56 protein-coding genes and 2 riboswitches (2 of these 58 running past the window's edge) are annotated in these 57,671 nt (G+C 42.1%); of the genes, 25 read left to right on the plus strand and 31 right to left on the minus strand.

Annotation, left to right across the window (positions count from 1 at the left end; all coding sequences use genetic code 11):
* Together M1J35_RS15030 and M1J35_RS15035 are read right to left on the minus strand one after the other, a co-directional pair.
* Positions 1 to 839, minus strand: the 5' portion of a protein-coding gene (locus M1J35_RS15030; RefSeq protein WP_254651620.1) for a FecCD family ABC transporter permease. The gene continues 220 nt to the left of window position 1, outside the view; the window shows 839 of its 1,059 coding nt (coding positions 1–839); the start codon lies at positions 837 to 839; its stop codon lies beyond the left edge, outside the window.
* On the minus strand, positions 802 to 1,767 hold the full coding sequence (locus tag M1J35_RS15035) for an ABC transporter substrate-binding protein (protein WP_254651621.1): 966 nt from the start codon (positions 1,765 to 1,767) through the stop codon (positions 802 to 804). Before M1J35_RS15035 ends, M1J35_RS15030 begins: the two co-directional genes overlap by 38 nt.
* A 135-nt stretch (positions 1,768 to 1,902) precedes the next feature.
* A riboswitch (cobalamin riboswitch) is annotated at positions 1,903 to 2,102 on the minus strand.
* Positions 2,103 to 2,321: 219 nt separating this feature from the next.
* Between M1J35_RS15035 and msrA the strand changes: the two genes are divergently transcribed.
* The 3 genes from msrA (at position 2,322) to M1J35_RS15050 (ending at position 4,267) form a co-directional block, all read left to right on the plus strand.
* The gene (gene msrA, locus M1J35_RS15040) at positions 2,322 to 2,852 is read left to right on the plus strand and encodes a peptide-methionine (S)-S-oxide reductase MsrA (RefSeq protein ID WP_224519830.1); all 531 of its coding nucleotides are present in this window, start codon (positions 2,322 to 2,324) and stop codon (positions 2,850 to 2,852) included.
* Between the two features lie 53 nt (positions 2,853 to 2,905).
* Positions 2,906 to 3,058 carry a hypothetical protein gene (locus M1J35_RS15045; protein WP_224519829.1) on the plus strand — a complete coding sequence of 51 codons (153 nt, stop codon included), beginning with the start codon at positions 2,906 to 2,908 and terminating at the stop codon, positions 3,056 to 3,058.
* A gap of 93 nt (positions 3,059 to 3,151) precedes the next feature.
* A complete protein-coding gene (locus M1J35_RS15050) occupies positions 3,152 to 4,267 on the plus strand; it encodes a glycosyltransferase family 2 protein (protein ID WP_254651622.1) in 1,116 nt (371 codons plus the stop codon).
* A gap of 180 nt (positions 4,268 to 4,447) precedes the next feature.
* Here the strand turns inward: M1J35_RS15050 and M1J35_RS15055 are convergent, their stop codons facing one another.
* Positions 4,448 to 5,509, minus strand: coding sequence for a C45 family autoproteolytic acyltransferase/hydrolase (locus tag M1J35_RS15055; protein WP_254651623.1), 1,062 nt, complete (start codon positions 5,507 to 5,509; stop codon positions 4,448 to 4,450).
* 224 nt (positions 5,510 to 5,733) lie between these two features.
* On the opposite strand from M1J35_RS15055, the gene M1J35_RS15060 reads away from it, so the two are divergent.
* The gene (locus tag M1J35_RS15060) at positions 5,734 to 6,954 is read left to right on the plus strand and encodes an MFS transporter (protein WP_224519824.1); all 1,221 of its coding nucleotides are present in this window, start codon (positions 5,734 to 5,736) and stop codon (positions 6,952 to 6,954) included.
* Positions 6,955 to 7,007: 53 nt separating this feature from the next.
* On the opposite strand, the gene M1J35_RS15065 is transcribed toward M1J35_RS15060, so the two are convergent.
* Entirely contained in the window at positions 7,008 to 7,865 is an 858-nt protein-coding gene (locus M1J35_RS15065; RefSeq protein ID WP_254651624.1) for a CvfB family protein, read from the minus strand.
* Positions 7,866 to 8,080: 215 nt separating this feature from the next.
* Positions 8,081 to 8,181: riboswitch (purine riboswitch) on the plus strand.
* Positions 8,182 to 8,267: 86 nt separating this feature from the next.
* On the opposite strand from M1J35_RS15065, the gene M1J35_RS15070 reads away from it, so the two are divergent.
* Positions 8,268 to 9,560, plus strand: coding sequence for an NCS2 family permease (locus M1J35_RS15070; RefSeq protein ID WP_061809891.1), 1,293 nt, complete (start codon positions 8,268 to 8,270; stop codon positions 9,558 to 9,560).
* Positions 9,561 to 10,082: 522 nt separating this feature from the next.
* On the opposite strand, the gene M1J35_RS15075 is transcribed toward M1J35_RS15070, so the two are convergent.
* Together M1J35_RS15075 and M1J35_RS15080 are read right to left on the minus strand one after the other, a co-directional pair.
* A complete protein-coding gene (locus M1J35_RS15075; RefSeq protein ID WP_254651625.1) occupies positions 10,083 to 11,297 on the minus strand; it encodes an MFS transporter in 1,215 nt (404 codons plus the stop codon).
* 115 nt (positions 11,298 to 11,412) lie between these two features.
* The gene (locus tag M1J35_RS15080) at positions 11,413 to 11,928 is read right to left on the minus strand and encodes a YhcN/YlaJ family sporulation lipoprotein (protein ID WP_224519822.1); all 516 of its coding nucleotides are present in this window, start codon (positions 11,926 to 11,928) and stop codon (positions 11,413 to 11,415) included.
* Between the two features lie 136 nt (positions 11,929 to 12,064).
* Here M1J35_RS15080 and M1J35_RS15085 point away from each other — a divergent pair, with 136 nt between their 5' ends.
* The gene (locus M1J35_RS15085; RefSeq protein WP_254651626.1) at positions 12,065 to 12,793 is read left to right on the plus strand and encodes a ZIP family metal transporter; all 729 of its coding nucleotides are present in this window, start codon (positions 12,065 to 12,067) and stop codon (positions 12,791 to 12,793) included.
* Positions 12,794 to 12,855: 62 nt separating this feature from the next.
* Here M1J35_RS15085 and M1J35_RS15090 read toward each other — a convergent pair whose 3' ends face one another.
* The 3 genes from M1J35_RS15090 to M1J35_RS15100 all read right to left on the minus strand — a co-directional run bounded on the left by M1J35_RS15090 (position 12,856) and on the right by M1J35_RS15100 (position 16,067).
* On the minus strand, positions 12,856 to 14,787 hold the full coding sequence (locus M1J35_RS15090) for an endonuclease MutS2 (protein WP_254651627.1): 1,932 nt from the start codon (positions 14,785 to 14,787) through the stop codon (positions 12,856 to 12,858).
* 425 nt (positions 14,788 to 15,212) lie between these two features.
* Positions 15,213 to 15,641 (minus strand): DUF4395 domain-containing protein, encoded by a 429-nt coding sequence (locus M1J35_RS15095; protein ID WP_254651628.1) that lies wholly within the window; start codon positions 15,639 to 15,641, stop codon positions 15,213 to 15,215.
* 147 nt (positions 15,642 to 15,788) lie between these two features.
* On the minus strand, positions 15,789 to 16,067 hold the full coding sequence (locus M1J35_RS15100) for a YkvA family protein (RefSeq protein WP_254651629.1): 279 nt from the start codon (positions 16,065 to 16,067) through the stop codon (positions 15,789 to 15,791).
* Positions 16,068 to 16,451: 384 nt separating this feature from the next.
* Between M1J35_RS15100 and M1J35_RS15105 the strand changes: the two genes are divergently transcribed.
* Entirely contained in the window at positions 16,452 to 18,053 is a 1,602-nt protein-coding gene (locus M1J35_RS15105; protein ID WP_034758938.1) for an ABC-F family ATP-binding cassette domain-containing protein, read from the plus strand.
* 68 nt (positions 18,054 to 18,121) lie between these two features.
* On the opposite strand, the gene recQ is transcribed toward M1J35_RS15105, so the two are convergent.
* From recQ to M1J35_RS15125, 5 genes are all read right to left on the minus strand, one after another.
* Entirely contained in the window at positions 18,122 to 20,251 is a 2,130-nt protein-coding gene (gene recQ / locus M1J35_RS15110; RefSeq protein ID WP_254651630.1) for a DNA helicase RecQ, read from the minus strand.
* Between the two features lie 131 nt (positions 20,252 to 20,382).
* Complete coding sequence (locus M1J35_RS15115) at positions 20,383 to 21,984, minus strand: amidohydrolase (protein WP_254651631.1); 1,602 nt, start codon at positions 21,982 to 21,984, stop codon at positions 20,383 to 20,385.
* A 111-nt stretch (positions 21,985 to 22,095) separates the two neighbouring features.
* On the minus strand, positions 22,096 to 22,230 hold the full coding sequence (locus M1J35_RS22705) for a hypothetical protein (RefSeq protein ID WP_256503879.1): 135 nt from the start codon (positions 22,228 to 22,230) through the stop codon (positions 22,096 to 22,098).
* Positions 22,231 to 22,373: 143 nt separating this feature from the next.
* A complete protein-coding gene (locus M1J35_RS15120; RefSeq protein ID WP_034758928.1) occupies positions 22,374 to 22,589 on the minus strand; it encodes a cold-inducible protein YdjO-related protein in 216 nt (71 codons plus the stop codon).
* Between the two features lie 218 nt (positions 22,590 to 22,807).
* Positions 22,808 to 22,939, minus strand: coding sequence for a YuzL family protein (locus M1J35_RS15125; RefSeq protein WP_094075162.1), 132 nt, complete (start codon positions 22,937 to 22,939; stop codon positions 22,808 to 22,810).
* Positions 22,940 to 23,101: 162 nt separating this feature from the next.
* Here M1J35_RS15125 and M1J35_RS15130 point away from each other — a divergent pair, with 162 nt between their 5' ends.
* Genes M1J35_RS15130 through M1J35_RS15140 form a run of 3 tightly spaced genes read left to right on the plus strand, consistent with a single transcriptional unit; the run spans position 23,102 to position 26,859 of the window.
* The gene (locus M1J35_RS15130) at positions 23,102 to 24,598 is read left to right on the plus strand and encodes a spore germination protein (RefSeq protein ID WP_254651632.1); all 1,497 of its coding nucleotides are present in this window, start codon (positions 23,102 to 23,104) and stop codon (positions 24,596 to 24,598) included.
* Positions 24,599 to 24,610: 12 nt separating this feature from the next.
* Positions 24,611 to 25,723 (plus strand): GerAB/ArcD/ProY family transporter, encoded by a 1,113-nt coding sequence (locus M1J35_RS15135; protein ID WP_254651633.1) that lies wholly within the window; start codon positions 24,611 to 24,613, stop codon positions 25,721 to 25,723.
* Positions 25,720 to 26,859: a Ger(x)C family spore germination protein gene (locus M1J35_RS15140; protein WP_254651634.1), complete on the plus strand. Its 1,140-nt coding sequence runs from the start codon at positions 25,720 to 25,722 to the stop codon at positions 26,857 to 26,859. The genes M1J35_RS15135 and M1J35_RS15140 overlap by 4 nt, the downstream gene beginning before the upstream one ends.
* A gap of 34 nt (positions 26,860 to 26,893) precedes the next feature.
* Here M1J35_RS15140 and M1J35_RS15145 read toward each other — a convergent pair whose 3' ends face one another.
* The gene (locus tag M1J35_RS15145) at positions 26,894 to 27,241 is read right to left on the minus strand and encodes a DUF1033 family protein (protein WP_224519810.1); all 348 of its coding nucleotides are present in this window, start codon (positions 27,239 to 27,241) and stop codon (positions 26,894 to 26,896) included.
* 161 nt (positions 27,242 to 27,402) lie between these two features.
* On the opposite strand from M1J35_RS15145, the gene M1J35_RS15150 reads away from it, so the two are divergent.
* The 3 genes from M1J35_RS15150 to yidC all read left to right on the plus strand — a co-directional run bounded on the left by M1J35_RS15150 (position 27,403) and on the right by yidC (position 29,154).
* Positions 27,403 to 27,858 (plus strand): cupredoxin domain-containing protein, encoded by a 456-nt coding sequence (locus tag M1J35_RS15150; protein ID WP_224519809.1) that lies wholly within the window; start codon positions 27,403 to 27,405, stop codon positions 27,856 to 27,858.
* Positions 27,859 to 28,078: 220 nt separating this feature from the next.
* The gene (locus M1J35_RS15155; RefSeq protein ID WP_254651635.1) at positions 28,079 to 28,360 is read left to right on the plus strand and encodes a hypothetical protein; all 282 of its coding nucleotides are present in this window, start codon (positions 28,079 to 28,081) and stop codon (positions 28,358 to 28,360) included.
* 32 nt (positions 28,361 to 28,392) lie between these two features.
* The gene (yidC, locus tag M1J35_RS15160) at positions 28,393 to 29,154 is read left to right on the plus strand and encodes a membrane protein insertase YidC (protein ID WP_034758912.1); all 762 of its coding nucleotides are present in this window, start codon (positions 28,393 to 28,395) and stop codon (positions 29,152 to 29,154) included.
* A 43-nt stretch (positions 29,155 to 29,197) separates the two neighbouring features.
* Here yidC and M1J35_RS15165 read toward each other — a convergent pair whose 3' ends face one another.
* Entirely contained in the window at positions 29,198 to 30,358 is a 1,161-nt protein-coding gene (locus M1J35_RS15165) for a D-alanyl-D-alanine carboxypeptidase family protein (protein WP_254651636.1), read from the minus strand.
* A 259-nt stretch (positions 30,359 to 30,617) separates the two neighbouring features.
* On the opposite strand from M1J35_RS15165, the gene M1J35_RS15170 reads away from it, so the two are divergent.
* The 3 genes from M1J35_RS15170 (at position 30,618) to M1J35_RS15180 (ending at position 33,995) form a co-directional block, all read left to right on the plus strand.
* Entirely contained in the window at positions 30,618 to 31,247 is a 630-nt protein-coding gene (locus tag M1J35_RS15170) for a 5-bromo-4-chloroindolyl phosphate hydrolysis family protein (RefSeq protein ID WP_034758906.1), read from the plus strand.
* Between the two features lie 14 nt (positions 31,248 to 31,261).
* On the plus strand, positions 31,262 to 32,404 hold the full coding sequence (locus M1J35_RS15175; RefSeq protein ID WP_254651637.1) for a toxic anion resistance protein: 1,143 nt from the start codon (positions 31,262 to 31,264) through the stop codon (positions 32,402 to 32,404).
* Between the two features lie 283 nt (positions 32,405 to 32,687).
* Positions 32,688 to 33,995: an aldehyde dehydrogenase gene (locus M1J35_RS15180; protein ID WP_254651638.1), complete on the plus strand. Its 1,308-nt coding sequence runs from the start codon at positions 32,688 to 32,690 to the stop codon at positions 33,993 to 33,995.
* A 151-nt stretch (positions 33,996 to 34,146) separates the two neighbouring features.
* Here the strand turns inward: M1J35_RS15180 and M1J35_RS15185 are convergent, their stop codons facing one another.
* From M1J35_RS15185 to M1J35_RS15205, 5 genes are all read right to left on the minus strand, one after another.
* Entirely contained in the window at positions 34,147 to 35,721 is a 1,575-nt protein-coding gene (locus tag M1J35_RS15185) for a cation:proton antiporter domain-containing protein (RefSeq protein WP_254651639.1), read from the minus strand.
* Positions 35,722 to 35,952: 231 nt separating this feature from the next.
* The gene (locus tag M1J35_RS15190; RefSeq protein WP_254651640.1) at positions 35,953 to 37,872 is read right to left on the minus strand and encodes a vWA domain-containing protein; all 1,920 of its coding nucleotides are present in this window, start codon (positions 37,870 to 37,872) and stop codon (positions 35,953 to 35,955) included.
* Between the two features lie 10 nt (positions 37,873 to 37,882).
* Entirely contained in the window at positions 37,883 to 38,764 is an 882-nt protein-coding gene (locus tag M1J35_RS15195) for an ATP-binding protein (protein WP_254651641.1), read from the minus strand.
* A 132-nt stretch (positions 38,765 to 38,896) separates the two neighbouring features.
* Positions 38,897 to 39,802, minus strand: a complete 906-nt coding sequence (locus M1J35_RS15200) for a GNAT family N-acetyltransferase (RefSeq protein WP_254651642.1) — start codon at positions 39,800 to 39,802, stop codon at positions 38,897 to 38,899.
* A gap of 655 nt (positions 39,803 to 40,457) precedes the next feature.
* Entirely contained in the window at positions 40,458 to 40,661 is a 204-nt protein-coding gene (locus tag M1J35_RS15205) for a DUF6501 family protein (RefSeq protein ID WP_079531868.1), read from the minus strand.
* Positions 40,662 to 40,870: 209 nt separating this feature from the next.
* Between M1J35_RS15205 and M1J35_RS15210 the strand changes: the two genes are divergently transcribed.
* Positions 40,871 to 41,200, plus strand: a complete 330-nt coding sequence (locus M1J35_RS15210) for a hypothetical protein (RefSeq protein ID WP_254651643.1) — start codon at positions 40,871 to 40,873, stop codon at positions 41,198 to 41,200.
* Between the two features lie 25 nt (positions 41,201 to 41,225).
* Here M1J35_RS15210 and M1J35_RS15215 read toward each other — a convergent pair whose 3' ends face one another.
* The 3 genes from M1J35_RS15215 to M1J35_RS15225 all read right to left on the minus strand — a co-directional run bounded on the left by M1J35_RS15215 (position 41,226) and on the right by M1J35_RS15225 (position 44,664).
* Positions 41,226 to 41,843, minus strand: a complete 618-nt coding sequence (locus tag M1J35_RS15215) for a DedA family protein (protein WP_254653772.1) — start codon at positions 41,841 to 41,843, stop codon at positions 41,226 to 41,228.
* 118 nt (positions 41,844 to 41,961) lie between these two features.
* Positions 41,962 to 42,837: a gamma-glutamylcyclotransferase family protein gene (locus M1J35_RS15220; protein WP_254651644.1), complete on the minus strand. Its 876-nt coding sequence runs from the start codon at positions 42,835 to 42,837 to the stop codon at positions 41,962 to 41,964.
* A 192-nt stretch (positions 42,838 to 43,029) separates the two neighbouring features.
* The gene (locus M1J35_RS15225) at positions 43,030 to 44,664 is read right to left on the minus strand and encodes an AMP-binding protein (RefSeq protein ID WP_254653773.1); all 1,635 of its coding nucleotides are present in this window, start codon (positions 44,662 to 44,664) and stop codon (positions 43,030 to 43,032) included.
* 373 nt (positions 44,665 to 45,037) lie between these two features.
* On the opposite strand from M1J35_RS15225, the gene sda reads away from it, so the two are divergent.
* Complete coding sequence (gene sda / locus M1J35_RS15230; RefSeq protein WP_034758885.1) at positions 45,038 to 45,172, plus strand: sporulation histidine kinase inhibitor Sda; 135 nt, start codon at positions 45,038 to 45,040, stop codon at positions 45,170 to 45,172.
* Between the two features lie 71 nt (positions 45,173 to 45,243).
* On the opposite strand, the gene M1J35_RS15235 is transcribed toward sda, so the two are convergent.
* From M1J35_RS15235 to M1J35_RS15245, 3 genes are all read right to left on the minus strand, one after another.
* Positions 45,244 to 45,381: a hypothetical protein gene (locus M1J35_RS15235; RefSeq protein WP_156030008.1), complete on the minus strand. Its 138-nt coding sequence runs from the start codon at positions 45,379 to 45,381 to the stop codon at positions 45,244 to 45,246.
* A gap of 172 nt (positions 45,382 to 45,553) precedes the next feature.
* On the minus strand, positions 45,554 to 46,786 hold the full coding sequence (odhB, locus tag M1J35_RS15240) for a 2-oxoglutarate dehydrogenase complex dihydrolipoyllysine-residue succinyltransferase (protein WP_034758881.1): 1,233 nt from the start codon (positions 46,784 to 46,786) through the stop codon (positions 45,554 to 45,556).
* 19 nt (positions 46,787 to 46,805) lie between these two features.
* Positions 46,806 to 49,652, minus strand: a complete 2,847-nt coding sequence (locus M1J35_RS15245; RefSeq protein WP_254651645.1) for a 2-oxoglutarate dehydrogenase E1 component — start codon at positions 49,650 to 49,652, stop codon at positions 46,806 to 46,808.
* A gap of 589 nt (positions 49,653 to 50,241) precedes the next feature.
* Here M1J35_RS15245 and M1J35_RS15250 point away from each other — a divergent pair.
* Complete coding sequence (locus M1J35_RS15250) at positions 50,242 to 50,718, plus strand: Hsp20/alpha crystallin family protein (RefSeq protein ID WP_254651646.1); 477 nt, start codon at positions 50,242 to 50,244, stop codon at positions 50,716 to 50,718.
* 13 nt (positions 50,719 to 50,731) lie between these two features.
* On the opposite strand, the gene M1J35_RS15255 is transcribed toward M1J35_RS15250, so the two are convergent.
* Together M1J35_RS15255 and M1J35_RS15260 are read right to left on the minus strand one after the other, a co-directional pair.
* Positions 50,732 to 52,141, minus strand: a complete 1,410-nt coding sequence (locus tag M1J35_RS15255) for a HAMP domain-containing sensor histidine kinase (protein ID WP_079531877.1) — start codon at positions 52,139 to 52,141, stop codon at positions 50,732 to 50,734.
* Positions 52,138 to 52,815: a response regulator transcription factor gene (locus M1J35_RS15260; protein ID WP_061809909.1), complete on the minus strand. Its 678-nt coding sequence runs from the start codon at positions 52,813 to 52,815 to the stop codon at positions 52,138 to 52,140. The genes M1J35_RS15255 and M1J35_RS15260 overlap by 4 nt, the downstream gene beginning before the upstream one ends.
* A gap of 375 nt (positions 52,816 to 53,190) precedes the next feature.
* Here M1J35_RS15260 and M1J35_RS15265 point away from each other — a divergent pair, with 375 nt between their 5' ends.
* The 5 genes from M1J35_RS15265 to M1J35_RS15285 all read left to right on the plus strand — a co-directional run bounded on the left by M1J35_RS15265 (position 53,191) and on the right by M1J35_RS15285 (position 56,053).
* Positions 53,191 to 53,376 (plus strand): hypothetical protein, encoded by a 186-nt coding sequence (locus tag M1J35_RS15265; protein ID WP_079531878.1) that lies wholly within the window; start codon positions 53,191 to 53,193, stop codon positions 53,374 to 53,376.
* 616 nt (positions 53,377 to 53,992) lie between these two features.
* Positions 53,993 to 54,718, plus strand: a complete 726-nt coding sequence (locus tag M1J35_RS15270; protein ID WP_224519793.1) for a LamB/YcsF family protein — start codon at positions 53,993 to 53,995, stop codon at positions 54,716 to 54,718.
* Positions 54,719 to 54,765: 47 nt separating this feature from the next.
* The gene (locus M1J35_RS15275; protein WP_224519792.1) at positions 54,766 to 55,059 is read left to right on the plus strand and encodes a hypothetical protein; all 294 of its coding nucleotides are present in this window, start codon (positions 54,766 to 54,768) and stop codon (positions 55,057 to 55,059) included.
* Between the two features lie 9 nt (positions 55,060 to 55,068).
* Positions 55,069 to 55,590 (plus strand): 2'-5' RNA ligase family protein, encoded by a 522-nt coding sequence (locus tag M1J35_RS15280; protein WP_224519791.1) that lies wholly within the window; start codon positions 55,069 to 55,071, stop codon positions 55,588 to 55,590.
* A 55-nt stretch (positions 55,591 to 55,645) separates the two neighbouring features.
* Positions 55,646 to 56,053: a secondary thiamine-phosphate synthase enzyme YjbQ gene (locus M1J35_RS15285; RefSeq protein WP_034758849.1), complete on the plus strand. Its 408-nt coding sequence runs from the start codon at positions 55,646 to 55,648 to the stop codon at positions 56,051 to 56,053.
* Between the two features lie 90 nt (positions 56,054 to 56,143).
* On the opposite strand, the gene M1J35_RS15290 is transcribed toward M1J35_RS15285, so the two are convergent.
* Positions 56,144 to 56,533, minus strand: a complete 390-nt coding sequence (locus tag M1J35_RS15290) for a thiol-disulfide oxidoreductase DCC family protein (RefSeq protein ID WP_224519790.1) — start codon at positions 56,531 to 56,533, stop codon at positions 56,144 to 56,146.
* Positions 56,534 to 56,730: 197 nt separating this feature from the next.
* Between M1J35_RS15290 and M1J35_RS15295 the strand changes: the two genes are divergently transcribed.
* On the plus strand, positions 56,731 to 57,585 hold the full coding sequence (locus M1J35_RS15295) for an STAS domain-containing protein (RefSeq protein WP_254651647.1): 855 nt from the start codon (positions 56,731 to 56,733) through the stop codon (positions 57,583 to 57,585).
* A gap of 48 nt (positions 57,586 to 57,633) precedes the next feature.
* Here the strand turns inward: M1J35_RS15295 and M1J35_RS15300 are convergent, their stop codons facing one another.
* A protein-coding gene (locus tag M1J35_RS15300) for a hypothetical protein (RefSeq protein WP_159362108.1) crosses the window boundary here: on the minus strand, positions 57,634 to 57,671 show its 3' portion. Its footprint extends 454 nt past the window's final position; only the last 38 of its 492 coding nucleotides appear in the window; its start codon lies off the right edge, out of view — the gene reads right to left on this strand; its stop codon occupies positions 57,634 to 57,636.

Below are 57,671 nucleotides of genomic sequence, written 5' to 3' on the forward strand. Positions count from 1 at the left end.
CCGACAAATCCGATCGTTCCGGACACGGCCACTGCTGCCCCCGTCAGGATGCTTCCGGCAATCAAAATGATCAGCTTCCTTTTTTGAACCGAGATACCGATATGACGGGCCTGTTCCTCCCCGAAGCTCATGCCGTTCAATTCCTTGCTGTTCAGTAGGAGCAACACCACCCCCATAAGGAAGAAAGGCAAGATGATCGCAATGTAATCCCACCCTCTCATGGATACACTTCCAAGAAGCCAGCCGATGATCTGCCTCAGTTCCTCACCTGTGAGTGCGATCATCAAGGAAATCACCGAGCCCAGAAACGAGCTGAAGATGATTCCTGTCAGTATAATGGTTTCGACCTTCATGGTCCTTTCAACCTTTTGTGCGAACCATAATACGAGAAATACGGTGATGATCGAACAAACAATACTGAAAAAGGGAAGCGTAAACTTCCCGATGAAAGGGATGCTCCAATGAAAAAACAATGTGATGACCGCCCCGACCGATGCACCTGATGACACTCCCAATGTGTAGGGATCAGCCAGAGGATTGCGTAACAGCCCTTGAAAAGAAGCTCCGGCAATGGCTAAGGAGCTGCCGACCAATAAAGCCAACAATACTCTTGGAAGCCGGATCGTATAGACGATGTTCACAAACATGGGATTAACCGTATCAGGCATTTGAAAACCGAACCACTTATAACCGACGATGTATAGGATATCCATCGGTGGAATGGCTATTGTACCGATCGAAACACCTGCAAGCACCGCCGTGAGTATAAATAGCCCTGCCAATCCGTATGTGATCCCTATCTTATTCTGCAAATACCTCTGGATAGATCGACTTTGCAATTTCCTCTACTCCTTCAACCAATCTTGGACCTGTCCGTGTGACTAAATCAGAATGGACATCGTGAACATCCCCATTCTTAACTGCCGTTACATCTTCCCATCCTTTTCTTCCCATTATCTGTTCTTTCGGATTTTCACTGTAATAACCATATGTAGTGATGATTGAATCAGGGTTAGACGAGATGACCGCTTCCTGGTTCACCTGTACCCAGCCTTCCTGATCGCTCATGACATTTTCAGCATTGACCATAGATAGCATTTGATCGATGAACGTGTTCTTACCTGTTGAATAAATGTCAGGGGAAGGGGAAACTTCCACATAGACTCTTTTCTTTTCCGTTACTTCACTTGCTTTTTCCTGGATGGATTTTAAATCTGATTTCATTTCAGAAACAACGGAATTTGCCTGACCTTTTTTACCGACTAGTGTCCCGATGTCCTGAATTGTGTTATATACTTCTTCAAAGCTTTTAGCGTCTTGAACGATGAATACGTTCACCCCTGCATCTTTCAGTTGATTCAAACCTTCTTCTGCTGACTTTGCTGTGGATTCATGGGCAAGGACCAGGTCCGGATCTAAGCCGACGATTTTCTCTACGTTAAACTCCATTCCACCAATCTTCTCTTTATCGGCGGCTTCTTTCGGGAAGTTATCAAAGTCTGACACCCCGACGATTTCATTATTGAGCCCAAGCTCGAATAAAATCTCCGTATTACTGGGAATTAACGAAACGATATGTTTAGGTTGTTCTTCCAGGGTGACTTTATTATCAAGCGCGTCATTCAATGATAAAGGATATCCGGATTCATTTTGGTTTACTTCTGCTGTTTCCTTTTTCTTCGTTTGTTCCCCGTCATTCGTTCCGCATGCTGTCAGGAATCCAATGGCTACCAACAATGCAAGTAAGGCTTTTACTGTGTGTTTCATTTTTTATTCCCCCTGTTGATTAACATTTTGACAGACAAAAAAACATCTCCAGTGGACTAGAGATGTTGTGTAAGATGCATATATAGGTTTATATTCAGTGAACCATGCATATTACACCTTTCTATCCGCGTAGAATTGGTGCGCTTAAAATCAGGCAGGTCTCCTGGCTCATGGTCATAGTTTGCTGATACCTTCCCGTGCTTGTTTGCACAGTGGTAAATGTTCAGCTCACTACCATTTACAGTGGCGGGACCGCGTTGGATTTACACCAACTTCCCTATTAAGAAGCTAAGAAGATTCACATCTTACACTTCACCTGATTTCGTAACGTATGAAATTGTTCCGTACAAAAGAATTATACACAAATTCCATCCGTTAGGAAATGAATTTTAATGAATTTGTTGAAAATTGTAGAAAACGATTAATCGTAAAGTCGGCACAGCTGAAGCAGACAAGCTATTTTAATTGTTCCTTTTAAGCTTTCATGGTAGAATCTGTTCAAGCTATTGCTTTACTGCTTTAGAGGAGTACATATGGTACAGGAGGTTTGCTAAATGAATGATAGAGAAGTCGCTACGTTTGCAGGCGGATGTTTTTGGTGCATGGTAAAGCCGTTCGATGAGCTGCCAGGGATTATTGATGTCGTATCGGGATATTCTGGAGGTCATCTTGAGAATCCTTCATATGAGGATATTAAAGCCGGTGGCAGCGGCCATTATGAAGTGGTTCAGATCACCTATGATCCCGCTCTGTTTCCTTATGAAAGGCTATTGGAGTTATACTGGCCTCAGATTGACCCGACTGATGACGGTGGTCAATTCCACGATCGTGGTGAACAGTATCGAACAGCTATCTTCTATCACAATGAACACCAGAAACAATTGGCTGAGGAGTCAAAAAACACGATAGAAGAAAGCGGGCGATTCAAGAAGCCGATCGTCACCAAAGTCCTTCCTGCCTCAACCTTTTATCCGGCAGAAGAGTATCATCAAAAGTTCTACAAAACGAATCCGGAGGAATACAAACAAGATCGCGCAAAGTCAGGGCGCGATGAATTCATAGATGGACATTGGAAAAACAAATAGTGGCATGAAAAAAACTTCTTTCGCCAAACTAATGGCTAGAAAGGAGTTTTTTTGTGAAGAAATCCGACAAGGCGAAAGATGATAAAGAACAAGTGATAGGATTCTCTGGACCGGGAAAAGTAGTTAATTTCTTTGACCCTTATCCTGATGAGAAGGAAGAAAACGCAAATAACTCAGATACCGTCGATCCCCATCCATCCCAATGAGACTTTAGCTAAAAACGCCCTAGGCGTATCACGGGTAAATATTATGGTTAGAATGGCGATACAGCAGAATTTTGTCAAAGAAGGTGAAAACAGATGTATTTCTGGATAATCGCATTGGGCCTTACCATTTTCCTTTTTACGAGAATTCCGACCGTGAAGAATTCCGTTCATGTACGGAATAGTTATCTGGTCAAGAAATGTTCCATCATCATTCCTGCAAGAAATGAAGAAAAGACGATTGGGAGGCTTTTATCCAGTATTCGGATGCAGTTCATACAGCCCTTGGAAGTCATTGTTGTGAATGATGGATCGACAGATCAAACGAAGGCTATAGCCTTAAACGAGGGTGCAATTGTAATTGATGCACCCCCTTTGCCTAATGGATGGAACGGGAAATCATGGGCATGCTGGAATGGAGCGAAAGAGTCTAAAGGAGAATTCCTCTTGTTTGTGGATAGTGATACCTGGTTCGAACAAGCAGGTCTGTTAAAGATATGCGAAACGTATAAAATGCAACACTGTCAAGGAGTATTGACCATTCATCCTTTTCATAAAATGGAATCCTTTTACGAAACATTCTCCATGCTGTTTCATTTAATGGTGTTTGCTTCAACCAGTATCACCCATCTCTTTTCATGGTTGTGCACGCCTTCAGGCGGTTTCGGGCAATTTTTCTTATGTTCGAGGGCCGTTTATGAGCGAGTAGGAGGACATGAAGCCATCAGAGGGGAAATGGTGGAACATTTTGCCTTGAGTCAATGGGCGAAGAAATGCGGGGAATCGGTAGAAGCGGTAAGTGGCAGGAATGCCATTTCCATGAGGATGTATGGGGAAGGAATAAATGATGTATTCCACGGGTGGTCAAAGAGCTTCGCTTCAGGAGCTAAGTCGACAAACATCCTACTCCTGGGGCTTTCTTCTTTGTGGATGGCTTCGCTTATTACGCTGGTCATTCACTCACCGGAAATGATTTGGGAATATCCCTATTTATTTATCATCCAATACATCCTATTAGGGGGTTATTTCTATTTCTTAGTGAGAAGGATCGGTAATTTCAGCGTGTTCGAGACATTATTATTTCCGGTTCACATCCTATTTTTCCTAGCGACCTTTCTTCATTCATTTTTGAATACCTTTTTCAGGAAAAGGACCACTTGGAAAGATCGTTATGTATATATAGAGAAAGGAAAGAACGAGAAGATGAAATGATCCTGTTAGTGAATATCACTTCATAAATATAAACCTGCACCACCTGCCAAGTCACCACATTTTTGAGAATGTTACAAATCATACATACATTTCTATGAATTTGCGCATTTTATTAATAAGAACCGAGGAAGTCCTCCACGAATGATAAGCCGTTAATCCCTTGATTTGCTCGGTTCCCCCTTATTCCGTCACTTCTTCCATAAATAAAAACGGCTCATTTGTATCGAACTTCCCTGACATTTTCCGGACGGGAATATTTCTTCCCCTGACCCATTCCTGAAAGTCCACCACCAATCCATCGGAACTTTCCCCGAAGCCGATTAAGCATCTCAGTGATGTACATTGAAAGACACATGTATGAATCGTCCCTGCCCAAGCATCATACGCTTTCTTGAAAATCGGGCTGTCTCCCCGATTAAACAGTTTGAATGCCCCATCTATGGTTAATTCCTTTTCATGTACTGAATGTAACAGGTCCAGCCTTTTTTGAGAGTCCTTTAAATAATGTCGGTTATCCTTTTTCATATGATTCATTTGAAAATGGTTGGTACAACTTAAGGTTGAATGGTGATACACCCCTATTCCCCTCGGGGAAGCTTCTACCACAGCAGCTTTGCCACCTTGGTCATATAAAGAATAGTTGAAACTGTGTCGGTGAGGCAGCCTGCGCAACACTTCGATGGCCTCGTCTGTATTCTTACATGTGTCCAGGAGGATGCGGGCGATTGTCGTACAAATGAATCCATCTCCCGGCTTTATTCGATTCACGAAATGAAAACCAACAGCCAATCCTTTTTCGTTCAACCCGTCAATCCGTCCGATTCCCCTTCCTGAAAATCCGATAGATGCATAGCCCCCCGCCGGCTCGACGAGTAACAGCCTACCTTCATATGTTTTCGGGTGATAATCATAATTCCTCACGTATATACCGTCTTTTGCCAATGACGAACATCCTGACTCCTTCCATTCCTGTTGAAATCCCGAATATTCATGTATGGTATCTTCCAATGACCACTGTAAACCATGGGATAGTCCAATTAATTCATCCCATAATCCGGGTGCAAATTGCCGGAGTAGTCCCTCGACTTCAAGCAGCTTTACATTGTAATCTCTCAATGACTTCTTTCGTCTCTTTTCATGATGAGAATAGAGTGGCGACGACCGAAGTTCCTGTCCGAATCGAACACCAATCTCATAATAGGTCCCTCTGGACTGCAATACGTCTACCACAACCTCTTTCATTGTTCCACGCCCCTTTCTGCGAATAAAGGATAATGTCGAATAAATATCTTCTTCTTTTTCTCCCTGTTATGCTACACTTGATTCATAAAATACGAGGAGGAAATATCATGCAAAAAACATTCAAAACACTTTCACTATTTCAAGAAGGAGTGAACGTTCTGAATTAATGAAACGACGCTCCTTCTTCCGGTATATATAAAAACACAGGAAGCAGGAGACAAATTATGACAAACTCAACACTTGCCACCCATAACATCCGGGTGCTATTTTGGATTTCTTTTTTTGGTACAATCAGTTTTCTTCAACCCGTATTAACGTTATTCTATTTCGAAAGAGGGCTAACCTCTTCTGATATTTTAATTGTGCTCATGTTCTGGAGCGGTGCCGTCTTACTCGGGGAGGTACCGACTGGAATATTTGCAGATCGGTTTGGTGCAAAATATTCATTCCTATTCGGTTCTTTCCTTAAGTTCCTTAGTATTACACTGCTTTTATTCGCCTATGAACCTTGGATGTTCTTCATATACAGCTTCATCAATGGATTCAGTGTAACCTTTTTTTCTGGGGCGGATGAAGCATTAATCTATGATTCACTCAAAGAATCAAATGAAGAAAATCGTATGGACCATGCTATGGGAAAGATCCAATCAGCCTCATTTATCAGTATGCTGATTGCCGTCCTTTTCGGTTCCTATTTGGCGAAGGATCTGGTGGACAGTCAATTCACTCTGCTTATCTTACTGGGATTGGCCTTTCACCTTATCGAACTATTTTTAATCCTTTCAGTCAAGCAGCCGTCTGTTGATTCATTTCAGAAAGAAAATCCTTTTTCCCAAATAAAGAGTGGTATCCGTGTAATACGCCAGGCACCCCAGTTATTGTTGATGTTTTTAAACGTAACATTGGTCTTCATTCCGGCTGGTGCCGTTTACCAGTACTTTGATCAACCGCTTTTACAGGATGCAGGCGTTCCTGTCTATCTGATCGGGGTCTTTTATGCAGTTTCTGCCATTCTTGGCTATATCGCATCGAATTCCATCGGCTGGATGACAGCTCGCTTTTCCAGGGTGATGCTCATGAATATTTCAGGTTTATCAGCGGTAGCGGGGTTATTTATTTCCGGCTTGTTCGGATCTTCTTTATGGATTGTATTAGGTTCATTTTTCTTGTTAAGGCTTGTCCGGGCAATCCGTTATCCCATTTATTCACAATTAAGCAATGACTTAATTCCGTCCGGGGTCAGGGCGACGACCATCTCCTTGCTTTCCATTGTGGATTCGGGCTTGGACCTTGTTGTGTTCGGAGTGCTCTCAACGATTGCGTTGAATGGCTATTCATACGTACTCATTGGGTGTGCCTTTATTGCACTGGTTGGAACCCTTTTACCGATCAGACCTGTTAACACGAAGGAAAGTCTAAAGATCAAACAAAGCGCTTCCCTTTAAATGTGAAAGAGTGCTGACAATCTGTCAGCACTCTTTCTTCTTGTGGAGATTGATTATTTCTTAAGATACGTCCATCCCTCTTCTTGATACACTTTATCTTCTTTCATCAATTTTCCCAGCGCCCTTTTAAAAGCCGCTTTACTCATATTGAAACGATCTTTGATTTCCTCCGGCTGGCTCTTATCCCAAAATGGTATCGCACCGTTCCGAACTGCCAGATACTCAAGGATGACTTCAGCATCATTCAGCATTTTATCCTGCTTCAATGGTAAGAACGAAACATTCAGGTTTCCGTCATCCTTCACGTCGATGACTCTGCCTTCAACCAGTTCACCGAGCCTTGGCTCCGCTTTACGCTCATTCATGTGAACAAAACATCGATATCCTTGTTCAGATAAGAAGAAGGTTCCTACCCTCAGAAGTCGATACACCCGTCCCTGTACTTTAGCATTCATCATTTCAGCAGAAGCTCTTCTTGACACCTGTTCAATGATATTTTCAGTGGCCAATCTTCCGTATAAACGGTCTTGTTTATCACGATTCAAGGTAAGGAACAGCTGATCGCCAGGATTCGGCCAAAGCTCCTGAAATTTCGGAAGGTCATCAGATGACACCAAAATATCCTTGGGCAGACCAATATTCACAAATACGCCTAAATCTTCCCGCTTATCGACGACTTCTGCCCAACCGTATGCACCGACCTGCACCTTCGGGATTCTCATAGTCGCCGTCAAGCGCACGTCCTTATCATGATAAAGAAATACTTTAACCGTATCTCCCTCTTGGATTTCTTCTGTTATTTCAGAGTGATGCAGAAGTACACGATCGATATCATTCGTTAGAAAGAAACCGTATGGCACTTCGTGATCAACGTATAAATCCTCTACTGTACCTGGTTTTAAAGAAGACATTATATTTATTCCTCCAATATTCATTCACGTATTAACTTACGTTTTCTCTACTCATTGTTTGTATTCACTAAATATAGCTTTTTTCAGGAATGATGTATAGGGCGTATGCAATTTTTAATAATAAATCATCAATTTAGAAAATAATGAATTCACGAACTTTTACCGGTTCCATTGACCGGAGGATAGTCAGTTGTTATGATTCTCCTAATTCAATTATACCAAATATAGATGCACCTTGTATAAGTTCAAGAATATGGCTTGAACGTTTCTACCAGCTACCTTAAATGGCTTGTCTACAAGATAAAGTAAGACCAATGGAATTATTTTATCCTGTAGATACACTCTGGTTGATTCAGTCACCGGAGTTTTTTTATTTTATCTTATCTACACGGAGGGTTATGTATGAAAACATTCTTTCAATTTGATGAAAGAGGGACAAATTATAGAAGAGAAACGTTAGCAGGTGTAACAACTTTCCTATCAATGGCTTATATTCTGGTTGTGAACCCCATCATCCTAAGTCAGGCCGGAATGGACAAAGGGGCATTATTCACAGCCACTGCCCTGTCAGCGATTGTCGGATCCCTGTTAATCGGTCTACTGGCTAACTTTCCGATCGGGATCGCCCCCAGCATGGGACTTAACTCGTTCTTTACGTTTTCGGTATGCATCGGAATGGGAGTCGACTGGGAAATCGCCCTGACAGGAGTATTTATTGCTGGTATCATCTTTATGATTTTAAGTGTGATGAAGATCCGTGAAAAAATCATCAATGTCATCCCCCAGGATTTAAAATTCGCCATTGCCGGCGGCATCGGCTTTTTCGTAGCATTCATAGGTTTTAAAAATGCGGGACTCGTCGTTGCCAACCCTGAAACATTTGTGTCGATCGGGAACCTTTCTTCCCCTCCGACACTACTTGCTGTGTTTGGTTTTATCATTACCCTGATGATGTTGGTAAAGGGAATTAAAGGCGGAATATTCTATGGGATGGTTGCAACGACCATCATCGGGATGGTCACGGGGCAAATCTCAGTGCCTCATTCCATTATTGGCGGAGTCCCTAGTCTCGAGCCGACATTCGGAGTGGTATTCAACCATTTAGGGGATATATTCACTCTTGAAATCATGGCGGTGATCTTTACCTTTCTGTTTGTGGCTTTCTTTGATACGGCAGGTGCCTTGATTGCGGTTGCCAGTCAAGCAGGGATCATGAAGGATAATCAGATCCCGAACGCTGGCCGTGCTCTCCTGGCTGACTCTGCATCGGGAGTGGCAGGAGCGATATTCGGAACCTCAACAACAGCATCATTCGTCGAGTCCTCTGCCGGAGTGGCCGTCGGGGGAAGAACCGGATTCACGTCTATCGTGATTGCCATCTGTTTCTCCGTCGCCCTGTTCTTTTCCCCCATCTTATCGGTCATCACTCCAGAAGTGACTGCCCCTGCACTTATCATTGTCGGTGCATTGATGGCTACGGAAGTCAGACATATCAATTGGAATCGACTTGAAGTGGTCATTCCTTCTTTTGTGACGATTATTATGATGCCTTTAACCTTCAGTGTTGCAACGGGAATCGCATTAGGCTTCATTCTTTATCCTTTTGCGATGATTTCATTGAAAAAGTGGAAGGAAGTTCATCCAATCATGTACATCCTTTGTGGATTATTCATCATTTACTTTGCTTTTTCTTAAAGTTTATTTTTGTAAACTTTGTGCTTCTGAACAAGCGTGTAGTGGTTGATTTCCGCTCCAGGTGCTCGCTTTCCGCGGGGCGTGAGTTGAGCCTCCTCGGGCTTTGCTCTGCGGGGTCTCAACTTTCCCGCGTTTCCCGCAGGAGTCGAGCACCTTCCGCTCCAATCAACATTCCAAGCGTGCGTTTTTACCTACTATTAGATATAAAGACAAGCAAAAAAAATCCGAACGAATTCGAAATTCTTTATTGAATATCGAAATTCGTTCGGATTTTTGTTTTTGTTAAAACATATAAAGTGTATTTAAACGGTTCTAGCTGTTGATTGGAGTGCAAGACGGAGACTCCTACGGGAAAAGCGGAATAGGTAAGACCCCGCAGGAGCGTCAGTGACGAGAAGGCTAGCCGAACGCCCGAGGAAAGCGAAGTCTTGCACGGAAATCAACAGCGGTGTAACAAGAGATCCAAACCAAATTACCTTTTTATGTCTTAAAACATGGATTTAGTTAGGTCCAAACCTTTTGTTATTTATGAAAGTTTCTTACTGCTTCATCTGAGGGGAGGAAGAATGTCATCATCCCGAGCAGAGGAAGGAAGCTGCATAGGATCATGACGAATCGGATGGTGTAAAGATCGGCCAGTCCTCCAAAGATGACTGCTCCGACAGCTCCCATGCCGAATGCCAAACCAACGGTCAAACCGGAGACCATCCCGATTTTACTTGGCATCAGTTCTTGTGCATATACCACGATGACACTGAAACTTGACGATAAAATAAAGCCGATACAAAAAATGAACGGAAAGACAACGGAGAGCGGTAAATAAGGTAGTGCAAGGGTCAGAGGTGCAGCTCCGAGCATAGAAAAGAAGATGATGTTCCTCTTTCCGAAACGATCGGCAAGCGGCCCACCCAAGAAGGTTCCCAAGACTCCTGCAAACATAAAGGCAAATATGTAGGCCTGGGCCTTTTTAATGGTAAGACCGTAGTCCTCGATCAAGTAAAACTGGTAATAATTTGATAACCCTGCTCCGTACCATGACCTTGCAAACACAAGGAATACAACAAACACCATCGCCCACTTGATTTTCGAGTTAATTGGGGTTTTTCTTCCCTCTTCATTCTTTTTCCTCTTGCTTCTTTCATTGAAACGCAATTGATCTGAATACCAATTAGAGACCCTGAACAAGACAAGAACTCCAATAATGGCCACGATCGTAAACCATAAAGCACCTATCTGACCAAAAGGGACAAAGACAAAGGCAGTAATCAACGGCGCAAGCGCCTGGCCGGTATTTCCACCCACCTGATAGATCGACTGAGCCAGTCCCCTTCGATTTCCGGCAGCCATGTAAGCCACCCTTGATCCTTCAGGATGGAAAATGGCAGAACCGAATCCGATAAATAATACAGAAACGATGATCCATATGAAATGACCTGAGAGGGAAAAACCAATCAACCCTGCTAAGCTGGACAACATCCCCAATGGAAGCAGGTACGGCTTTGAACGTATATCGGCATAAAACCCGAAGACCGGCTGCAATAAAGAAGACGTCATATTGAGTGAGAAGGCAATCCAGCCGATTTGCATATAACTCAGTCCCAATGACTTCTCAATGATCGGGAACATAGCAGGTACAACAGCCTGGAGTGTGTCATTGATAAAATGACCCGAACTGATGGCTAACAGAATTCCATATATAGTAGGATTCACGGCCGTTTTGGATGCTGTCTGGGCCATGTCCATCTCTCCCTTCCATTTATTTCGTCACTCTAAATAGTATACTGAATCATTCGAACATTTCCTATGGGTAAATAAAAAAAGCCGAAACTGAGTTCGACTTTTTCCACTTGCATTATCCTCTGTTCGGGAATACTCGTTTCACCATATCGGCTATCTCTTCACCAAATCCTTCAATCGGTTTCCCATTTCTGGCTTTATCGGCATATCCTCTCATGCGGTCTACGAAATCAGGATTTGTTGACACGTACACATTATTGATACTGCCATTTTCTTTTTTCACTTGATCCGAGATTTTCTTTTCCAATTCCTTTGAAACATTTCCATTCTTATCGTCTTCTAATACAGCAGCAACATATGCGTTTTGATCAGTCGTCAGCACATAAGCACTTCTCACTTCTTTAAGTTCTGCCACTTTCCCCGCTTCTCTGTCAGCAAGTGAGTAATTTTCTCTCATCATCCCGTCATTCACATAATCCCGGTTCGCCTGATCATTCTTGTAGTTCACTCTCTCCAGGTTACGGTTGTTCATTTGCTGTCCTTCTTCATTCATGTTATTGCTTGTGCCGCACCCGGCAGCAGTGATCATGAACATCAATCCAATAGTTGTAATCAATAGATATTTTTTCATTTCTTTGCCTCCTAAAATTTATTCAGTCTTACTTTCCCCAGGGCTCCCTAGTTCTATACAAGGAATCGGTTTACGTTTAATCATTTACTACATTAGGGAAAACTCGATATGAAAACGATTTAGGGAGGTAGGATCATTGTTCCAGGCAGCTTTGTGGGGAGGGGTAGCCAGTCTCTCCCTCTTAATCGGGGCGTTCATGGCAATATTTTTTCATATACCAAAAAAAGTGGTAGCGTTTATTATGGCCTTAGGTACTGGCCTGATCATCGGATCCGCTACTTTTGATCTCTTAAGTGAAGCAGAAGGAAAAGCGGATTTGGTTTACCTCATTTCCATGTTCCTTCTGGGTGCCCTCATTTTTACATTATTTGAAATGTTCATTTCTATAAAAGGTGGAAGCGAAAGAAAACGGTCGAAGAAGAATCCCCATGGCCACTCGGGGCTTGCCATTTATGTCGGTACCATCATGGATGCGATACCCGAATCCATCATCATCGGCGTCAGCTTTATTGAAAGTCAATCCATGCAATGGGTCTTCATCATCGCTATATTCATCAGTAATTTGCCTGAATCATTATCGAGCAGTATAGGGTTAAAGCTCGATCATTACAGCACGAAGAAAATCCTTTATTTATGGGGAAGTGTCGTCATCCTTTCTTCCTTCAGTTCTTTGCTTGGGTATACATTACTGCAGAATGCCCCTGAAAGCACTTCATACATTATCGGAGCGTTCGGGGCCGGGGGGCTGCTCGCTATGGCGTCTTCAACGATGATGCCGGAAGCATATGAGGAAGGCGGACCCATTGTCGGTTTCCTTTCATCCCTGGGAATCATCCTTTCCTTTGTACTGACACATATGTCATAGGTGTTAGAAGCATGCATCAGAAAAAAACGTACTCAAGTTCAACCCTGAGTACGTTTCTTCAATTATTCTTCATGATCAATGGTCAAGCCTTCTACAAATCGTTTTCCCATGAGCTTATCCTTTTTACGATTTTCTTTGCTATTGAAGATAATATCGAAATCATATTCCTCTGGATACAATTCCTTGGCGGATACATACAGACGGAGCCGTTTATGACTCACAGATCTTTTTTCCCCTTTGATCTGTACGGTGTAATTCCCTATACCATCAGGGCCTTCATAGACAATGCCAAATTCTCCTTCTGGGGAGATCTGGACATTATCTCCTTTGGCAAAGGAGATGATGCTTCTGGTTTGTTTCTGGATTTTTCCGTGATTCCTTTTTTTATGCTTGTTAACGATCATTTGTTTCTCCATTTCCTTTTTTTCACTGTAGTCGATTTCTCCAAGACTATATGTTTTCTTCTGCTTATAGGTGATTTCATGTGCTTTTTCAATGATCTCTGGGTGCACTCCAAGCTTCAATGCAATGGAAAATGCCTGACTATCCCCACCCTGACCAACAATCAGTTTATACGTTGGCTGCAAGGTGTCGATGTTAAACTCCATACTGCCATTCATAAAGCCTTCATGCTCCCCTGCAAAATGTTTGATCTCACTATAGTGAGTAGTGGCAATAAGCGTGGCACCCTTTTCATATAATTGATCCAGGATAGCCGTGGCAAGACCCATTCCCTCCATAGGATCTGTACCGGAGCCGAGTTCATCCAACAGGACAAGTGACCGGTCGTTTGTATCCTTTAGTATACTGACGATATTTTTTATATGAGAACTGAATGTACTCAAGTTTTGTTGAAGGCTCTGCCCATCCCCGATGTCCAGGAGTATTTGTTGATATATACTGATTTCACTTCCCTCGGCAGCTGGAATATGCAAACCGCACTGGGTCATGAGGGTGAGGAGCCCCACCGTCTTTATGGTTACGGTTTTCCCTCCGGTGTTGGGGCCGGTGATGACCAATGCATAAAATCCCTCCCCCATCTTAATCGATAGCGGGACTGCCTGTTTCCCGAGCAGAGGATGAACCGCATTGATCAAGTGAATCCTCTGTTCTTCATTTACAATCGCCTTCACTCCATCATAGGCGCGACTATATTTTGCTTTGGCGAATAATACATCATAGTGGACCATCGTTTCAACCGCAAGTCTTAGTTGTGGCTCGTATGTTTGCACCATTCCAGTCAATGTCCATAGAATATTTTCAACTTCATGATCTTCTTCGAATTTTAGAGTGAGGAGCTGATCCTGTTGTTTGCTCAACTCCTCCGGCTCGATATACAGGGTTGAACCCGAGGCTGAAGAATCCAGAACGGTCCCTTTCATCTTCCCCCTGAATTCTTTCTTGATGGGAATGACATATCGCCCGTTCCGCTGACTAACAATCGCTTCTTGTAGAAATGATTTATACTTAGCCGATTTTACAATCGATTGTACTTTATCCTTTAGCCGTTCTTCCTGGATTCCCGCCTGCTTTCGAATCCTCAACAATTCTTTACTCGCATAATCATCGACTCTGCCATTCCTGATGCATCGGTTGATTTCCTCTCCGAGATTGGGGATCTCTTCAATGGAATAAACATAGGAAGAAACCCTCGGTGCGAGCCATTGTTTATCCTCCATATATTTTTTCAGCTTTTTACATGCATCGAGAAAATAATATAAACTTGTAAGCTGATCCGGCCTCAAGGGAACACCTTTATTTAGATTCCCCATGATATTCTCCACCCCGTCTAATGCGTGGATAGGTACACTGGCACTTTTCTTTAAGATGTTTACAGCTTCTGTCACCTCATCAAGGCGCATTTCAATTTGACGGATATTTGTGGATGGCCGTAACTTCCACAATTCCTTTTTACCTTCTTCCGTCAGAGCAAATCCCATTAATTCTTCTTTCACTGAGTTAAACTCAAGTGTTTGAAACGTTTTTTCATTCATTTCATTTCCCTCCGAATATACAAAAATAGACCACAACGAACAATGTCCATCGTGGTCTCCCTTCACTCGTATACAATCCTCCCCATCATAATAGCGCACGTGTAAACGCAAAACAGCCTCCCGATCACCTACGTGAAAAGAAGTCCTCATTTCCGGAATTATGCACAAAAAAAGAGCTGTGCACAAAGACACAGCTCTCCTGATTAAGGGTTGAGTATGCTATGACCATTGTTCTTAACTACATTTTGAAGGCACAGGTAAATAAGCTTATTCAGTAGCCTGAATTAAAAGGCCACTGCCTGCAAAATGTCCGTATTCATTTCACGGTTAGTTAAGAACGACACCTAACATATTTCATACTCCCTTTGTATACACTATTTAAATTCAACATTAGTTTACGACGTATTCCATCTATTGTCAATAGGTTACTGTAATGAACGTTTATATTGGAACCTTTTCCATTGAAAGCGGATGAAACATCCTATGCAGAATCCTGCAAGTGCGACGGACGCAGCCACAAAGACCATTCCTGAGAAGAGATAAACCCCCGTATTCCATCCTGCCAGACTACTTATGATGGAGCCTCCCAGACAGCTGACTGCAATGATATTGTTGAACCGTTGCTGCTCAGCGTCTTCCGGTGGATACGCGGAAGGTTCTTTCTTTAAGAAAAGCTTCCCTGCCTGCATGACGGGATTATACTTAAAAAGTAAAGCTGAAATTCCGACCAAGAACGGAAGCAGCAAGAAAAATTCTATCTGGGACAACCATGAAAGAGCAACAGTTGTTACGATGAGCCATTGATTCAACTGAACTAATGGTTTTGGTATTGAATTGGCTGGAGCTGTACTCATATTAATTCATACCTTTCTGATTGGAATTAGTGTAATTATAGTGTATGGGATAGAGATGAAAAAATCAAAAGAAAAAACCGAAACCGGCTGCCCATTTTTGGCCGGTTTCGGTTTTCACTATACGGACGAAACGTTTGATCATTTCTGTCATTTCTTCAACTCATATTTATTTTGTAACTCTAGAGGAGCCATCTTTACCATCAGTTGAAGAATGAAGGTAAACACCGCCAGATCATCGACAATCCCCAGCACTAAGAACACATCCGGGATCAAGTCCAACGGCAGCCAGATATAAAATGCAACCAACCCCACCGATAAACCCTTCTTCACCGCGGAAACATCACTGGAACGAAAAAAATCAACCAAAAACGGAACCGATCTACGAACATTAAACAGAAACCGCACCCGCTTCACAAACCTTATCATCACATCATCACCTGTTTGTTTTTTTCGTTATCATAGCACACAAACCAACAGGAAGTATCATTTCCTACAGAGCATCGATTTTTGGCTCATTCGAGGGAAACGAACGTTTCCCTCGCCTTTCAGCAAAAGCTGAAAGGTCCCCACGTGACACAAAGGCCCGGGCAAAAATGCATTTGTGCCCGGGCCTTTGTGTCACGTGGGGAAATGAGACAAAAATCCACCCCCATACAAAATCCCATATGAACCCCTTTCTCTTTCTTCCAATCCTTTCTCCCCTTATGTAAATACCCCGTAAATTTATCACTGTTCCTGCTAACACTCTATCTTTTTAGCATACTTGCGTGTTATAATCTTTTAGATTGAGTATTAGGAGGTATTTCACATATGATTCAGGTATCAGATGTAAGCTTACGTTTTGGTGATAGAAAGCTATTCGAAGACGTGAATATAAAGTTTAATCCAGGGAATTGCTACGGACTTATCGGAGCAAACGGTGCTGGTAAATCAACATTCTTAAAGATTCTTTCAGGAGAAATCGAAGCACAGACCGGCCATGTATCCATGGGGTCAGGAGAGCGACTTGCTGTCTTAAAGCAGGATCACTTCGAATATGAAGAATATGAAGTGCTGAAAGTTGTCATAATGGGGCATACCCGTTTATATGAAGTCATGCAGGAAAAAGATGCCATCTACATGAAAGAAGATTTTTCTGATGAAGACGGCATGAGAGCGGCGGAATTAGAAGGTGAATTCGCCGAGCTTAACGGTTGGGAAGCTGAATCAGAAGCAGCCATCCTACTAAAAGGCTTGGGAATCAACGAAGACCTTCACACGAAACAAATGTCCGAACTGACCGGTGGAGAAAAAGTAAAAGTATTACTGGCACAAGCACTATTCGGCAAGCCGGATGTCCTTTTACTCGATGAGCCTACCAACCACTTGGACATCCAGGCGATTCAGTGGTTAGAAGACTTCTTGATCAATTTCGAGAACACGGTCATCGTTGTATCACATGACCGTCACTTCTTAAACAAAGTATGTACGCACATTGCCGACCTTGACTTCGGGAAAATCCAAGTATATGTCGGGAACTATGATTTCTGGTATGAATCCAGTCAATTAGCTCTGAAAATGGCTCAGGATCAGAATAAGAAGAAGGAAGAAAAGATCAAAGAGCTTCAGGCATTCGTTGCCCGGTTCAGTGCAAATGCATCTAAATCGAAACAAGCCACTTCACGTAAAAAATCGTTGGAGAAAATTTCATTGGATGACATCAAACCAAGCTCACGTCGTTATCCATATGTACAATTCAAGCCGGAGCGTGAAATCGGTAACGATGTTCTCCGTGTTGAAGGTCTTACAAAAACGGTTGACGGAGTAAAGGTCTTGAACAATGTTTCCTTTATTCTGAATAAAGAAGACAAAATCGCACTTGTCGGAGCAAATGAAATTGCCAAGACCACTCTTTTCAAAATCCTTGCCGGGGAAATGGAACCCGATAGCGGCACATTCAAGTGGGGAGTGACGACATCCCAAGCTTACTTCCCGAATGAAAACTCCAAGTACTTTGAAGGAAATGAACCTTCCCTTGTGGACTGGTTACGTCAATACTCACCGGAAGATGAGAGTGAGACATTCCTTCGCGGATTCCTGGGTCGCATGCTATTCTCAGGTGAAGAAGTATTAAAGAAACCGAGTGTTCTTTCCGGAGGGGAAAAAGTCCGCTGTATGTTATCGAAGATGATGCTTAGCGGGTCAAACGTCCTTCTGCTTGATGAACCTACCAACCACTTAGATTTGGAGTCCATCACGGCATTGAATAACGGTTTGATCAACTTCAAAGGGGCAATGATTTTCGCATCCCATGACCATCAGTTCATTCAAACAATCGCGAATCGCATTATCGAAATCACCGAAGACGGTGTCATCGATAAAGAAACAACCTATGATGAATTCCTGGAAATGAAAGCTGCCATGAAGGCGTAACAAGGTCTAAACAAAAAAGCAGATGCCGAAAAATCGGTATCTGCTTTTTTTGTTATGTGTGAAAAGGGTTATGAGCTTTGTCCGCTCTTGACTAAGTACCCTTTGATTTGAAAATAGCTGATGTCTTTCGGCAGCTCTTCTTTAATTGGTTTCAACAGGTCCGTCCCTACCTTTGAAACCGCTTCTTCAATCAGGCTCTCCTCTTCATCAGTAAATAGGATGCTCCAATCATCAAGGATGCCTTCCTGATAGGTACGGATGATATGATTTTCAATCGTAGCCGTACTCATACCCCGCTCTTTCGCAATTTCTTTAATTCCTTTGTGATCCTTAAATAAGGCATAGCTGATTAAATAAGATGCCGTTTCAGAATGATTCACCTTCCGTGCAGGCGCAGGTTTGACTGTTTCCACCTGATGTGTTGGATTTTCTTCTAGGAATGCTGAGATTTCCTCTATGAACATTTCTCCATAGCGATCCTTCTTACTTTCCCCCACTCCACTTACCTGAAGAAATTCCTCTGAGGTTTTTGGCAGTTTCACACACATATCCTGTAATGCCTTATCCGAGAAAATGACAAAGGGCGGGACCCCTTCTGATTCTGCAATGGATTTCCGGAGGGCTCTGAGGGTCTGAAATAAACCATCTTCCTTAGGGATAATGGCAGAAACCGTAGGCTGTACCTTTCTGGATACGGTTCTTTCTCCCATCAATACCTCTTTTCCCTTGGATGACACCTTCAGAACGGGAAAACTGCCACCCTCCACCTGAATGATCCCTTCAGAAATCAAATAATCGATGAACAGTCCGACTTCTTTCTGAGATTGATCCTTCATTAATCCATAGGTGGATAACCGGTCAAATCCCCAGTCAAGTATTTTCTTATTCTTTGATCCCGTTAACACTCCACTGATAAGGGAGGTTCCAAACCTCTCATTCATCCTCATCATACAGGATAAGACCATTTGTGCTTCCTTTGTGACATCTTCGGATTCTCTCTCATCCAGGCAATTGCTGCAATGGCCGCAGGCTTCCTCTACGCGCTCCCCGAAATATGTCAGAATGTAGTTCTGTAAACAGGATTCGGTATGAACAAAATCGACCATGTCACGTAATTTCTGCATTTCGTTCTGATGCAATTCCGGATTGATGATATTTTGATCAATGATGTACCGCTGCGTCTGGATATCCTGGGGGGAAAACAATAACACACACTCGCTATCCACTCCATCCCGGCCTGCCCTGCCGGCCTCTTGATAGTATCCTTCCATATTCTTCGGAATTTGATAGTGAATCACGAAACGGACATTCGACTTATTGATTCCCATTCCAAACGCATTGGTCGCTATCATGATCGTAATGGAATCATTCAGGAAAGCTTCCTGCTGTTCCTGCCTTAATATGTCAGAAAGCCCGCCATGATATTTCCCGACGGCTACTCCTTTTTTTTCAAAAAATAGATAAAGGTTTTCCACTTCTTTGCGTGTCGCGCAATAGATTATACCCGAATGCTGCTGATTCTTTTTTACATACCCTTCTACCCAACGCTTTCGATCTTCTCCTTTTACTACCTGGAAAAATAAGTTCGTCCTCTGAAAGCCAGTTAATACTTTGTATTTTTCCGGAATGTGCAGGTGATGAAGGATATCGGATTGCACCTGGGGAGTGGCTGTTGCTGTAAGAGCAAGAATCGCTGGATTTGAACGGAGCTGGTTCACTGCGTTGTAGATTCCTAAATAGCTGGGTCTGAAATCATGTCCCCATTGGGATAAGCAATGGGCTTCGTCTACAGCTACAAGGGGAATGGGCAAGGTATTCAGGAAACGAATAAAACCATACGATTCCAATCGCTCTGGGGCAATATAAACAAGCTTGTATTTCCCTGATGATATCTCTTCCATTCTATTCTCTACTTCACTGTTTGATAGGGTACTATTAATAAAGGTAGCGGGAATGCCTTGATGAACCAATGAATCCACCTGGTCCTTCATCAAGGAGATAAGGGGTGAGATTACCAGGGTCACGCCATCGATCATCAGTGCGGGAATCTGGTAACAAAGTGATTTCCCACCACCAGTGGGCATAATGCCGACTGTGTTTTTTCCGTCTAGTATGTATTGAATGATACTTGCTTGACCATCCCTGAATTCATCATAACCAAAGTATTGCTTTAATACTTTTTTTGCTTCGTTGATCAACTATCTTCCCTCCAAATGATGTCCTTTCCCTATATTGTATTAAAGAAAACGGGAAGTGCCAATAGGAAGTCCAAAGTTCCCAAAAAAAGCCCCTCTCTTACTCTCCGTATTGAGGGGGCGATTCCAAATACTTATAACGAATAGACCTTCTTACCATTATGCCATGTTTCTACAACCCTGATGTTGTTTAATTCATCGCTAGAAACCTCCATGGGATGCCGATCCAGCAGGATGAAATCTGCACGTTCTCCTTCCGAGAGGGTTCCTGAATTATGTGGTTCATTTAATTCGATGATGGTGGGCATGGATGTATATCCCCTATACGCTTCATTCACTGTCAGCTTTTCCTGGGGCTGCCAGCCACCTGATGGATTTCCAGTAAGGTCGGTCCTGTTCACGGCTGCAAACATACCCTCGAAGGGATCAATGGAACCAATAGGCAAGTCCGAGCTTAATGTATAAGGGATTCCCCGATTTACGATACTTTTAAATGCATCGCAGTAGGGAGCAAGATCCTCCCCTACCCATTTTACTTTTTGGTCCCATTCCCCCATCAAGAAAGAAGGCTGAGTTTCAATCGTGGGTTTGAGTTTTTCCAATCGGTATAGTAAGTCCTCCCCCAAGGTTTGAGCATGGATGATCCTGTGATGATACGTATCGGTTCGGGCTTCTTTCTGTTCGAGTGCGGTAATCGCCTGGTCAACCGCTTGATCACCGATGGCATGCATGGCTACCTGCATTCGATTTTCACCTGCCACCCTTACCAACTCATTCAACTCTTCCTGGGTATAGATCAAGATACCGTTTGTATCAGGCTGGTCCTTATAAGGGATCCTCATGGCCGAGGTATGAAGACGTTGAGTCCCATCAAGGAATATCTTTACAGCGCCCACTTTCACGTGTTCTGTTCCTTCGCCTGTCCGTTCTTGATGGCGCTCGAGAAAATCGTGCAGATGCTGTCTTTTAAAGATGTAATGATGTAAATATACTCTGATCGGTAATTCCCCTTCTTCTTCCAACCCGGTATAGGCATTCCACAACCGGTCATAAGAACCAATGAAATTCAGGTCGTCCGTATGAATGGTGGTAATCCCATACTTGAGCATATGAGGAATCCCGTGTTTGATTGCATCCTTGGCATCTTCACTACTTCTGCCCCGGAAATGATGTTTGATGAAGTGTACAGCACTATCCTTGAAACGGCCTGTCCATTCCCCGCTGTCATCTGTTTCTTTGAAAGCATCTGGAATTTCGTTGAATTCCTCTTCATCCTTTAACAAATCCATGACCTTATGATTCACAATGCATTCATGACCGTCCTGATGAAGAAAAAACATATACGTATGTAAATGCAATTCATCCAGATCTTTACCGGTCAAAAGATCATTTCGATCCTTAAACTCACTATCATCAAGGCCTCTTCCTACGACCCAATCCCCATTCTCCATTTCAGGATAATATTCAAGAACTTCCTTTTTCATTTCTTCCCAGCTTGTCACATGTCTAAGGTCGAGTTCCCTCTTCATTAATCCATACCGTAAAAAATGCATGTGTGAATCATGAAATGCCGGGGACAGCACTCTTTCCATCCCATCGACCGTTTCCCCGTTTTCGGTTTTTCTTTCTTCTTCTTTGATCCTGGTTATCCTTCCCTCCTCGATCGTCACACTATACTTCTTAGTCGGGTTGGTATATTCATGACCGTCATATAATCGAACATTCGAAATCTTCACTAGACACTTCCTCCTTAAAGTTGGGTATACTCTTGTTTATACCTCAACCCGATTCGATTAAACGTAAAAAAGCTGTACATGCATAGTCGCATGTACAGCCTCTTCAATGAATCAGAACCATCTTACTGTTTTTTCTTCTTTATTTTCGTCAACTGGTTTGGACAGCTTCCAAAAACCGTCCCATACAGTTTCTTTACGCTCATTTTCAACGGTAGTACTTTTCACTTCTTTCTCTTTCTTGGACATGATGCTCCCTCCTTTAATACATAAATACATTACATACTATTCAAATGTAAAAAAAGAGTTTAATCATTTTTTCGCAATTCTTGAAACAGTTACGATCCGGACAGAAAAAAGAACCAATCCGGGGATTGGTTCTTTACGTTCAATCAGGATGATTTCATTGTTGGATGGGGATTATCCACCACTTGCAATACTTTAGTGGAAGTCACCATATCTTCTTTACAAAGCGGACACTTAGGTGTATCTTCACTCTTGAAATTATCTCTCATCCAGCCCTTACAATCTTCAGCGGAACAAGCCCAAATCTTTGTTTCCTCTGTTTTTATTTCTTCCTCAACTTGATTTCTACGACCAAAAGCCATTGAACGTCCTCCTTTAAGGTAAGTAGGATTTCCTTGCTATGCTTTCTAACAGGAAAATATTGATTGTGGTAATTTATGCTGCAGATAGTATGTGGTCAGTAATAGTACGTTAATAATCGGATAAAATGCATCGATTATTTCCATTATACCATACTTGACTCCATTTTAATATATCAACACGAAAGTATGGGCTTTATGTAAAGATGGAAAGACCCGAATCATTTTTTCTTTTTGTTCCTTGAGGATGGCGCCTTTACTCCACCTGGCATCTCCTGGCTTGTCGTACCTTGCCCTTCTACTTGAGAAGAACCGAGAGTGGCTTTAGATGCATCCTTTTTTCTGTTACTCATCGAAATCACCTCCCTTTCTACCGTTCCCATGAACCTCTTATTTTATGTACATCACAAATAAATTCAATCGGCCCTTTCAATGAGTAAGAAACGGGGACATGGGAAATCTAATCATTAAATTAAGGTTTTAGGGTGTTGAGGTCTGTGTTCAAACGAAGAGAAATGAAGAAGAGTATAGATCAAGGTCCCCCCCACAGCTTTAATATCGAGGACTTCCACAAGGAATTACTTGCTATGGTGAGCAACAGTGAAGACTTAGTATTCAGGGTCATCACCAAAGGGGATCAAAAAATCGCAGTGGCTTATTTTGACGATTTGATTAACCCCACCTCCATGCAGGATAGCATTGTCAGGCCACTTGAGGAATCAAGCGACGATCTGAACTATCATCTGATCAAAAATACGATTAATATTGCAAAGCTTACAACCACGAATGCCATTACTGATGTAGTCGATAATCTTGTGAATGGGACCGCTTATATCTTTAAAGAGGGGGATACCCATGGGGTATTAGCGGATGTGGCAGATAAAGGCACACGGGCACTTGAAAAGGCGGAAACCGAATCATTGGTGTTTGGGCCGAAAATCTCATTCACTGAATCCATAACGAAGAATCTCAATTTAATTCGCTCAAACATCAACGATCCTAAATTATGCGTCGAGACCTTTATGGTCGGATCCAGAACGAAAAAAAAGGTGCAAATGGTTTATATAAAGGACATTGCAGAGGAAGAAAACGTCAATACGTTCAGACAACGGATGACAGATATTGAAATTGACAGCATTGTGGATTCAACTGTACTTGCACAATTGATTGAGGATAATTCTTTCACTTTCTTCCCGCAATTCATTACTACAGAGCTGCCCGACCGGTGCACCATTTCCCTTCTACACGGTAAAATCGCTTTACTCGTGGATCGCAGTCCGACTGCGATAATCGGACCTTCCACGTTCATAAATTTCTTCGAATCCACAGAAGATATTTATATGAGATGGAATATGGGGACATTTCTCCGTTTCATCCGCTTTGTAGCGATCTTTTTTTCTATTCTTTTGACTCCGGCTTATGTAGCCGTCCTAACGTATCATTACGAAGTCATTCCTTCTGCTCTCTTAGTTTCATTGGGGCAATCACGGTCGAATGTGCCTTTCCCCCCTGTCTTCGAAGCCTTGTTATTGGAATTTATCATTGAATTATTAAGGGAAGCCGGAGCCAGGTTGCCAACCAAGGTAGGACAGACGATGGGAATCGTGGGTGGTATTGTCATCGGACAGGCGTCCGTTCAAGCGGGATTCACCAGTAATATCCTGATTATCATCATTGCGATTTCCGCGCTTGGATCCTTTACTGCCCCCAGCTATGCCATCGGGACTGCCGTTCGGATCATACGTTTCCCAATCATCGTCATGGCAGGATTATATGGCGGGGTCGGAATCATGTTTTGCTTTTGCTTTATCTTGATTCATTTACTGAAGATCACAACATTGGGAAGACCCTACTTATCTCCCATCTATCCATTCAGATTTTCAGATTTGAAATACAGCATATTCCGCATGCCATATCAGTATTTAGTCAAACGTCCCGTATCCAATCATCCCATTGACAAGGGACGTATCCCGATCAAAAAAGCCAAAATGAAAAAAGACGTCGATGAGTAAAGGGTGATATGTGTGGAGATCAATGTGAATCCTAAAGAGCGGCTGATGTTTAATGCGTTTTTACTTATGTTTATTTTACATACTGCCCAAACCGGGGTGGGAATTGCCGGCTTACCAAGGATCATTTACATGGAGGCGAATAGAGATGCCTGGATATCGGTGATCATTGCCGGCATTCTTGTTTCCTTTGTGTTATTCCTCATGGTTAAAACACTTGAAACCTATGATAGTGCAGATTTATATGGGATTCATATGGACGTATACGGTAAGTGGATTAGTAAAGGAATGAATATCCTCTATATCCTTTTCTATCTGGGCGTGACCTATGTCATCCTGATGAATTACATCGAGATGGTGCAGGCTTGGATCTTCCCGAGAATGCCGACTTGGCTTTTGATGGGACTGCTCCTCTTCTTACTTGTTTATGCTGTTCTTGGAGGGATCAGAGTAGTCGTGGGAATTGCGTTTTTAGGTCTGATATTGGCATTTTGGCTATTATTCATGATATACACCCCGGTTAAATTCATGGACTTCAATCACCTTCTGCCGGTCATGACTTCCTCTCCAAAGGAGCTCATAATGGGTGCTTATAAAACGAGCTTTACCATCATTGGCTTTGACTTGGTGCTATTTGTCTATCCTTATATAAAGGAAAAGAAAAAAGTATTAAAATACGCTCTCATCGGCACCGGATATTCAACCTTTTTATTCACCGTGGTCACCGTTGTAAGCATCGGTTTTTTCTCAGAGGACGCTTTGTTAAAGACAATCTGGCCCGTTCTATCCATGTTTAAAATCTTGAGGATACCAAACCTGGAGCGCTTTGAGTTCATTGCCGTCTCCTTCTGGATGTTAGTCATCCTCCCTAACATATGCCTGTACTTTTGGGTGGCGACCAGGGGGATGAAGAGAGTCTTTCATTTTTCTCAAAAGAAAGCCATCTATCTCTTCGCAGCCACGCTATGGATTTTATCACTATTCGTTCAGGAACGAATAACAATGAATACCATTACGGATAAGGTGGGTACTGCAAGTTTTTTTCTTTCTTTCATGTATCCCGCTCTCCTGTTTATCCTGGTTAAATTAAAACATATCGGCAACAGGAAAAAAGGTGTAGACTTATGAATAAAGTCTTGTTACTTATTTTGGTCTGTCTCCCCTCTGTTTTCTTAAGCAGCTGTGTGGAAACGAAATATTTAGAAAAGCTCGGTCTGATCACAGCCGTCGGCTATGACCAGGCTGAAGATGACAAAATCACGGGGACGCTTGTACTTTATCAATTCAACCCTGCCATGGAGGATGTTGAAAAAATCCTCTCCACCACGTCTAAAACGAGTAAAGGCATCCGGTTATCACAGAATCTGGAGTCTGATCACAAGCTTGTGTCCGGCCAGTTGAGGCTCGTTGTTTATGGCCGGGAGCTGGCAGCCAGAGGGATTTCCCACCTGGTCGATACGCTTGAAAGGGATTCCGCAATCGGTAATATGGTGTATTTAACGATAGCCGATACGACTGCTGAAGAGGTATTGAGGTATCAGACGGAGGAAAAACCTTCGAACAGGGGGACCTATCTTTACAACTTAGTCAGGCAAAACGTTGAATCAGAGATGATTGTTTCCCCAACCTTGCAGGAATTCATCACTGATTACGGAAGCGTCGGTAAAGACCCCATCCTTCCATTATTGACGGCTGCAAATGGAAAAGTCGGGGTAGATGGCTTCGCACTATTCACCAGAGATAGGTTCATTAAGGAAATTAAAAAAGACAGGATCTTCTTCATCCGTTCGTTAATGGAAAACTACAACGCAGGGAGTGTGGAGGTTGAATTACCTCTGGATAAGTTCAAGCCATACTTATCGAGCCTTCCTGCAGCCCCCGAACACAACAAAGTATATTTGATGATCGACAGCATCAAATCTTCCCATAAGATCCAGACAGAGAAAAAAGAGCGGGCTTCATTCAAGGTCGAATTGAACCTTGAGTCACGGATACTTGAAATGACCGAAGAATTGGAGCTGTCTAAACCAAAGGCCCTGCAATTGGTTGAAGAGGAAGTTGAGAAATATATTGAAGAGAACATTAAGGATACCCTCCTGATGCTGCAGGAGGAAGGAACAGATCCGATTGGATTTGGAATGGAGTACAGGAGTGTCAGAGGACACGAGGATTTGACAAGGAAGCAGTGGGACAAACTGTATAAAGAGGCTACCTTTGATGTGAAAGTGAATAGCAAAATCATCCGTACAGGTGTTATCGATTAATAGCAGGAATAGGTCTATCCAACATCGGATAGACCTATTGTTCCATTCTATCGGTGATTTCCGTGATGATCAAGTCATCCTTGATTTCCATCGGCTGATCGTTCTCAAAGATGACCAAACCGTAATAGACCTGAAGATCATCATCACACGCTTCGCAAAAATACACCTCTTCCGGATCCCAGAATGCTATGGAGTGAAACTTCTTCGTCTTTGCCTTTGGATAACGTTCACTGAATCGTTTCAGTTCCGTTAAAAAGGTTTCAACGGCTTCTTCCCTGCTATCAAACGTCCAATCTCTCCTGATATCCTTTTCCCAGCCTTCAAAGAACCACCATGGCTCTGCATCACTTTTCGTCGTTATAACTCTCCATGTAGTATTCAATGCTTCACCCTCCTTGCTACCATGTCCAAATTGTACATAAAATGGACCGGAAAGAAAAATATTTAACTTTTCCCTCTATAAAATTATTGACAAGTTCCCTGCCGTACAAGCATAGGTTTAATAGAAAAGTACTATGCTTTCTGACCGAGGAGGGAAATCATTTGAATTTCATTGTTTTGAAGAAAGGTTCCATCATTGCCATACTGGTGACAATCCTGGTGATTACTGTCGGGACGATTTGGTCTCTATCTTCGAAAAACTCATACCCGACAGTGTCGCTATCGGAGAAAACAGGAGAAAAACAAGTCATTCAGCTTGTAACCGGTGAATTCAAATCGAAGACAGCCGACGGCAAGGAAATCGAAGCATATCGTTGGGACCCCGGGACGATTGTGGTGGAAAAAGGCAAAGAGGTCGAACTGCGCATTTACGGAGTGAACGGCATGGAACACCCATTTTACATCGAGGGCACGGATATTAAAGGTACTGTAAAAAAAGGGAAAGAAACCGTTGTAGATGTAACTTTTTCAAAAGAAGGAACGTACAGGCTTATTTGTGAAATGCATGAAACCATCGAGAATAACGGTCCGATGATTGCGTATATCGTTGTCGATTAGCGGAATATCACTGAAATGAGAGGTCTCTAAAGTGGTTTGTCACTTAGAGACCTTTTAACTTGCTCTCAAATACATTTTTTTCAATGAAACCAATTGTTCACAAAATCGTATAAACAATTACCATGGATTCTATCCGGGTTTCGCAGTATACTGTAAATGTGATAAAATGTTCTTTCATCTATTATGGATGCAACTAGAATAGTAAAAGGAGTCTTCTCCATTGACATACATTATTTTACAAGACTTATTGGATTTTTACTTAAGTCCTTTGCATGTCAGTATCGTATTTTTATTCATACTGGCATTGATCTGGGATCGGTGTCCATCACCATTCCATCTCTATACACAATATTATGATAAAAAACTGGAAGGAAACAACCTCATTGTCAGCGAGGTTGCGGAAAATGAGGCCTTACCTGTCAGGGTCTGGTTTACAACCTGTATGAAGTTTCAATTCTATCATACTGATAATGATGAAGAATCCTCCTCTGTATATATGTAAAAGAAAAGCATATATACAGAGGAGGAAAAACATTGAAAAAAATTTCATTCATTTTCGTTTTACTATTATTAACATTGACCGGATGCCAGTCTGCTACCACTGAAGGGGCATTCTTTCATGATTATCTTGTCAATCCATTTTCATTTCTCATCCATGAAATAGGAACCTTCCTTGGCGGGAATTTTGGCGTGGCCATTATTGTGATCACCCTTCTTATTCGTCTTGTTCTTCTGCCTTTTATGCTTAAAACGTATAAGAATCAGCAGGATATGAAAGGGAAAATGGCGTTGATCAAACCCGAGATGTCTGCGATCCAAAAGAAGATTAAAGAAACGAAGGATAAAGAAGAGCAGAAAAAGCTTCAGCAGGAATTGATGATGCTCTATCAAAAAAACGGTGTAAATCCTCTCAATATGGGATGTTTGCCTTTATTGATCCAGACGCCCATCCTGATTGGACTCTATTATGCCATCCGTTCATCTTCAGAGATTGCCAGTCACTCTTTCCTATGGTTCAACCTTGGACAACCGGACCATATCATGGCGATTATTGCCGGGGTTGTGTACTTGGCCCAATCACGCGTTTCCTTGATGAACATCCCTGCAGAGCAGCAGGCACAGATGAAAATAATGGGGCTTCTGTCCCCGGTCATGATCTTCATCTTTTCACTGAACGCACCTGCTGCACTTCCATTATATTGGACGGTCGGAGGCGCATTCCTCATCTTGCAGACCCTGATCGGCAAGACCCTTTACCATCAGCAGCCAGCATTAGAAAAACAGGAAAGTCAATAACAAAAGGGAGCCGGCCGGCTCCCTTTTGTTCTATATTCAACTCTTACTTATTTAAAGACCCTGGCCGAAACACGGACACCCCTGCAATGAATAGAAGGGCCATGTAAATGATAAACGGGTAAAATAAAAGTTGCTCGGAAAACTGCCCTTTGTGCTCACTCGAAGCAACTGCTTCGGTGTGGGTTACAGGTGTTCCTTTCACCGGTGTCAAAGTGGTTGACAGCATTTCTTCATGATCCTGGTTATAAAGAGTCAACTCCCCACTTGCGGCAAGCTTCTGAGTGATCTTCCCGTCTACAGGCTGAGTAAATGGAATATCCTTTTTCAAATCATAAGAAGTGCCGTCCAATTGGAATACGGTCTCTTTAGGGATATAATTCCTTTCAAACTGATTCAACCCATAATCAAGCAGTTTCCTCGTATCCGAATAAATGGCCCTTTTGGACTGTGCCTTCATCGTGACGACCACGATGGAAAGTTTATCATTTTCCGCTGACGTCACCAAGGTGTGACGGGATTCGTCTATAAACCCATTCTTACCTCCCGTCACTTCAGGATAGGGGATTTCCCCCTTCACCATCTTGTGATGATTATATAGGGTGGTATTCCACCCTTCAGCCTTCCAGTCCAGGGAGTCTATATCAAATAACTCTCTAAATTGTTCATCCTGTAACGCGTAGCTTGTGATTTTAGCCATATCATAGGCGGTTGTATAATGATTTTTTCCATAAAGTCCATGAGGATTTTCAAAATGTGTATCCCGGACCCCCACTTCCTCCTTAAGAAAGAGATTCAATTTATCGACAAACGTTTTTACAGATCCTTCTGTATGTTCAGCGATGGCAACGGCGGCATCATTCCCTGAGTTCACCATCAATCCTTGAAGCAGCTGCTCCATACTCAATGTTTCACCGGGAGCTAAATACACAGTAGAACCCTCGGTACGGCTTGCCTTCTCACTGATTTTCACCTGATCACGGAGATCGCTATGCTGAATTGCATAAATCGCTGTGGCAATTTTTGTAATACTTGCAGGGTTCATTCGTTTAGTACCATTTTTAGAGTACAGGATACTCCCGGTTTTAGAATCTATTATAATAGCCGAATCACTATAAATATGTCCTGGTTTTTTTACTCCATTTTGTTGAGCTGAAACACTTGGGGTTATGAAGCAAAGTAAGATCAGCACAATAACCTTTTTCATATATCCACACACCTGTCTTGTCATTGGTCTCACTTCCCCATTCTACCAAAAAAAGATTTCCTATAATCACTCCATTAATAAATGTTAAGAAATTGAAAGAATGATGCTAATTCCTTACAAATCTCCCCGATTTTTCTTCCATCACTGATACTTTATTTCCATTTTCCCTCCGTTTCCACTAAAATGAGAGTATGAATATGAAACCTTTTACACAATGAACCGTAAGTAAGATAAGCATCTTTATTAAGGGGTAGATGAAATGAACACATTTCTGCAATTTTTATTAAGGGCGGTCATCTCTTTCAGTATGGGGACCAGCAGTTTTATCGCTTACTTACTCCTCTTTGACATGGGATTTCCTCTTACACTCTTATCGGGTGTAGGTACCGGGGTACTCTTTTTCATGGTCGTTAAGGCTCTTCAAAAAAAATGGTGGTTGAATAAAAATGGTCTTTCCGGACAGGAGTTTCGATATATAAACAGAAATTTAAAGGAAGCAAAAGAAAAGGTAAAACGGCTGCAACGTCAGCAGTTAAGGGTAAGATCGCTTGGAGCTTTCAAGCAAATCCTTGAGATCAACCGATTAAGCCGAAGAATTTATCAACTTGTAAGAAAAGAACCCAAGAGATTTTTTTCAGCTGAGTCCTTCTTCTTCTACCATTTAGATTCTGTCGTGGAAATTACCGAGAAGTATACGTTCCTGGCTTCCCAGCCTGGTAAAAATAAAGAAACCTTCCTGTCTCTCCAGCAAACCCGTACGACACTGGACGATTTAACAGGTTCTTTGGAAAATGATTTACAGAAAGTCCTGGCTGATGACATGGATCACCTGCAATTTGAACTGAATTTCGCCAATCAGCATTTATCGCACAAAAAAGATCTCAAATAAATGTCGGAGGTTTTATGATGGAACAACGAAATGAACAATCAGAACTGGATTTATTGCTTTCAAACCCGTTCGGGGAAGAAATCCCTGCGGTGAACGAACAAACAAAGTCCCCCCTGTTACTTGACCGTTTGCCAAAGGAACAGCAGGAAAAAGCCAAACAATTAGCAGCACAAATCGACTACAAGGACTATGAAGCCATTCTAAAATATGGAACAGCGGCTCAGACCCAACTGTCGACATTCTCACATTCGATGTTGGATCATGTGCAAAAACGGGATATCGGACCGATCGGTGACGTGTTAGGCGATTTAATGAAAAAGCTCGAGCAAATGAATCCCGATGAGCTTAATACGAAACAAAAAGGCGTATTTAAAAAGCTTTTTCGAAAAGTTTCATCCTCTTTACAGGAAGTGCTTTCTAAATACCAAAAAATTGGATCTCAGATTGATCGGATTTCAGTCAGACTCGAGCATTCGAAAAAGACCCTGCTCGACGATAACCGATTATTGGAAACCTTATATGAAAAAAATAAAGACTATTTTCAAGCCCTTAATATGTATATTGCCGCTGCTGAAATCAAACGGGAAGAAATCCAGCACAATCTCCTCCCCTCTTTGCGTAAAAAAGCAGAAGAAACCGATGATGAACTGATCTACCAGGAAGTCAATGATACCATGCAGTTCCTTGATCGATTGGATAAACGAATCCATGATTTGAAGCTGAGCAGACAAATGACGATTCAGTCCGCCCCTCAAATCCGTTTGATACAAAATACAAATCAGGCATTGGCAGAAAAAATTCAAGCTTCTGTCCTTACAGCGATTCCTCTTTGGAAGAATCAAATCGCCATCGCTCTGACCCTGCTGAATCAACAGAAGGCTGTATCCGCTCAAAAGCAGGTATCACGCACGACTAACGAGCTGCTATTAAAGAATTCCGAAATGCTCAAAACAAACAGCATCGAGACCGCTAAAGAAAACGAACGGGGAATCATAGATATCGACACCCTCAAGAAAACCCAGGAAAACCTGATCTCCACCATTGAAGAAACCTTGGCCATACAGGCAGAAGGCAGACAAAAGCGACAACAGGCCGAACAGGAAATGGTCACAATGGAAAATGATTTGAAACAAAAACTCATCGAAATCAGAAAGTAACCAAATTAACAAATATGAGCACTGGCCATTCCTGCGAATCTATCGTGGAAATGGCCTTTCATTTTATCCCAGCATAATATTCTTCGTCTTTCGATTCCTGAATCATATATCTTGCATATCTGATTTGATTATACTATCATTCTCCACATGCAAATAATTGACACCTCAATAAATTGCACACAATTTTATTGAAACACAAGAAATAGTTCCCAAGAGTATCTGCGGTACAATACGGGAAAAGCATAAGTGTTACTATTCATCAAAGAGAAGAGGAGTTTTTAATATGGAAAACTACCAAGAACTTATCAATAAACAGCAAACATTCTTTCGTACTGGTATTACAAAGGATACCAACTTCAGGATAGAAGCTTTGACTAAGTTAAAGGATCTTATCCAAACGCATGAACATGACATAATCAATGCTGTAAAGGAAGATTTGAATAAGCCCGAAATTGAAGCTAAGCGGGCAGAAATCGGCCTTGTTCTTGGTGAGATCGACTTCACCTTAGAGAATCTTAATGGATGGGCGTCACCTGGGGAAGTTCAAACACCTGATACACATTCAGGGGCAAAGAGCTTTATTTATCCAGAGCCCTATGGATCGATCCTTGTCATCGCTCCATGGAACTATCCATTCCAACTTGCCGTGGCACCCCTTGTTGGAGCGATCGCTGCCGGCAATACCGCTGTCCTGAAACCATCGGAATTGACCCCGAACACTTCAAGACTGCTTGCAGGCATGATCAATGACCACTTCCAGGAAGAGTATCTACATGTCGTCGAAGGAGAAGTTGAAACAAGCACAGCATTGCTCAAGGAAAATTTCGATTACATTTTCTTCACAGGAAGCACGGGTGTCGGGAAAATCGTGGCTGAAGCTGCAGCCAAGCATTTAACACCCGTGACGCTTGAACTTGGTGGTAAAAGTCCTACAATTGTACATTCAGATGCGGACATTGATGAAGCGGCGAAACGAATTGCAAGAGGGAAATTTGCGAATGCGGGTCAAACATGTGTCGCTCCGGATTATGTTCTCGTCCATCCTGAAGTAAAGAACGAGCTGTTGGAAAAACTCAAAGTAGCCATCCATGCCAGTTACGGGGACGATATCATTCATAACCCAGATTTTGGCCACATTGTTAGCACAAGGCATTTTGATCGCCTGAAAAGCTTTCTGGACAATGGGAGCATTGTTACCGGTGGAGCCTCAGACCGTGAAAATCTCGTCATTGAACCGACGATTCTTGATTCGATTTCATGGGAAGATCCGATCATGCAGGATGAAATTTTCGGACCGATCCTCCCGATCATTGAATATGAAGACACTTCTGAAGTGATTGATCAAATTGTGAAGCGTCCGAAGCCGTTGGCACTTTATCTTTTCTCTGAAAATGAAACCCTTCAGGATGAAATATTGACCAATATCTCATTTGGAGGCGGCGCGATCAATGATACAATCAACCACATGACATCTCACTATCTTCCTTTTGGTGGGGTTGGCGCCAGCGGAATGGGTGCGTATCATGGTAAAGCAAGTTTCGATACATTCTCACATTTCAAGAGCATCTTGAAACGTGAGAATCTTAAATGATCATGTTACCTTTATGATTTTGATTCATCTTGGTAAGACTGGAGATTCATTCTTTCGATAGCAATAAAGGGACCATGGGCTCTTCATCTTTGAAGAGCCCATGGTCCCTTACTACTTATGCCGGGAAATCCTTTTATCCACGTAATTTGATTTATTTATCCTCGTTATGCACGATGTTGTCCGTAATACTGTCATATTCATTCTCCGCAATGGCACTACTGATGATTTCTTCTTTTTCTAGCTTTGCAACCGCCTCATATTCTGCATACATGGCGTGTTTTCTAAGTGTAGAGAGCTGTTTTTCTTTAAGAACCGGGTTGCGTTCAAATAAGTCATCCAATTGTGCTTTCAGCATATCGATTCTTTTTTCGTATGTATCAATGAGCTCCTTCGAAATTGGGTCAGTGATGTAGAGCTTTTGTTTCACACGATGAATCTCTGATATCGCCATTTCATAACGATGAAGCTGACTAAGTAATTTCTCGAATTCCTCATTTCCTTCCTCTTTCGGCTTAATGCCCAATACATTGATTAACGGTTTGATGGTAAGTCCCTGGACAACCAGGCTGAATAAGACAACACTAAAGCCAAGGATCAACACGTCCTCCCTGCCTGGGAAGTCCCGTGGCAGACTCAGTACAAGAGCAATCGAGAGAGATCCTTTCAATCCTCCCCAATTCAATATGTGCTTCCACATATGCGGGAAGTTCCCGATAAGGGACAAGCTTGTATAAACGGCTATACTCCTTGCCACTAATACGACAAGTATGGCTGCGAATATGTATGGCCATTTCTCGAGGAGGTCGATCCTTGTTATCTCAAGACCGACCATTAGGAAAACCAAAGAATTCGCTAGTAATGCTGCCACATCCCAAAAACTGTTGATATTCAACTTGGTAGTGGGACTCATTCCGATCTTCCCGCCGAAATTCCCGAAAATCAGTGCTGCAATGACCACGGCGATGACTCCTGAAGCATGAACACTTTCCGCAAGAAGGAAGGAACCGTAAAATAGGATGACACTAAAAATGATTTCAAGTGGATAATCATCATAGTACTTCGTTAAAATCGAAAAGGCATACCCCAGGGAACCACCGATGATCAGTCCCAATGAGACCACCCTGATGAACTCCCACAAACCGCTCCCAAGGCCCGCCCATCCAGCATCGATATATGACACAAGATAAAAGGCGGAAATATTGAATAATACAACAGCTAGACCATCATTGAATAAGCTTTCGCCTTCAATCACAACGGCCAATCTCTTCTTAACGCCAACACTCTTGAAAATGCTTAATACACTGACAGGATCCGTTGCACTCATCAGGGCTCCGAATACAAAAGCTGCCTGAATAGAGAAATCAAAGAAATAATACGCTGAAAAACCGACGATTAAAAATGAAATCAACGTTCCACCGAAAGCCAATGCGATGATCGGTTCTTTATTGGCCTTAAGATGGGAATAGGGTAGCTTCAATGCCGCTTCTCCCAAAAGAGCTGGTAAAAACAAGGTGATAATGACGAAATTAAAGACTTCACCTTCTGTAATGAAAGCCTTAAGCGGCTCCAATACAGGTATATTGAATAACCCGATCAACGCTCCAACGATCACGAGGGCAATCGGATAGGGCTGCTTGAATTTCTTAGAAATCGCCGTTATACCGGCTGCAATCATGACTAATATAAGACCGAGTTCGAAAATATGATGCATATCCAGCTCTTCCATAAATGTCTCCTCCTCCCTTGTACACTATTATCATTTCCCTATCTTGTTTATTTACTAACCTACCCAAGACTCATCTTCCCACCAATTCTTAACAGGAACCTACACTCATCTTCCTTTAGTATACAGAAATTTCCTTGGATATTAAAATCCATTCCATTCATTGAAAAAGGATAACAAGGAAACGCAAAAAATGACGACTACAGAGTAACCTGGTAGTCGTCATTTTATCAATTAAATACTCTTATATAGGAGCTTTCTAAGTAAAGGAAATAATACTTCCGGGAGTTCTTCCACATCTGAAACAAGGATGCTGTAATTCCCATAAATATTTTGGATGGTTTTTCTTTGGGATTCATCGATTTCACCGTTTGATAAAAAGACGTTGATGACTTCAATTCCCTTTTTCCTTGCATCCAGAACGGCTTCGTGTGTATCGACAATTCCATTTTGTTCGTACTCCATGGCTGCAGGCTCACCATCTGAGAAAACAAGAAGGAATTTTTGTTTTTCATTCCGCATCAGAATTCTTTCTGTCATCAAACGAATCGCAAAACCATCCCGATTGTCTTCTTCCGGCTGGAGCTGCATGATTTCAGAACCACTGCCTGGTTTCAGTGAAGTATAGAAATTCAACACAGGATTTAAGTAATTCGGCTGACTGGTCTTGGACGCACGATTCGTGTCTTCCCAGAAGCCGACGACTTCATGTGGGACCCTGACTGATTTTAACGATTCATGAAACAACGTGATACCGAGCTTCGTCTGATCCATTTTGTCATACATGGAGCCTGAACAATCGACCAATAGAGAAAACACTGCGTCTATCTCTGAGGAAGGATTCTGCTTTTTGTAAAAAAGTCTTGGATTATCGTCTGTTATGAACCGTAATAACTTGTTGTTCAATCTGCCGAAATGCAGATCGCTGCGCGGCTGTATACGCTTATGTTCCAGTGTTTTCTCAATCATCTTCTGAAGCTTTTTTTGAAACGGCGCTACCATTGCTTTGTTCTGACTATACTTTAGCTTTTCTTCAGAAGTGGGAACAGACGGGGTAAGAAAGTGAGGTATGGCGAAGCGATTGTCCTTTCCATACTCACTTTCTCCCCCTGCTGACTCTTCCCTCTCCTGCTCCTCGGCTTTCACATCATGGTACTGCTCCCGTTCTGTCTCCTGCATAGAGCCTTGAACCATTGCCAAAGCCTGATCACCATCATCTCCTTCACGTACACCTTCTCCCATGAGGTCGGATTGCGAACCTTGATCCAGATCGAACTGCAGGAATGATTCTCCTTTGTCACTTGTTTCCCTGTGCCATGTACGGAATTCTTCATCTATGATCTCTTCTTCCCCTGTGCTTTCTTCTTCCAGTACATCATGATTCTCCAGGGGGTCTTTCCTTTTTAGATCGTCAAAGGTTTCACCGGACATTTCTTCTATCTCATAGACGTCTTCAGGCAAATGGAAGTATTCATTCAACATATCTTTCTGAACAATTTCATCCACAACCTCAACAATCTCCAAAGCTACCCTCACAACGTCCTTCGTCTGACGGGTCTCATAAAATCGGGTAATCTGCCCATGAATAAACGGCATGGCCAGGTCGATATCCTCATTGATCTTCACCGGTTGTTCCAACGGGGATTGGGCGTGAAGAAGAAGGTAAACCGAATTGAACAGAGCATCTGTAAACACGCTTTTCGTCAAATTCACTTTAAGCTGGGCTTCAAAGTGCTGACGGTATAATGTTCTTCTTGTGTCAAATGATTTCTTGGTGCCCGGGCGTTTGGATTTACAAATTTCCTCTAATCGTATCTCTTCCCCGATGACAAATAATTGCTTTGCAAATCGGGGGACCGAAGTGTTTTTTACTTTTTCAATGTAATTTATCACATCTTCCTTCACCGTTTCATGGAGGTTACCGATAGTCCTCAAGTAGATATCACTTTTCAACCCACGGACTTCATCATCTCTTTTTCGATGATCCCAGAAATGACTGACATAGACCGTTTCCTCTTTATAGTCCAAATAAGAAAATGGACCATATTTCAGGTTCATATCCCCATTCTTAGACAGTGTCTTTGTAAGATCAGCCATTTCCATCACTAAAAATGAATCAATGTTTTCATCATTAAATTGAATAAATCGATGCATTACAAATCCCTCATTCAAATAAGGTTTCTGCTATATTCAGAATAGCCGCTTTCTCACGTTCATCTTCAAGCTTATCAACAATTCCCCTCAATATCGCACGTTTGGCAGGGAGATACAGAGCCAAGTCACAGGCATCAAGGAGAGCACGGATCGATGCTGCTTCTTCTGAAATTTGTCCATTTTTCACCTGGATCAATAAATCCGAAGACAAATTTACAAATTGGGAGATGAGCTTGTCATCCACAAGCTTACTCTGACTTTCAATGACACTCTTCAGCGTATCCCCTTCAATATAAGGTACGTCTATGACAACAAAGCGATTTTTCAGGGCCTCATTTAACGGAACCGTACCTACATACCCTTCATTGATAGCGGCTACAACACCAAATGAGGGAGCAGCCTTCACGACTTCACCTGTAAATGGATTCGTAATACTTCTTCTATAATCCAACACACCGTTTAAAATCGGCAATGTTTCAGGTTTGGCCATATTGATTTCGTCGATATAGAGCAGGTGACCATTTTTCATTGCTTGGATTACAGGTCCTTCAATGAAATCGATGGTATTTTTCCCATCCCTTTCGCTGATCGTTTTATATCCTAATAATGCTTCTGCATCGAGATCAACAGAGCAGTTGATACTGTGCATCGGCTGAGAGAATATAGATGATAATGTATCGGAAAGCTTTGTTTTTCCAGACCCCGTAGGTCCTTTTAGGAGAAGGTTTTTCCCCAGGGAAAGGGAGATGATGCTGTCCTCAATGATGTAATCTTCACTTGCCGTATATCCCCCTTCGCCGATCAATGAGTGGTTCTCAGTACGAGCAAATGCTTGTTTTCTTTCATTTATTATACGAGTGACCGATTCCGGTAGTTCTCTTTCCAAATTCATGCTCTGACATCCTTTCCAATTCACATACTAGTCATTCTACATGTAATAGCGCTTACACTGCAAAGGGTCTGCACACATTTATTATTTCGGCAGATCAAGAAAAAAACACCCTTTTCCGGGTGTGGTAAACTTTTATATGTTCAGATCATATCGGGTGAATCCCCTATAGACATACATGCCGGCTTTTTGATAGACAATTGTGGCATCGGTGTAGCTGTCGCTGTCTACGGATAGGGCTGCAGTTTTCATCCCGCGTTCTTTCAGCTTGTGGAATGCGTAATGAAGTAAATGATGGGCAAGTCCCCTGCGACGCAAGCTTCTCTGAATTCCGAGATGAGAAACTTCCCCCATCCTGGTCTCTTCATTGACAGTACAAAGGATAAATCCTATGAGATTGTCTTCTTCTTTCAATAGGTACCAAAGAGTAGGATCGAAAGTAGGGCGAAGAAAACGCTTCTTGAATTCTTCCAATTCGGTCGGGTGATAATCAAAATGGTCCGAAAAAACCTCTTCGAACAGTTCATGAAGACAATGAGTTTCAGTATCGGAATTGAAACTTGTTATCTGATAAGAAGAAGGAATGGAGGTATTCGTCAAATCTTCAAGATCCTTTTTCATCTGAAACCAGAAGCGGGTTGCCGTAAACCCACATTGTTCGAGAGTCTTTTTCTCTACTTCAAGATTTGCAGATAAGATGATCGTTTTGTTTTCACCTTTCATCATTTTCCGGGTTCTAGCCGATGATACTAATTCTTTTACCATTTCCTTTATATAATGATCCATATGTTCATTTGGGTTAGTAAGAATTAAAGAGGGCAGGCGATGATCTTTTTCAGTCAAGATGGAGAGGGCAGCCAATTCCCCATTATGCCAAAGACCTATGCGATCCGTTTCCGGAATCGATTCCACCATCTCTTGTATTTCTTCTTCGCTCGTTTGCCTTTCTCCAAATGCCTTCAGTTCATAGTTCATAAATAATTCTTTCAGTGATGACATGTCCTGTAGAGTAACCACCCGTTTACTAAAAGATTTCTTCATTTCTCGTCTCCCCATCCATCCCTATTTTAAACCTCTTTGAAAAACACAATGATAAATGCTCTTTTCGCAATGATTGTTGTTTTCTAACATAGAAACTGCCAGGCTCTGTCAATGAGTATGGGATAGATGGTGAGGAGAACGCCTTCGCTTTCCGGCGGACGAACGGCCAAGCCTCCTCAGCTTCGCTTCCGGGGTCTCGGCACGCCCGTTTTTCCGCAGGAGTCTACGCCGTTCCCCTCACCATCAAAATGAGATATCATGACAGAGCTTAAAAGTGAAAAATCGAATAAAATAAAATTTTATTATTCATGTTAAAGTCCATCACTGGATTCGATGAAGATTAATATTATCAAAAGGTATGGAAGAAAATTTGTCCTCCATAATCTTAGAAAGTTGATTGGAGCGGAAGGTGCTCGACTCCGACGGGGAATAGCGGGAAAGTTGAGACCCCACAGGGCAAAGCCCGAGGAGGCTCAACTCACGCCCCGCGGAAAGCGAGCACCTGCAGCGGAAATCAACCACTACTCCCTTCTTTAAATAGCCACCAAAAATAGGAAAAGAGCTTAAAAAAGAAGATTACGATACTATCTTTCGTAAAGTTAACATGAAAAAAGCTGATTTCTTCCGTTCAGGAAAAAATCAGCTGGAGGATGGTTTAGACCTCTTCGAAGTATTCTTTGTAGAATCCTCCCATTTTGCCACTTTCATCGATGACAAAGTAGTATTCTTCTGATTCGTTTTTCACTTCATATTCTTTTCCAACTGTAAGGACATTCGCAACTGTGTATTTCTTTGCGTCCGTATGTACACACTTTATCTTTTTATTCGAATGATTCTCCGTCCAAGTTTTATGGATCAAGTCGATAACCTCCTTTTCAATGGAACTATGCTACTAGTATATTCTTACAGGCGCATTAGTTCAACTACTATCTAAACCGGAATTCTGTTGAACCGATCTCCGACGCCCGTTATATAGTTTTTTGTCGATTTTTTATGGATTTTGACACACCGAACAATCGTTATATGGTATATTATAGGAGATAACATATTGGGAGAGGTTCGATATTCGTGAAAAAAGGATTAATCAGAATAGGGATGATTTTCTCCATCCTTCTACTATTCTATATGAGCACGCACCGGCCGAATGAAGAACAGTTTTACTCTTGGCTATTAAAAGAATACGATATCGAATGCCACGCTTCCATAACCTGCACAAAAAAAATGGAGGGGAATTCCTATACAACCCTGATTGAAACAGGATCAAATATTAAGAATGGGTACTTGTTGTTTAACACGATCGGCAAGATCTATGAGGATGAGCAAGGTTCCAGAATCACGGTTAAAGCGATAGGGATATTCGGAAAGTATTTCACGATCATGATCGATGAACAAGGCTGATGACAATACCTCCATCAGTCTTTTATTATTTTCGATACCTTACTTTGCTGAACTGTTGCTTTTTTTTCATAGTGAAGAAGAGTCCGTAAATAATCAGTGTAACAAAAAGAATGACGAAAATGATCCCCGCTTTTAGGCTTATTTCCTCTAACAGCACCTGAAAGCTCTTAGGGAAGTACCGTCCAATCTGAAAATAGACGATTCCCCATACGAAAGCTGATGGTAGGGCATAAAGAAGATACTTCATGAAGGAGATCCCTCTTGTTGTCCCTGCAATATATGGCATGACTAACCTGATACCGGGTATAAAATAGCTGAATGAAATGGCCAATGGACCAAATTTGTTCAGCCAGGCTTCTCCGTTTTCAATGAGCTTTTTGGATCTGTTCCCATTCCTCATCCGGGATGTTAGCTTAGTGCCAAAATATCGTCCATTCATGAAGGCAAAAATTCCATAGGAGATCAATCCACTATACATAAACAAAAAAGAGGTGTACGGATTAAAATGTCTCCATTCAGAGAGATATCCGGCTAATGCGGCAGCCACTTCGTTAGGTACCGGTAAACCAACAAACACAACCCAACTGAATAGGAACATGGCAATATAACCAAACTGATCAACCAAATGAAGTAAAAAGTCCATCACACACCTCTTTTCACACAATGCATTTTGTGTCTCTCCCTGAACCCACCTGGTCACTCATTAAATACCCTATCGGATTAAGACGAAAACCACTCATGATTCGTGAAGCGCCCGTACCTTAACTTAACGTAAGGAGCTTCTCCACTTGATCTTTCGTCATACCTATTTCCAATAACTGTTTTTGTAGTTTTTCATGATAAGACCGACTTACATGTGGAAGGCTTCCCCTGAGGATTTCCCTGGCGTAATGATCGGGAGGACATGTTTCATCGTATTTCACCTTTACGATAAAGGTCAGTACATCTTCATACGTTTTGCCGTTTATCAGTAAGTCGATGAAAGCCGCCCTGTACCAACCCGGGGTGACCCCCTCCCTTGTAAACAGGTACTCTACAGCCTCTTTGGGGATATCATATACAACCCCTTCCATCGTTCCTCCATCTTCAATAATATCTCCACGGCCTCCATCATGTACCTGAAAGAGATATTTCATTGTATATCCTTCCAATACACCCGCTCCAAGGCAATCCTTAAAATGGTGATCCACCTGTGCTTTTTTAAATCGATCATCATCCATACAGGATCCGTATGCGAAATATAGTGTACTTTCTGGTTTTCCCTTAAGAAATTGATGGACCTTCCAGTCTCCTGAAGGAATTTCTTCTTGAAATAATGCTTTGTCTTCGGAATAGTAGACAAATGCTTCCCGGGTTCCGGTGTCTGTTTCCACTTCTTTAAGTTTTCGGATAAATAGGTTCTTTTCACGATCTTCCAGAAAATCCTCAAGCTCATCGATCTTCAATAAGATGTCGGAGTCGATCTTATATACTTCGCCATAGGCTGTTCCATTGCCTTCTTTCAGGGCTGGATAACCTTTATTCGTTTCATATAGAATTCCTTCTACCCAGGCTTGCTCTCTGACCAATGAAGCATCCTTTAGTAAGGAATGATTACTTTCGTGTCTTCTTAACGTACCATAGACAAAAACGTACACCCTGTTACCCCTTTCTCTTGTTAACATAACTTCATTACAGTTAATCAACTAAACTAGCTTTATTATATTTTATCAAATGATCTTTAAAATTTCAGTATCCTCTGCTTTCCTTATACAAATATTCATAAAAAAGGACATTTCCACCATTACGGTAGAGATGTCCTTTAAGAGGAAACGCTTTCAATTTTTCATTTACTTTTTGGGGATGGCGGTTTGCTTCGCCTGCTCCCTTAAACGGAACTTTTGGATTTTTCCTGAAGCAGTCATCGGGTAGGCATCAGTAAATTCGATATATCTTGGGATTTTATGCCGTGAAATCTTTCCGGTGCAATACTCCCTGATCTCTTCAGAGGTCGCAGTTTGTCCTTCCTTCAATATGATCCAGGCCATGACCTCTTCACCATAAACCTCATCCGGAATCCCAATGACCTGTACATCCAAGACCTTAGGATGGGAATAAAGAAATTCTTCAATCTCTCTCGGATAAATATTCTCACCACCTCGAATGATCATATCTTTTAATCTACCTGTAATCCTGCAATAACCATGTTCATCCATGACGGCTAAATCACCCGTATGAAGCCATCCTTCATCGTCAATGGCAAGCCTTGTCGCTTCTTCATTCTTATAGTACCCTTTCATGACATGGTATCCACGGGTACACAATTCTCCCTGGACTCCATAAGGGATTTCCCGATTTGAACCGGGCTCCACAATTTTCACTTCGACATTAGGCAGTGATTTCCCAACGGTTTCGACCTTTAATTCAATCGGATCATGGGTACGTGTCTGGGTGATCACGGGAGATGACTCTGTCTGCCCATAGGCGATCGTAATCTCATCTGCTCCCATTTTGTCCATGACCCCTTTCATCACTTCAATCGGACAATTACTGCCTGCCATGATACCTGTGCGAAGATGGGATAGGTCATATTGATCGAAATCAGGGAGATTCAACTCGGAAATGAACATGGTAGGAACTCCATGAAGGCCTGTGCACTTTTCATCTTGGACCGTCTTCAAGACCAGACGGGGATCGAATTCCTGTAAGGGGACCATTGTGGCTCCTACAGAAACACAAGCCAGGACCCCCAGCACGCACCCGAAGCAATGAAAGAATGGAACTGGAATGCACAAACGATCCTCATTGCCGAGTCTCATGCATCCGGCGATATTATACCCGTTATTTACGATATTGGAATGAGTGAGCATGACCCCTTTCGGAAACCCTGTCGTCCCTGACGTATATTGCATATTGATGACATCATGAGGGGATAGGCTGGAAAGTCTTTCGTCAAGATCATTCTCTTCCACTTCCTTCCCTTTCTCCATGATGTCCTCCCAGCTATATGTACCCGGATAGGAATTATTCCCTAGAACAATCACATTTTTCAAGAAAGGCAGTTTGGCACTTTTCAGCTCTCCAGGCTCAGAAAATTTCAATTCCGGACAGATTTCATAGAGCATGTCAATATATGACGCACCTCTGAATTCTTCCATCAAAATAATCGTCTGACTATCTGATTGTCTTAGTAAATATTCTAATTCAGCACTTCGATAATTTGTGTTCACTGTGACCAGTACGGCACCCATTTTACCGGTGGAGAACTGGCTCACTAACCATTCAGGTGTGTTCGATGCCCAAATGGCTATATGATCCCCTTTATTGATGCCAAGTTTCATGAAGCCTTTTGCGGCCTGTCTGCATAATTGGTTAAATTCATGATAGGACCATCTTAACCCCCTGTCAGCATAGACGACCGCTTCAATGTTCGGCTGAATGCTTGCTTTTTCTTCGAGAAGATCCCCTACTGTAGTGTGTAAAATCTCTGACAAATGATATTCCCCCTTTAGTATGACCCTGTATAAACCGGAACCTTCCGTAAGTGATTCAAGAGGTGAAATTTCAGTTCCTTATGCGTGTATATTATCACAAAAATTTAAATTTTCAAACTAATTACTTCATACCTCTAATACAGGATAAATAGTCCGGTATCACCCTGTCGACAAAATCCAACAATTCCTCCTTGGTCTCACAAGACAAAAAGCGCCTTCTTTAAACCAGTTTCAACAAAACAACTAAAAATACAACTTTAGAAGGAATTTATGAAAAAACACTTTTCAAATGAATGTTTTCTCTGTAGAATAAATAGAAAATATAGAAAATTCTATATTTTATACATTTCCTGGGAGGTTGGTCATGAAAATCTTAAGTAATGAACAGTTGGTGGCAGCTTATCGTGATGCTGAGAAACAAGGGAATGATCAAGACTGGATATCGCTTCTTAAGAAAGAAATTCGTAACCGTGGATTGAAACCTTTTAGGAAATCTTGACGCTGTAAATAAACAAAAAAATTAAAAATCAAACGATCTCACCCCCTGAGATATTGATGACAGACTCACGTTCATTTGAGTCTGTCTTTTTTCATGACTTTTAATCCATGGTATTCCTCTATTTGCTTAAATTGATCGTGATCCAGAAGTCCGATCTTATGAAATAAATAAGAATATTGAAGCACTTTTTTTGAGTGATAAGCGTTCATTTCCCCCACCCTCTCCGGCTGTTGTCCACAATTTTCCTTAAGGAAACTTTATTTTGTTTAACCACATTTTATGCTCTTGGTTAAAATATGTGAAAAAAAGGCTGACTCATATACCACCAGGGGTCATATGAATCAGCCAAACATTCATCTATCACTATTCAATCAGAGTGGTTTACCCTTCAAGAAGTAAATCTTCAGGGTTTTCAAGTAAGTCTTTAACCATTGCCAGGAATCCAACCGCTTCTTTTCCATCAATGATTCTATGATCATATGATAAAGCAATGTACATCATCGGACGATTCTCCATTGTGTCCTTATCAATGGCTACAGGACGAAGTTGGATTTTATGCATCCCCAGAATTCCAACCTGTGGTCCATTTAAGATCGGAGTGGAAAGTAATGAGCCGAATACCCCACCATTTGTAATGGTGAATGACCCACCTTGCAGGTCTCCAAGGGATAACTTATTGTTTCTGGCCTTAGTAGCCAGTTCCATAATTTCCCCTTCAATTTCTGCGAAATTCTTTCGTTCACAGTCACGTACGACAGGTACAACCAATCCATCATCCGTGGATACGGCCACGCCGACATCGTAGAACTTCTTAAGGACGATTTCATCCCCATCAATTTCAGCGTTTACATAAGGGAATTTCTTAAGCGCCGCTACCACTGCCTTAGTAAAGAAACTCATGAATCCAAGTCTTACATCATGGTCATCAAAGAATTTGTCCTTCTTGCGTTTCCGTAACTCCATGACTTTACTCATATCAATTTCATTGAATGTCGTCAGCATGGCAGCTGTCTGCTGAACCTCGACTAATCGTTTCGCGATGGTTTGACGTCGGCGGGACATTTTCTCACGTACCACTGGCTTTCCATCATCTTTCTTTGCTGGAGCCTTCTTCTCCTGTGCAGAAGGTTTAGAAGGAGCCTCTGCCGGTTTATTGCTATAGGCTTCTATGTCCTGTTTACGAACACGTCCAAGTGGATCTGTTGGAACATCGGACAGATCGATGCCTTTCTCACGGGCTAACTTGCGAGCTGCCGGAGAAGCGATCGGACGATTCTTTTTCTCATCTTTGACTGGTGTTTCTTCAACTGGTGCTTCTTCCGTCTTCTCTTCCTTCTTAGGCGCTTCTTCCTTTGCATCTGAAGTGGCATTGGCTTCTCCGCCTGCACCTACAATGGCAATCACTTGTCCAACTTCAACCGTATCGCCTTCATCAGCTTTAAGCTCCTGGATTGTACCGGCTTCTTCTGAAATGACTTCCACGTTTACTTTATCGGTTTCAAGCTCGACGATATATTCGCCTTTCTCAACATAATCCCCTGGCTGCTTCAGCCATTGTGCAATCGTACCTTCTGTAATTGATTCTGCTAATTCTGGAACTTTAATTTCTGCCACTGTGATGTCCTCCTCTTTCTTATCGGGTTAACGCTTCGTTTATGATCCTGGATTGTTCTTTTTTGTGTACAGTCGGTTCTCCTTCGGATGGGCTTGAACGCCTGCGACGCCCGATATAATGCACATCGACACCCTGAGGGGCAATGTCACGGAGTCTTGGTTCCGCAAATGTCCATGCACCCATATTCTTAGGTTCCTCCTGGATCCAGACCAATTCTTTAAGGTTTGGATACCTTTCTAAGATGGCTGTAATATCCCCTTTAGGGAAAGGATAGATTTCTTCCACCCTTAGAACGTGCAACCAGTCTTTATCATCGAGATCCTGAAGCTTCTCTTCTACATCAATCGCAATCTTGCCGCTGCATAACACAACTCTTTCTACAGTATCCGGGCTATCCCCAAGACCCTTTTGCTCAAGGACTGAATGAAATTCCCCATTGGCTAATTCTTCTGCCGTTACAGCTGCAAACTGATTTCTCAGCAGGCTTTTTGGAGTCATGATGACAAGCGGCCTTACTTCTTCTTTTTGTAAGATAGCGGCTTGACGTCTTAGGATATGGAAGTATTGACCCGCTGTTGAACAGTTGGCGACTGTCCAGTTATATTCCCCGCCAAGCTGTAAGAAGCGCTCCAGACGGGCGCTGGAGTGTTCAGGACCCTGTCCTTCATAACCATGTGGCAGAAGCATGACAAGACCTGTTTTTTGACCCCATTTCGCGCGCCCCGCCGAGATGAACTGATCAAACATCACTTGTGCCATATTCGAGAAGTCACCGAATTGAGCTTCCCATAGGACAAGGGTTTCAGGTGCGAAAACATTGTATCCATACTCGTAACCAACTACGGCGGTTTCGGTAAGAGGACTGTTATGGACGACGAATGACGCATGGCTATCCTTCAAGTTGTGTAACGGGATATATTCTTCACCTGACTTCTCATCATGTAGTACCAGGTGACGTTGAGCAAATGTTCCCCTTTCAGAGTCCTGTCCGGTCAGTCGGATTGGCGTTCCATCTTTAAGGATGGAAGCAAAAGCCAATGTCTCGGCATGCGCCCAATCAATTTTCCCTTTTCCTTCGAATACCTGGCTGCGTCTCTTCAGGATACGATCTAATTTCTTGAACACATTGAAGCCTTCTGGCCATTGGAGCAGTTCGCTGTTCAACCCTTCCAGTTTATCGAAATCGACGCTTGTGTTGATTTCCGGAAGGCCATTCGCCACGTATTCAGGTGGAGCAAGGACCGTATCTGGATCATCGTCTTTGGCTGGTACTTTGTTATAGGCTGCTTTTAATTCTTCCTCGATTTCAGAATCCATCTTCTCTACATCTGCATCCGTTACGATGCCCTCTGAGATGAGTTTGTCCGCATACATCTTCTTGACGTTTGGATGATTCTGAATGACAGAATACATCAATGGATTCGTTACCATCGGTTCGTCCATTTCATTATGACCAAAACGTCTGTAGCCGATTAAATCAATGACAAAGTCTTTACCGAATGTTTTACGATATTCATAGGCAAGGACTGCTGCAGCAAGACATGCTTCGGGATCATCTGCATTGACATGCACAATCGGAACTTCAAAGCCCTTGGCCGTATCTGATGCATACTTAGTTGAACGTGAATCACGGCTTTCAGTTGTGAATCCTATCATGTTGTTGGCGATAAGGTGAATAGATCCACCTGTATTGTATCCACGGAGTTGACTCATATTTAACGTTTCGGCAACGACACCTTGACCCGGGAAGGCAGCATCCCCATGGATCATCACGGCATATGAAGCTTCAGGAGATTGCTCAGGGTAGCCTTTATCTTCCCGGACTTCCTGGGCTGCACGTGTGTATCCTGCAACGATTGGGCTGACAACTTCCAAGTGACTCGGGTTGTTGGCAAGCGTTACCCGTGCACGGGCTGTCGGTGACTGCTGTGGAGAAATTTCACGGTCTGCCCCCAAATGGTACTTAACGTCTCCCGTCCATCCAAATGTAATGCCGATTGATCCCTCAGAAGGAATCAAGTCCTTACTCGGAGCGTGTTGGAATTCTGCAAAAATCATTTCGTATGGTTTCCCGATGACATGTGCCAGAACATTCAGGCGTCCTCGATGAGCCATTCCGATATTGACGGTTTTAGCACCTGATTCAACAGAATAACGAACCATCTCGTCCAGTAATGGAACCATCGTGTCCAATCCTTCAATTGAGAAGCGCTTTTGACCAACAAAGGTGCGATGAACATATTTTTCAAATCCGTCCACTTGGGCAAGACGTTTCAATAACGCCAATTTCTTCTCTTTGGAAAGCGGGGTGAAATAGGATTCCGACTCGATCTTTTCCCTTAACCAATTTTTTTCTTCAAGCTCATGAACATGAGCATATTCGAATGCCAGCTTATTTGTGTATACCTGTCTTAAGTGCTGAATGGCCTGAAGACCGTCTTTAATATGAGAAGGTGCATTCGGACATAAGAAATCGACAGGTATCTGTTTTAAATCTTCTTCCGTTAGATTAAACTCAGAAAGTTCAATTCTTCTTGTATCCTTATTCCGGTCATTCAGGGGATTAATATCCGCAGCTAAGTGACCATATGTACGAATATTATCTGCTAATTTAACCGCAGCCACCATTTTACTCAAGGCAGTAGGCTGTTCGGGTAGTGTAAACGATGAATCACCGTGCTGGGCGCTCGCGATCACCTTTACGTCTTCAACGGTGGGAGGCCCCCATTGTTCGAATAATTCCTTTAGTTCTGGATCCACTTCCGTTGGATCTTCAAGGAATTGTTCATAAACCTCCATTACATAACCAAGGTTTGGTCCGTAAAACGATTGCCACGGTTCCCCTTTTGCAGATTGCTTTTTCATTGTGAAAAACCTCCAACTATTTTGCCAGTTAGTATAATTTGGGTATCATGTATTCTTACAATTCAATCAACGGTATTCATTATGCAAGAATAGTAATTTTTAATACATAAAAACGCTTACAAGGACATTTTATCACTGTGCAGTAGTAAGATAAAGTCTTTATAACAAATTTCTTAAAATTTTGTTTTCCTTACTTCCTATGGGGATATTACTTATATTCCCATAATAAAACACATGAAAACCTTTCTGAATAACGACTATTCTGAAATAATATTTTATTAAGCGCTTTCTCTTTCACCTTCTTGTATCCCTATGTAAGGGTACTTTTTTCATAAACCATCTTACTACTGTTACCTAAAAAAACCAAATATTTTTTGTTATTTTCCACGATTTTTTGTTTAGTACTAGGTTATCAGAGTCATAGATAAAGATTTTTCATTCCCAACCTTCCTCTTGCATCTCCAGAAATGAACTCATCGCCCACCCAATGCATAGGATAGAACCAGAAGGAAACAAAGGGGCTATTTATTATGTTTAAAGTGAGGTGGTTCACATGTTCCCATGGAGTTTATTCCCTTTCAATAAAAACATGAAAGATCAAATGAATCAAATGAACCCCAAAGATATGGATAACTATATTCAAGGTATGATGAAGAAGATGTTTCCTGGCGGGTGGGATAGCATGATGAATCCGAATGATATGATGAATGGGGCACAATCCTTTATGAATCCGATGGGCAACCAGGGGCAGCAAACGAAACGCGAGGAAGCACCCAGGTCCAATTCCGCAATTCCTACCAATGTGTTTGAAACCTTTGAAGATATCTATATTCGTTTCCAAGTACCTAATGAGGAATGGATGAAGCATCTGAAGATTTTTCACACGTCAAATCAGGCAATCATAGAAAACATACCCGGCTGTGACGAAAGACAAGTGATCACCCTCCCTTGTCTCGTAAAGAAAAAAGGCGCTGTTGCTCAATACAAAGATGGGATCCTGGAATTGAAAATCCCTAAAAGCATTGACATGCAGTACACAGAAATAGACGTCTCAGAAAAATATTGAGACGTCTGTAAATTTAATGGATTTGTTTAAGGGATAGTCGAATGATGGTCCCGTGAGGATTGTTTCCAATGGCCGTGATCTCCCCGTCATAGTTTTGGACCAGCTTCGAAGCGATGGCCAATCCCAGTCCATATCCACCTTTCTCGCGGCTTCTTGCTTTATCCACGCGATAGAAGCGGTCAAAGATTTTCGGAAGGTCTTCCTCGGGAATACCGATCCCCTCATCCTTGACTTCTATGATAATGTCTTCCTGAGAGTCCATTAGCTTCACTTCAATAGTGGAATGCTCATCAGAATACTTCACGGCGTTATCCAACAGGATGATCATGATCTGCTCCAGGTGCCTCGGCATAATGGTTACCAACGCTTCTTGGTTTAAATCATCAAAACAAGAAAAAGTGTATTCCTGATGAAGAAACCTAAAGTCCCTCATTACTTTATCCACTACTTTCTGTACATTTGCCCTGGCGTTTTCCAAATCGAATTTTTCCCTGTCCGCTCTGGAAAGCTCCAGTAATTCACCTACAAGGCGTTTTATTCTCTCAAGTTCATCTAATGATACTTGTAAAGACTCCTCCAGTATGGTTGGATCTTTTTTCCCCCAACGGTTCAACAACGCAAGATGCCCTTCAAGTACCTGGATGGGGGTTCTCAATTCATGTGAAGCATCTTCCACAAATTGCTGCTGCTGTTGAAATGATTTTTCGATCTGACTCATCATTTTATTGAAAATCTGGGATAAGTCACTAATTTCATCATGGGCCTTTACAATCTCCACTCTTTCGTGAAATCCTTTTCTTTCGATGGACCTCATTGTTTCAGAAAGTTTATTCAATGGGCGGACAAAGCTTTTCGCCATAGAATACCCAATGACAGCACTGATCAATAGAGCCAAGATGCCCGTGATGGTCATCATCCAAAAAAGATTCTTCATGATGTTTGCATACCGGTTCAATGGCTGTATGATTTCGACATACCCATTAAATCGGGTCGATTTGATGGGTGAACGCCCAATGAGCATCTTCTTGCCTTCAGATTCTATCAATTCCACAGATTTATCATTGACAGGTTGAAAGGGCACATAAAAGGCAGACTCATTTTCTCCCCTGATTTCCAATACCTGTTCCCCTTGATGATCCAATATCCGTATGGTCTGGTCTTTTTCAGCTATTTGTTTCATTAGGTCCCGGCTATCATATATGTCCTGAAGCTGGATATCGTTCCCTCTCTGTTTAAAGAAGACAGTAATTTCATCCAATACCCGCCCAAAGTTACTTTCTTCTTCATCAAGCATCCATTTATTAATGGCGTGATATTGAAAAAAACTGAATAAAAAAAAGGCAAGGAATATGGCTGACCCGGCTGCAAATGCCCACTTCACCTTTAGGGAAGAAGGCTTAAGTCGATTGATGAATGTATTCATGTCCTCATCACATAGCCGGTCCCACGTACGGTCTGGATATAACTCTCTTCGCCTGGGGAATCTATTTTATTCCTTAAGTACCTAACGTAAACGTCCACAACATTCGTTTCCACTTCCGTATCGTATCCCCATACTTTGTTGAGGAGGACTTCACGGGTCAGGACAATATTCTTGTTCTCTAAAAAAGCAAGTAAAAGGTCATACTCCCGTTTGGTCACGTCAATTTCATCTTCAAGCTTGAAAACTTGCCTGGACTCCTTATATACGATGATATCCCGAAATTGAAACGAGGTCTGTTGAGCGGGATCCTCTTTTACTGCGCGTCTGAACACAGCCCTTAGCCTTGCTAACAACTCTTCAATGGCAAAGGGTTTGACAATATAATCATCCGCCCCGCTGTCAAGCCCCGATACACGGTCCATTACGCTATCCCTTGCCGTAATCATCAGGATCGGGATGGCTTTGACCTGCCTGACTCTTCTGCATACTTCCAATCCATTTAAGCCGGGAAGCATCAGATCCAGGAGGATGATGTCCCATTCTTCGTTAAGGGCTTGATCCAGGCCATCTCTCCCATCATAGGCCAGGCCGACTTCGTACCCTTCGTATTTCAGTTCTAATTCGATGAATCGGGAGAGATTCTTTTCATCTTCAATGACTAAGATTCTTTTCACACAATCACCTGCTCTAAATCTTAATACCCTTTATTTTAATTTACTTTTGTTGAAAATAAAATCGTTTAGGGCATGGAATATTTCAATGCCTTGATACGTCATTAATGTTAACGCGGTAAAACTGAAAAATAAAATAGGAATAATTCGAATCCACATGGTTCTAACCTCCCTTTTATCACTACTTTCATTCTGCTCCTCCATCATTAAAATAAAATGAGAAAAAGGTGAGTTTTCATTAAGAGATGAACCAATTTACATAATCATATTATAATCATCTACATTACCCTGTTTGTTATTCCTGATCATGTTTCATTCTCTTCATAATGTGGTAGATATATCCATAAACATGGTTAAGAAGCATAAGGGGGAAATTGTATGACTTGGATCGCGGTGATTGTTTCTTTCTTTATCCTCATCATCCTGGCGGAAGAATTGGTTTATCACTTTTTAAGGACCAGGATTATGGAGAACCAGCCTGAGAGAAAAAGAAATGCAGGAAAAATGAAAGAATGGCTCTATAAAATGAAACTAAAACCCCATAACGGGCAACAAAACCACTGACAGGCGAAGATATCTTCCCTGTCTATTTTTTTATTTAAAAGAATAACTTTTGTAGCTATTTCAACAAAACTATGATTTTCTTTCTCTGTTATCTTTATGTATTAAAACTTTCAAAGATAGTTGATTGGAGCGGAAGGTGCTCGACTCCTGCGGGAAAGTTGAGACCCCGCAGGGCAGCGCCCGAGGAGGCTCAACTCACGCCCCGCGGAAAGCGAGCACCTGCAGCGGAAATCAACCACTACTTGCTTCGGCATAATATAGATTCTTTGCTAAAAGAGTCTAATAATATAAAAAAAGAAGACAAAAGCTTCAGCAAGGCTTTTGTCTTCAAAGGAAAGAAATTAGAATGGGTCTTACATAATAAAGATTTAAACAGATTAGAAAGCTACCCCACTTTCAATCTGTTTAGGGAGTGATAAATCCTTATTCATAAGCAAGATTCATTCTAACGCCCGAAAAAGTGAACTCAATTAAAACAAGATTAAAATTTGATGAGAAAATGCATTTGTTTACCAGCAGTCTATTTAAAGAGCAAACAAAAGGACGTACTTTTATGATATGATGAATAAGAATTCAGAATGTTACAATACATTCTCATGCTCGAAAGGATGAAAAAATGAAAATTGATTTAAATTGTGATTTAGGTGAAAGTTTTGGTGCATATACGATAGGAAAAGATGAAGAAATGATGAACTATGTCACATCCGTCAATATCGCTTGCGGTTTTCATGCGGGAGATCCCCTTGTAATGAAACAAACTGTTTCAAACGCAATGAAGCATGGAGTGAAAATGGGGGCGCATCCCGGGCTGCCAGACATCCAGGGATTTGGAAGAAGAATGATGCAGATCTCCCCCGAGGAGACCTATGCCCTCATTCAATACCAGATAGGGGCTTTATACGCTTTTATCAAAGCCCAAGGCGGGACGCTATCCCATGTAAAACCACATGGAGCACTGTACAATATGGCTGCAAAGGATCCCAAACTGGCTCAAGCGATTGCCGAAGCCGTTTACGACCTTGACCCCACCCTCACCCTATTCGGCCTTTCACAAAGTGAACTTACAAGGGCTGGTGAAGAAGCAGGATTGCGCGTAGCTCATGAAGTATTTGCCGATCGCGCCTATCAATCCGATGGTACATTAACTCCTCGCTCTCTTCCTCATGCTGTACTTCATGACGGGGACGAAGTGGAAAAACAGGTGCTTCGAATGGTAGAAAAACAAGAAGTGGTATCTATTGATGGGAAGACCGTATCCATCCAGGCAGACACGATTTGTCTCCATGGAGATAATGAAGCGGCACTATCCCTGGCCAAGCGCCTATCACAAAAGTTACGTTAGGGAAGTATTTTGAAAGAATAAGCTATAAGGGAGATGAGGGCTGAACCGTGAATAAGACATTTCTATTAAACGGGTTAAGGTGGATGTTCATCTTCCTTATCGCTTTTGTCATTGTAGTATACGTATACAAGCGGAGCATTTTGCACAACACTATTCAATCCTCCATTCGCACGGTGGCACCGGGTTCGACCGTTGTGGGGATCATTCAGACCCATACCACAAAGAGCCATGATAAAATCTACCGGGCTCTCTATAAAACAAAAGAAGGAACGTGTTTCAGAGCATCATTCGAACGAACAACGTATACACTCATTGAAAATCAGGAATCCCCTTGTCAGTAAAGGAGCATCATGATGAAAAGAGCGATCCATATCTTTCCTTCATTTCATTCAGTAGATAAAATCCAGGAGATCAGACATAGGTATGACCCTCTATCGGATAAAATACCTCCCCATATTACCCTCGTTTTCCCTTTTGAATCTTCCATCCCCTCAGTTGATATTCTGGTTCATATTAAGTCGGTAGCAGAGCATATTTCTCCATTCCCCATGACCTTAAGGGATGTGACAGGTTCCGGCGGAGAATTTTTATTCTTGAATGTTAAGGAAGGCAACGACTTCCTTATACAATTACATGATCAGTTGTATGAAGGAATTCTTGCGCCTTATCGAAACCCCCATTTTACATACTCGCCACACATCACACTTGGACGGCCTGGAAACAGCGAAGAATATAGCAGTGCCCTTGAAAAGTGTAAGGACTTGAGGGAATCCTATCATACGGTTGTAAAGGAAATTACGTTAGAAGAAATAGGTGAAGACGATGTGTCCAACGTCATCGGCCGTGTCCCTCTTAAGGATAACAGGTTTTAAATTGGACGCTTTGTGGAATGTAAACGAATAGGTCTAATAAGGGAAGGGATTAATTATGATCAAAACATTATCCATTGATACCAAGAAGCGTGATGAAATGATCGACATTACTCGTTACGTACAAGATATCATTAATCGGTCGGGAATGACAGAAGGTCTTGTGGTGGTGCAGTCTTTACACACAACAGCGGGTATAACGGTAAACGAGAATGCCGATCCTGATGTGAAAACCGACTTCATTCGCCGATTAGACGAACTTTACCCATGGCACCACTCGTCTGATCTGCATGGAGAAGGAAATACAGCTGCTCATTTGAAAACCAGTACCGTCGGCCACAGTCAGACGGTCATCGTGTCAGATGGTGAACTACTATTGGGGACATGGCAAGGTATATACCTATGTGAATTTGATGGTCCCCGTTCAGGAAGAAAAGTTTCCGTTAAAACGATTCAAAGTGAGTAAGATGAATGGTAAATAGACCCGGGCACTCGTCCAGGGTCTATTTTAATGGTTTGATTCTTTTCCTCATCACATTCCCCAACACAATTTCGCTTATTCTATGAATCGTTCCCTGATCTCCTTTGAAGGAATCATGCATGATTCCTGTTTCCCGAACCACCTGTATCTATTCCTTGCAATAATCCGATATATGCTGTCTCTTATAGGCTTCGGAATGACGAGCAACAGAGCGAAAATCTTCCATGGCCATTTCAGTTTAGAAGATACTTTCAGGGCTGCTGTTGATTCAACGGAAGCCTGCTCCCCATCAACCAATACGAAGCTGTCCGTCGTTTCAGGTATGTTGTGCTTCTCTAATAACTTCTGTCCCGTCTCACTTTGTAGAGAGGCAAAGCGAAATTCCCCTTTTGCATCACGCTTAATGATAAACCGGACACTTTTATTGCAAAAATTACATATGCCGTCGAACAAAATGATCCGCAAGTAAATCACCCTTCGTCATAGTCGAATTTCCATTCCCTTATACTATCATACACTCAAACAAAAGACGCGAACAGGTTGCGCCTCCTTAAAGAGAAGTATAATTTTACTAGATTCTGTGGTATACTATATTACCATTAATAGAGATTATTTAGAAATAAAATAAATAAACATGCAGTATAAGGAGTTGGCTGAAGAAAATGAGAGACGAATTATTATATCTGGGTAAACAAATTGTTTCCCATAAATCCGAAATCGCTCAGGGTGTCATTCGCTACCAGGAACAGAAATTTTCTGATCAGCATACGTTATCGGTTCTGAAAATGGAACAAGTCACCGAATGGCGCATGCAATTAATTGAAATGCTCGGACAATCTTTGTACGAAGACAAAGTAGAATCATCCCGTAAAGTAAAGGAATGGACAGGGAAAGTCGGGGAAGTGGCTATTGAAAATGGAATGGCTCTCAATGAATCCCTAAAAACCCTATCAGGGTTCCGTACTGCCATTTGGGATATATTCATGGAACAGTTGAATGATGATCAAATCTCAGCCTCCCTTATGCTTCAAGTCAATAAAGAAATCAATCCCATTCTTGATGAAATTGCGTACCAGCTAAACGAAGTATTCCGCACCCAAGAAAAGGATCAGATTGCCCTCATCCACACTGCCATGGATGAACTATCTGCCCCTGTTGTACCCATTGCCGAGAAGATTGCGATCCTGCCCCTTATCGGGGAAATTGATACCCACAGAGCAAGTGCCATCATGGAAACGGCGTTGAAAAAAAGCTCTGATCTGCAATTAGACTATCTATTTATAGATATTTCCGGTGTTGCCATCATGGACACGATGGTATCCCATAATATTTATCAGATTATCAATGCTCTTAAAATGATGGGTGTTCAATCCGTCTTAACCGGTATCCGGCCAGAAGTGGCTCATACATTGGGGAACCTCGGTATTACCTTTGAGGATCTGAAAACAAGCTCAAGCCTGAAAAAAGCCCTGGAAGATATCGGCTTCACTCAATACGAAGCGGTTCTCTCCGTCTAAAAAAACCGGAAATCCTGCCAGCAGGGTTTCCGGTTTTCTATTTAAAAGCTATCGACAGTCTTTTTTTATCTGGTGATGTACTAGCA

It is taken from the genome of Rossellomorea sp. KS-H15a, assembly GCF_024195245.1.
Taxonomy (GTDB): Bacteria; Bacillota; Bacilli; order Bacillales; family Bacillaceae_B; genus Rossellomorea; species Rossellomorea vietnamensis.

Coding starts and splice junctions, on each gene's coding strand:
- M1J35_RS15035 (WP_254651621.1), bottom strand. CDS start 1,767: ATGAAACACACAGTAAAAGCCTTACTTGCATTGTTGGTAGCCATTGGA.
- M1J35_RS15235 (WP_156030008.1), bottom strand. CDS start 45,381: ATGAACGCTTATCACTCAAAAAAAGTGCTTCAATATTCTTATTTATTT.
- M1J35_RS15100 (WP_254651629.1), bottom strand. CDS start 16,067: ATGATAAGGTTTGTGAAGCGGGTGCGGTTTCTGTTTAATGTTCGTAGA.
- M1J35_RS15130 (WP_254651632.1), top strand. CDS start 23,102: ATGAAGAAGAGTATAGATCAAGGTCCCCCCCACAGCTTTAATATCGAG.
- M1J35_RS15125 (WP_094075162.1), bottom strand. CDS start 22,939: ATGAGTAACAGAAAAAAGGATGCATCTAAAGCCACTCTCGGTTCTTCT.
- M1J35_RS15105 (WP_034758938.1), top strand. CDS start 16,452: ATGATTCAGGTATCAGATGTAAGCTTACGTTTTGGTGATAGAAAGCTA.
- M1J35_RS15065 (WP_254651624.1), bottom strand. CDS start 7,865: ATGTCTTCTTTAAAACCAGGTACAGTAGAGGATTTATACGTTGATCAC.
- M1J35_RS15075 (WP_254651625.1), bottom strand. CDS start 11,297: ATGGCCCAGACAGCATCCAAAACGGCCGTGAATCCTACTATATATGGA.
- M1J35_RS15140 (WP_254651634.1), top strand. CDS start 25,720: ATGAATAAAGTCTTGTTACTTATTTTGGTCTGTCTCCCCTCTGTTTTC.
- M1J35_RS15175 (WP_254651637.1), top strand. CDS start 31,262: ATGATGGAACAACGAAATGAACAATCAGAACTGGATTTATTGCTTTCA.
- M1J35_RS15170 (WP_034758906.1), top strand. CDS start 30,618: ATGAACACATTTCTGCAATTTTTATTAAGGGCGGTCATCTCTTTCAGT.
- M1J35_RS15280 (WP_224519791.1), top strand. CDS start 55,069: ATGATGAAAAGAGCGATCCATATCTTTCCTTCATTTCATTCAGTAGAT.
- M1J35_RS15165 (WP_254651636.1), bottom strand. CDS start 30,358: ATGAAAAAGGTTATTGTGCTGATCTTACTTTGCTTCATAACCCCAAGT.
- M1J35_RS15070 (WP_061809891.1), top strand. CDS start 8,268: ATGAAAACATTCTTTCAATTTGATGAAAGAGGGACAAATTATAGAAGA.
- M1J35_RS15245 (WP_254651645.1), bottom strand. CDS start 49,652: ATGAAAAAGCAATCTGCAAAAGGGGAACCGTGGCAATCGTTTTACGGA.
- M1J35_RS15215 (WP_254653772.1), bottom strand. CDS start 41,843: ATGGACTTTTTACTTCATTTGGTTGATCAGTTTGGTTATATTGCCATG.
- sda (WP_034758885.1), top strand. CDS start 45,038: ATGAAAATCTTAAGTAATGAACAGTTGGTGGCAGCTTATCGTGATGCT.
- M1J35_RS15120 (WP_034758928.1), bottom strand. CDS start 22,589: ATGGCTTTTGGTCGTAGAAATCAAGTTGAGGAAGAAATAAAAACAGAG.
- M1J35_RS15195 (WP_254651641.1), bottom strand. CDS start 38,764: ATGAATTTGGAAAGAGAACTACCGGAATCGGTCACTCGTATAATAAAT.
- M1J35_RS22705 (WP_256503879.1), bottom strand. CDS start 22,230: ATGTCCAAGAAAGAGAAAGAAGTGAAAAGTACTACCGTTGAAAATGAG.
- M1J35_RS15250 (WP_254651646.1), top strand. CDS start 50,242: ATGAAAGATCAAATGAATCAAATGAACCCCAAAGATATGGATAACTAT.
- M1J35_RS15295 (WP_254651647.1), top strand. CDS start 56,731: ATGAGAGACGAATTATTATATCTGGGTAAACAAATTGTTTCCCATAAA.
- M1J35_RS15095 (WP_254651628.1), bottom strand. CDS start 15,641: ATGAGTACAGCTCCAGCCAATTCAATACCAAAACCATTAGTTCAGTTG.
- M1J35_RS15060 (WP_224519824.1), top strand. CDS start 5,734: ATGACAAACTCAACACTTGCCACCCATAACATCCGGGTGCTATTTTGG.
- M1J35_RS15180 (WP_254651638.1), top strand. CDS start 32,688: ATGGAAAACTACCAAGAACTTATCAATAAACAGCAAACATTCTTTCGT.
- M1J35_RS15265 (WP_079531878.1), top strand. CDS start 53,191: ATGACTTGGATCGCGGTGATTGTTTCTTTCTTTATCCTCATCATCCTG.
- M1J35_RS15090 (WP_254651627.1), bottom strand. CDS start 14,787: ATGAATGAAAAAACGTTTCAAACACTTGAGTTTAACTCAGTGAAAGAA.
- M1J35_RS15185 (WP_254651639.1), bottom strand. CDS start 35,721: ATGGAAGAGCTGGATATGCATCATATTTTCGAACTCGGTCTTATATTA.
- M1J35_RS15080 (WP_224519822.1), bottom strand. CDS start 11,928: ATGAAAAAATATCTATTGATTACAACTATTGGATTGATGTTCATGATC.
- msrA (WP_224519830.1), top strand. CDS start 2,322: ATGAATGATAGAGAAGTCGCTACGTTTGCAGGCGGATGTTTTTGGTGC.
- M1J35_RS15190 (WP_254651640.1), bottom strand. CDS start 37,872: ATGCATCGATTTATTCAATTTAATGATGAAAACATTGATTCATTTTTA.
- M1J35_RS15255 (WP_079531877.1), bottom strand. CDS start 52,141: ATGAATACATTCATCAATCGACTTAAGCCTTCTTCCCTAAAGGTGAAG.
- M1J35_RS15285 (WP_034758849.1), top strand. CDS start 55,646: ATGATCAAAACATTATCCATTGATACCAAGAAGCGTGATGAAATGATC.
- M1J35_RS15270 (WP_224519793.1), top strand. CDS start 53,993: ATGAAAATTGATTTAAATTGTGATTTAGGTGAAAGTTTTGGTGCATAT.
- M1J35_RS15055 (WP_254651623.1), bottom strand. CDS start 5,509: ATGAAAGAGGTTGTGGTAGACGTATTGCAGTCCAGAGGGACCTATTAT.
- M1J35_RS15200 (WP_254651642.1), bottom strand. CDS start 39,802: ATGAAGAAATCTTTTAGTAAACGGGTGGTTACTCTACAGGACATGTCA.
- M1J35_RS15050 (WP_254651622.1), top strand. CDS start 3,152: ATGTATTTCTGGATAATCGCATTGGGCCTTACCATTTTCCTTTTTACG.